We start from the raw sequence: 57671 nt of genomic DNA, 5'->3' as shown, positions 1-57671 counted from the left end.
ACTAATTGCGGAATACTTGCCATAACAACTGGTGAGTACATTGCACTAATGACTGCTAGTAAAAACATAATTGCTCCAATCAATAAAATAGATACCGATTCAGTTAATAACAAAACTATAAAACTTAATACAATAGTAGCGTTTATAAAATCCAAAATGACCATTACATTACGGCGGTTGAAACGATCTGCTATCGCTCCGCCAAGAGGAGCTAACAAAAACGGGATACTCGTTATGGCATATAACCCTGCAAATATATCGGCACGTCCTGTTATATCTAGCACATATAAAGACAGTGCAAAACGTAATAGTGTTGAACCTAAAATAGTAATAATTTGACCACTTACCATTAAGTGAAAATCTTTCAAGGAAGATTGAATACTTGCTGGCATCTTCATCACATCCTTCATTTAGTCTAGACCGACTGCCGGTCTATAACACCCAAACAGAAAAAAGCTATTTCTGTTTCATTAAAACCTCGATCATATAATCAAAGGACCCTTCTTTCGCTCCAACAGATACTTCCATCATTTTAATATAAGCCTTAGCTCTTCTCATCATTTCTTCCGGTTTCCACTGGAATAAACCATCATCAAATATGACTTGTGCTGAAGAGAGTAATAATTCAATTGTTTCTTGTGGGTATGGAGTAGAAAATATGCCTTCTTCTATTCCTTGCTCTAAAACTTCCGTTAATACAGGAGATAAATGTATAATGGATTGCACTAAACTTTTCTGATGCATTTCTGCATTATTTGGTTGATGGAATTGTTCAATCATTTTTTCTTTGACATCTCCTGATTTTGGTGATTGTTCCATTAAAATTTTAAATAACTTATCTAAAACGGGGATATCGGGATTGGAGACAATCCTTTTCGCCTTAGTGACATCCTCTTTAATAATCCTCATAATGATTTCATCCATTACTTCCTCCTTCGACTTAAAATAATGATAAAACGTCCCCTTTGCTATACCAATTTCTTTTAAAATATCATTCACGGTTGTTTTCGTATAACCTTTCGTAAGAAACAAACGCTCAGCTGTTTCTAAAATTTCCTTTCTACGCTCCTCATACTCCTTTACAATTCGCATTCAAGTTCTCCTTCCCATCAGACCGACTGTCGGTCTATTAAAATTATATGTTTAGTTTGCAAAAAGTTTCCTATTATCGTACATATACAACACCATACTTTCTATTTCCTTTATAAATTTTTATTTTTTAACGTCCGCTCAATTTGTTTAAAACGTATCTCATGTTTCTTATCGTCACCTTTCATTTTAGGAAAAGAACGATGCCTCCGTTCGATCTATGTACTTATCAATGGAGTATTTTGTTGAGTTCCAATATGTAATATTGCATATTTCGCACTTTTAATTTTTGTATATGTGATAATTTATTTATAAAAATATAAATTATTAATAAGGGTGATTTATATGAGCAAGTTCCGAAAGAAGATGATTAAATATTTGCAAACATTTTGGGGATGCTTAGCATTTGGTGTATTAATGTTTGCTATCTTCTTAATTACGGATTTAACAGATGCATCTTTAAATACATTAGGCTGGAGAGACTGGCTAGGTTCTGTAGCAGGCGCAACCATTTTATCTGTTGGGATGTTTACTTTAAATAAATTGAATTTAAAATAAATATTCAGTCAATACTGAATGTGGGCTGTATGCCAACATTCATTTAAAGTAGTCTTCTCTGTATCTCCTTGTATTGAGCAGTTAGCTTTTGCTAGCCGCTCTTTTATTTTGTTCCGGTTCTTGCCTCTTAAAGAACTCTTTATCTACTTTCCCCCAATAAGTACACATATCTATTCTCCATTGCTACAAAATGAAATCTTTATTTTGTTTTACGCGTCGCTTCTTCAATCAGCCAAGATACAATATTAAAATCATTAGCTTCACCCTTTAAAGATGTTCCGTTCCAAAAGCATTCTTTCATCACTTCAAGTAATTCTTCAACAGCTTCAATTCATCTCATATTCATTTTCCTTTTCTTCCAAATAACTATTTTGTTTTACTAATTAGCTGATTAATTTCACAAACACCTTTATCAAACATTCCACGTTTCTTCACCCCGTGAATATTTTCCAAATAAAAATACATACTATTTTCAAGCCGCCGTGTCCACGGCTAATACCTCTTTCTTTTGTTACAGCAAAAACAGGTAGGTTCTTCACTTATCTACTTTCTCTGTATATTTTTTAAGAAATCGAAAATAATACCAACAAGCTGTTTGAACTAGCAGCTTCACTCTTCTCGCAATGGGGATGCAAATTATCACAATTAGCTAACTCATTGAACTCACTGGCAGACAACCAAAATCGTTGTCTGCTTTTTGTATGAGATTTTTCGTTTTACATATACTACTTTTGAACCTGCAGACCAATACGAGCCATTTTGGTGCTTGGGATTTCCCTTCCGGGGATAAGTATCTTTTACTTATCCCTTTTTTGTATAGACACGTATATTTAGGGTAAAACTAATTACAAGCAGATTTTCTGTTTATGCGTAGTTCTAAACAAGATTACTTTTTCTCCTATTAAAGGACGGCAGGTACGACTGCTAGTCCTTTTTTCTTATTTCGCATATTATCACTACATTACCTTCATCATCGTCGTAAGCAATTTCCCCATAAGGGTGGCAGTGGTGCTTCTCGAGTTCCTCATCGATCAAAACTAACAAATTAGTTTTCCAGTTTCCAACGATCGTACACCAATACGAGTTTAATCCTTCATAAACTTCTCTTGTTCTATTTCAATAATTGCGGAATGTATAATGAAAATACTCGCTCGCTTCAATACCTTTTCTTTTAACCAAAGTGTTCTGCTGAATGATAGTAATACCCTTGCACTAATGGTTTTGGACTATAAAATTCCCTTTATAAATTTCAAATGCGGTGAATGAAATTTTGTTTTTTTCTTGCCATCATCCTTCTTGTATACAAACAAAAAAGAGCCACAATATTTTGCGACTCTTTTACAATTATAACTATTTAACGGCCACGTCTTTGCTGACCTTGCTTTGTACTACCTTTTTTATTACTTGGCTTATTAAATGATCGGTTATTTTCATTTCTAGAACTATTTCTCGAACTATTTCTTGAATCACTTCTTGAGCTATTTCTTGAATCACGTCTTGATTCACTTCTTGAACCTTCGCGGCTATCTCTTTGACGATTTTGACCTGATTTCTTCGGAGCCGGCTTTGGTACCGGTTTTCCGTTTTCATCTACACGTTTTATCTTCGGTTGTTCGATTATTTCTCTTTGTATTGGTGCACCAAGCGTTTTTTCAATTTCTTCTAAATGTTTTTCATCTTTCGCTGCAACGAACGTAATTGCAAGACCTGATCCACCTGCACGTCCTGTTCGGCCAATACGGTGAATATAACTTTCTACATCTTCAGGGATGTCAAAGTTAAATACGTGCGTTACACCATCTACATCAAGTCCACGAGCTGCTACATCCGTTGCGATTAAGTACTGAATTTTAGCTTCGCGGAAACTCTTCATAACTCTTTCACGTTTCGCTTGAGGTATATCACCATGAAGTTCAGCACAATTATAACCTAGTCCTTTTAAATTATCATACAGTTTACTTACTCTAAGTTTTGTACGGCAGAAAATAACAGCTAAAAATGGCTGATCACGATCCATAACAAAACGAAGTGCATCTGGCTTTGCACGGTCTGTCGTCTCAATGACACGCTGCTCAATTGTATCAACCGTTACTTCTTCACTTTGTACTTGAATCATTTGCGGTTCATCCATATAACGCTTCGCCAATTTTTTAATATCTTTTGGCATCGTTGCTGAGAATAACATCGTTTGTTTACTACCTGGTGTCTCATCTAAAATATCTTCAATATCATATAAGAAACCAAAATAAAGCATTTGATCCGCTTCATCTAGTACAATCGTTGAAAGATTACTTAAATCAATTGTTTCACGGCGTATATGATCTAATAATCGTCCTGGTGTTGCAACAACAATATGTGTATTACCTTTTAATTTTCTCAATTGTTGTGCTACATCTTGCCCACCATAAATCGCTAGTACATTAATATCTTCTCTTTGAACAAGCATTTTTTTAATTTCAGTTGTAATTTGCAGGGCTAGTTCCCTTGTTGGTGCAACAATTAAAGCCTGAACATCACTAGACTCTGAATCGATTTTTTCTAAAATCGGTAACACGAATGCTAACGTTTTACCCGTACCTGTTTTTGCCTGCCCAATAATATCTTTACCAGACATAATAACAGGAATTGCCTGCTCTTGAATTGGTGTTGCTTCTGTAATTCCATTTTCACGTAATGTATGATTAAAAGTTTCACTAATTCCTAATTCTAAAAAATTTTTCAAATAGACCACTTCTTTTCCTTATTTTTCACATTAGCTTTCATTGTACCATTTGTTTCGCCAAATATGAAAAATAAAAAAATTCTTATCTTCTTTTTTATATTCATCCTGTACTAGATGAACAAATTCTTTTTGCTTTTTCTCAGATTTTATTAATGCTTCCATATTTATAGAAGTCAAAATATACCTTTTAATTTTTCTATTACTCCAAATTAAACTTGTATACTTCAGATCTTCATGTAGATTTCGAAACCACTCTAATTCACTTAATTTTGCGATATGATGTTTCAATTTCATGTCATTTCGAGGATAAAATAAAATGATATCTGCTATTACATCAAATAACGAACCCATCTTCTCCCCCCTATACTCTTGCTCAAATTATATATATTCTTCTTTACATATATATTTCAATTTTACCGAAATATAATGTTACTGATTTGGTTGAAATCGCAAAATATATGAACTAAAAACCAATCTTTTCGATTTAGGAAAGACCGATTTTCATTAATTTATACAGTAAGCTTTCCTCCATGATAGCAATAATACTGTGTTGCTTTAAAACTTTTAATCCTATTTAAAGACTGTTTCGCTTTTTCTATATCTAAACAAAAATTCGGATTAGCTATTACTAACCCACGATTCTCTTGAACAGCCGCATCTCCCGTAATTACACAATCTAAATTCGGAAAATATAATGAAATATGCCCCGAAGTATGTCCTGGCGTCGCTACTATTTGACATTCATTATTCAAAATCATTTGACCATCATGCACTTTTTCATCGACGGAAATATGTTTTATATTTTTTAACTGTTGTATAAACCATTTACCAAATTCTTTTTCTTCATTTGGCATACGTTCTAACATTTCTTCAGCTTGAACTAACCTCTCTGATTTTATATCACCACTAATATAGTTAGATTCAATTTCACTAGCAATAACATTAATTTGAGGATATTTCACTTTAAAATCGTATAAAGACCCTATATGATCATCATCATAATGAGTAATAATTATATTCTTTAAGTTTTTTATCTCATATCCATGTTTTAATATTGCATTTTCAATTAAAGGTAAAAAACTTGGATATCCTGTATCGACTAACGTTAATTCATTATGTAATATAATTAAACTTGGATAAATACATTGTTTTTGCCCGTTAAATTCGAATTCAATTGGTAGTTCTATTATTTTCATTTTTCTTCCCCCATACCGCCTATTCAATATTTAATAATAACCACTTCGTCCACATACATTTTACTATACATATTAAAAAATTTTTTATCAGTATTTTGTTTTAAGTTTTTTATTAGTTAATTCTATTTTTAAATGTGGATACCAAAGTTATTTTATATCTATTTCTCATATGTGTTAGCAAGTTCGTCTGTAAAATCATAGACAGGGTTTTCACTCTTAACCTAAGCTGTTACTTTTTATAAATGAATTTTACCCTTATTGGACAAGTATCCGTTTCGTAATTTTCATATGTAATAAAAGAGACATCTCCTTAAATTAGAAATGTCTCTTTTAAATTAATAGAACAAATTCAGTTGTATTTCTTTTTTGTGAAAAGTTTTTTCATCAATAAATTATACATTTTCAGTGCTTGTACTACAACTTGTCGAGTATAAAATTGGTATACCACATATAGCATCATTCATTACATCACGAAAAACTTTTGCAGCGACTTCTGTGAAAGTTTGGCATAGATTAGAAATATCATCATTAAAAAACTGAATCACTTTTGCAGCAAAAACCGAAAAAACAACATTCGCTCCACCTGGGAACTGCGGCTGCACAACAACTTGCTCAAAATACAAGTTGCTTTCTAAAGCTACTTGAAAAAGGTGTGCAATTTCAAAAGCATCTAAAGGACAAGGAATTGGGTTTACAATTCCATCCCCAATAACACTAACAACAATAGTTACATTTACATTGCCAAATTGCACTGTAGGTTTAAGAAGTGTAGCTAATGCAATCGCTTTTTCAAAATCCGTAGTTTGTACTAAAATAATAAAATTTCCATCAGTCGGTATTAGCGGACCTACTGTTACAGTTGGATCAGCCCCTACCGAATTTCTGAGTTCGTTAAAATATGTGATCCATGGCGGTGAAAGTTGAGGTTGTACACGCTCGTCCATTCTTTTTCCACCTCCTTATACAATTCTCAATACTATAATATGAAAAAATTCTAATAGCGCATTAGATATATTTATTATTTTTTATAGCATTTTCGTATCAATCTGAGAATTTTGTTTGTTTACAAAACCTTTTAGAAACATTTAACCATTTATTGTATGTCAATAATATAGTAGTGAAAAATTTACAGGTGAAGGATATAAAAAGAACAAGGTTGCTAGTTCATTAATCGTAAAAATATGACGTTTTAGATGAATAAGCTTTATTTGCAGTAATATACCTTTATTATTATGTACCTTATATTGCAGCGCTTCACTAATAAGACGTACAATTCCTATCCTTTTAGAAGTAATTAAAACCTTCGGTGAAATCTTCTTTAGATAGATACCATTTGCAAATTGTTTAATTTAACAAATACTACTTGCATACTATGTAATGAAACACTGTGAATCATTGTATAATCCACATTATATTATTTTGAACAGGTAATCCCCTATTTTTATGGAAATATATAATTAAGAAAAACAATAAAATTGATTAATCTCTCACTTCTTTGTCCATCCTTTTAAAAAATCTATGTTTTTGTAAAAGGAGCGTTCATATGGAGAAACAGACACTTTGGAAAAAGTTCAAAAAAAGCTCTGTAAACCTCGGTAAATCTAGCGTATATGAAAGTATTATTTTATTCTACACAATGAAAAAGAAAGAATTACCTACTAAAGCGAAATTCATAATATTAGCCGCTTTATCTTATTACGTATTAACAATCGATTTCATTCCAGATATAGCTGCTATTATTGGGATTGGGTTATTAGATGATGTTTTAGCAATCGCTGTAGCGCATAAATACGTTATGAGACACGCAGATGCTGAAATTCGAGAAAAGAGCAAAGTAAAGATGGAGTCATTATTTACTTCAGCACAAGCATAATGAAATTATCTAGTCATTTACCTACCTTTTTACTTTCAAATAAAGCTAACTGTAATTAATGATAGTTCCACCTCACTGAATATTACCCTTCACCATGAGAGCATAGCAGAATAAATTCCTAAACAAAAGCATTTCTCTTAGCTCTCAAACCGTAAACAAATAGGGAATCAGCACTTGTTCCTAAGTTCTGACTCCCTTTTATTTGTTCTTATATCTATCTGTTATACAGTTTCATACGTTCCCTTATACAAAACTGCTATTGCCGCTACTATAAGAATCATACCCATAAAAGCAGGTGCGGCATGACCAAGTGATACATAGATTTGTCCTCCAAGAATAGGACCAATCATTCTTGCTAAAGCTTGAATAGATTGGCTTCCACCTTGAATCCTTCCTTGTTCACTAGAACTGGCAGACTTTGAAAGCATCCCGTTGAATGAAGGCCCGAAAATTGAATCCCCAAAACCATACATTAGCATTCCAACGATTAGTAGTGGATAGAGTGAAAACAAAGCTGATGCCGCAATAAAACTGTATCCTATAATCTCCGAAACCATCCCAAGAATAGCTATTTGTTTATCACTAAGATTGATTAAAAGCTTTGGCATGATAAAACTTTGTGAAACAATGTCTTGAAAGCCCAAAATTGAAAACATAAGTCCGATTAATGCAGGTTTCCAACTGAAAGTATCTATTGTAAATTGCGTGAAAATTGCTTGTAAAGATCCGTTAGGTATCCAAAGTAAAAACGCTGAGATAAGTAACCATTTTAAATTTTTCATGGAAAGTATATTTGCTAGTTGTGCAAAAGGATTTAACCTTACAAAAGTAATCTCTTTTAACCTGTTATTTTTGTCAAGACTCTCAGGCATGTATTTCATACCATATAAAACATTTAATAAAGTTATGAACGCTCCAAAGTATAAAGGTACAGAATGACCAAACTTTGCAAGTAACCCCCCAAGAGTTGGTCCAATAATAGTTCCCGCACCTACAACTGCACTCACCCATCCAAAGTATTTCGTTCTCTGCTCTTTCGGAATGATGTCTGCAAAATATGCGAAGATAGTACTTATGCTCCCACCTGTTATACCTTCTATTATCCGTCCAGCAAATAATACCCATAAAGCTCCTCCTATGCCAAAAACTAAGTACCCAATTGCAGAACCAAATAAGCATATTAAAAGTAATGGACGACGGCCATACTTATCGCTTAAACCCCCGAGTGCTGGAGCAGCTAAAAACACACAGGCCGCATATACGGAAGTTAGTAGTGTAACAACTAATGCTTGTTCTTCCGGATTACTTGTATATGGCTGTACTAAGAATGGGACTACAGGCATGATGATACTGAAACCTATACCACAAAGAAATACAGAAATAAGTCCGAATAGTAACGCATGTTTATCTATGCTTTTTTCAGTTTCCCTTTCATTTTGTGATCTAAATATAGACATTTAACTTCTCTCCTTAAAATGTTTTGTTGCTTTGTCAACAAAATGATAACCCTGTTTTGTTGATTAGTCAACAAAGATAAAATAATAAAAAAGCAGCCTATTCTCATATTAGAGTAAGGCTGCCATTTTATTATTAAAATGTATTACGATTTAATATGTATACCTTGTTTCTTTATTTCTGCATCCAAATGTCTACTATACTTTTCCACAAAGCTAATTATACTGTCGAATTCTTCTGCAGTTACTTGCTCAAATACCGCTTTATCCCGCTCTTGAAACTCTTTGTGCAGATTTTCATGGATTTTATAAATTTCTTTCCCTTGTTCGGTAAGCTTAAAATAAATTTCTTTCTTATTTTCTGACTTTTGGTAACTTTCAACAAGGCCTTTTTGTATGAGCTTCTTAGTCATTCTACTTATAGCACCGCGAGTCACATAAAAAGCCTCTGCGAGTTGTGTCACGTTAGAATCTGCATTGTTTTCAATATATTCAATACAGTGGACTTCAGAAGACTTAAACCCTTTAAGACCTTCTTCCATCTTATCTTTATTAAGCCAAACCAGCTTATTATATAATTCCCTGAAACCGTTCATGACCTGTTCTTCTTTATTCATGACCTGCCCTCCTCACCGCTCATTAGCACATTAAAACTATTATATTAAATTTCTGCTTACGTTTCGACAATATTGAAATAATTATTGTAACATTAAAGATATGTGTAAAAATAGGCGCTTAAATAAAACAATTCATTAGACAGCAAATTCTGCAAGTTTATTGCTATTCACAGTAAATGGTAGACAAAAAGTAAGAGCTAAGATCATTTCTCTTAGCTCTTCTTTCATAAAACTATTTCACTTCATTAGCGACAAAAAAGTGCTCACATACACTTGATATGCGCTGTAAGTCCACGTTCCCACCAGATATAACAGCCACTACTTTTTTCCCTTTTATATAACTATCAACTTTTCCCGCAAGAAGTGCAGCAGTTGCTAATGCACCTGCACCTTCTACAACAGCTTTCCCACGTTGTAATAAATCTTTCATCGCTACTTCCAGCTCTTTTTCTGATACAGTTTCAATATCATCTACTAATTCTTTTACAATTTCAAATGTTAATTCTCCTGGTATTTTAACTGCGCAACCATCTGCAATAGTAGGGGCCTCATAATGTTCTACGATTGCGCCTTTATCGTAAGATGCCTTCATTCCATGAACATTATCTGCTTGGACACCAATTATATTAATGGATGGATTAAAAGATTTTAATGCTACAGAAATACCAGAAATAATTCCGCCTCCACCTATTGGTACAATGACAGTATCTACATCCCACATATCATCAAGAATGTCTAATCCAATTGTACCTTGACCAGCCATTACCTCTACATCATCATATGGATGTAAGTATGTTTCACCTGTTTCCCTTATAATTTCTTCACATTTTACCTTTGCATCATCAAAGGTTTCACCATGTAAAATCACTTCAGATCCATATCCTTTTGTTGCTTCAACTTTTGCCTGAGGTGCAGAAATTGGCATAACAATTTTACTCTTAATACCGAGTAAATGAGCAGATAATGCAACTCCTTGTGCATGATTACCTGCTGAACATGCGATTACACCTCTTTCTTTTTCTTGATCCGTGAGCCGTGACATTTTATTAAATGCGCCACGAAATTTAAAAGAACCCGTTAATTGCATATTTTCTAATTTCAAATGTATTTCTCCGCCCGTTTTACTAGTCAAATAAAAAGATTTTACTAATGGCGTTTTACGAGCATTTCTATCCAGAATCTTGTGAGCTTTTTTAATATCGTCTATATGTAATGGTAGTTTTCTAGTTATCATACTGACACCTCTTCCAAAGTTCTATTTCTAAGTTTTCGTAAGTCGTAGCTCCTTTATACGAAAAGAAAAAATCTTTATATATGTACCCCACTCTGAAATAAACACATTTGCAAACAATTTAACATCCTCTTCATATCGCGTTCTTTATAATGATTTAAACATGCAATTTGGATCCAATTATTCTTTTGTAAATAAGATGACTCATAATGAACGATGTATCCTTGTAATGCTAATGCATCGCCTACTACTTTAGAAGAATGGTCTTCGCTTAATACAATAGTAAGTATAATTGGCGCGGCATGTTCTTTAGGTGAAACAAGCTTTAAGCCCATATCAGTAATAACTTCTTCAACATACTCGTATGTCTCTTTAATTTTTACAAATACCTTTTCATCTTCAAATCTCTTCAACGCTTCTTGCAATGCATAAATTAAATTCCATGATTGTGAGTATGGAATGCTTTCATTTTCTTCATACATGCCAATGTCCATATAAGCTGGCACAGCCTCGTTTATTTTTACAATGTGGTTATAAAAAACGAAAGAAATTCCTGTATATGATTTAATCGCTTTACCGCTAACACCACTCGCAAAATACACATCCTTCAAGTCTAATGGTATTGCTCCAATTGAGCTTATGCAATCTACACATAGTTTTATTTGATTCTCGTTACAAAGAGTATTTAGCTCGTTTAAATCGTTTAACATTCCAGTAGATGTTTCATGATGAACAAACCAAATCCATTCATAATTTCCAGTTGTCACGATTTCTTCTAATTCGGTATAAATAAATGGATCTCCCATTTCCTTTTTATACGTATCAAAATGTAACTGTGCTCGTTTTGCATGTCCAACTAATCTATTACCAAATTCCCCATTTGTTAATACTAGTCCTTTCCCTTTTAAAGAACGTAACTGTAAAGCAATCGCATCATTTGCTAACGTCCCTGTTCCTAACATAAGCTGTACATGTTTTGCTTTTGTCATGTAAAGTAACCGTTTTTTCACATTGTCCATCATCACTTGAAATGACTTAGAGCGATGCGAAATAGGCCGCGTAGAAAATGCCTTTCGAACGTTCTCTTCAATATCTACTGGACCAGGTAAAAACGTATATTCTTTCGTCATAATCCCCCCAACACTCGACTCTTCAAACATAGCAGGGGTAACATACATTGGCTGGAAGGCTGCTTCTTCTGTACCAACTAACGTATGGAAAGATTTGAATCCCATTTGCTCATATAAAGCTAGTTCACGTGTTGTTGCAGAAATGAGTGCTAATTCATATCCATTTAGAAGCAAATAACGATGTAGAAAACGAATTAATCCTAACAACGCTCTTCCATTTCTATATTCACGTTCTACTGAAAGTAAACGAATTTCATACATTTTTTCTCCATGCTCTTGCAAATAAACATCTAAATTTGAGATTTTATAATCTAACGAGAATGGTCGTTTTCCCCGCACTGCGACCATACCTACTAATCTATCCTCATCTAAACAAATTAAATATGTATTTTCTTTATGAAACCGATCTATACGAAACCGGTCTTTCGTTTCTTCATGTTGTGGTATCTCTTCCACAAAAGTTTTATAATTTAATTTATGTATACTTTCAAATTCCCAATCTTGATCAGCAACTTTATAAATTAACCCCATGCCTTATCTCCTTTATCTATTTAATAAAAAATGATAAGTGGAGATTATCCCCACTTATTAAACATTCATTTTATTCTCGATTCACATATAGAATAAGTACAATAATCATTCCACTTAATATAGTGGTAACAATAGAATAAGAATAAAGAATCATACAAACTGGTAAACAAGCAATTGTAATTAGTCCTGGCTTCGTAAACCCTTTAAATATTAAATAAAATACAATAAAAATGCCTAAGAGGGTAAGCGCTATCAAATAATCAAATGCGATTAGTCCTCCTATAAATGTTGAAATACCTTTACCGCCCTTGCCTTTAAATAAAACTGGATAAATATGTCCAATAATAACGGCCAATAATGTTAACATTACGAATGTAGGATCTTCAAAAAGATATTTTGCTACAGCAACAACGATTGCCCCTTTAATCGCATCACCTAAAAATGTAGCGATGAAATACCCTTTTCCATATACGCGCCCCATATTTCTTGCGCCAGGATTTCCGCTTCCTTCATCCCTAATATCAACGTTATGTCTCAATTTTGTTACTATATAAGCGGTCAATATGTTTCCAATTAAATAAGAAGCCACCAAATATAAAAACTGCATACTATTAATCATGTAATCATTCACTTTCTACATGGGATTACATATACAATATTCAATTACTACGTATATTGTACGTTTTTAACATACATCCCTTTATACATTTTAATATCATATTTTTACAAATCATACAAAAATTCTCATGTAGCTATTTATTTAAATATAAATTCTTCATTAAATAATATGTTCCTTTCACTGCTGGTTCGGATTGTGATACAAATGTAACTTTTCCTATACTTTTCTCACAGCATTTCTTAAATTCAGCATATATTTCTGGAACGAAACGCATTATGCTACCACTTACTGCAATTGAAGTTGGTACATCAAACTTCATTTTATTGTAAATATTCACTGTAATTCTCGTTAATTCCTTAGCAGCTTGCAAGATAATTTCACGTGCATCATCATTCCCATTTCTCGCTTCCTGAATAACTAATGGCGCGATTGCTGCAACTTTATCTTTTGAAGAACTATAAACTAGTCTTTTTATATGAGACGACGTCAAAAGTTGAAACTCATCTTGAATCCTTAAGCTTAATGGGCAAAGTGCAACTCCTTGATCAAATTGATTCGCCATTCTTTTTAAACCTTGTAATGCAATCCAATATCCGCTTCCTTCATCTCCTAAAATATGTCCCCATCCACCACTATACTCGTACACTTCTCCTTTCTTTCCAAGACAAATTGCACCTGTGCCGCCAATTGTTAAAATTCCATCTTTTCCTTTTAAAACAGCTGCATGTGCAATCATCGCATCATTAAAAACTTCAATTGGTGTTCCATACTTCTTCTTTAGACGTAATGTTAATTCATTCGTATTTACTCCACTTACACCCGCTAATCCTAAACAAATACAAACGCAATGCCCATTTAATACACCTTTCTGGCATTGATCAATCACCTCCATAATATGCACAAGAACTTCTTCAAAATCTATTAATATATTTCCAAAACCACTTGTAGCTCTTACAAGTTCATTTCCGTCTTTATCAAATGCAATTGCTTCTGTCTTTGTTCCCCCGCCGTCTACTCCAATCATATATTTCATCTATTCGCCTCATTCATTTCAAATTGGAGGGAATGTTATATTCCCTAAAACTACAGATTCCTTTGCACCTGTTGCGCTCGGCACATTACTCGGATTACGATGATATGTTTCATTTGCTAAAATGGCAAAGGCGATTGCTTCCTTCGCTTCTGAAGAATAGCCTATATCTTCTTGAAGGAATAATGCACATTTTTCTTCTTTCAATCCATGCCGTATCATTTCTACAAGTGTATCATTATAACTTCCGCCACCACCTAGAATTACCTCATCGATTTCATAATACGGCAGAATAAACTCCTTATAATGATAAACAATTGAACTTGCTGTAAACCTTGTGACAGTCGTCAATATATTTTCTTTACTATGCTTTTCAAACCGCTTTAATAACTCACTGACAAATTCTTCTCCAAACTGTTCTCTACCAGTTGATTTCGGTGGATTCATTTTCAAAAATGGATGATTCATACAATATGTCAAAACCTCTTCTACAACTACTCCTTGTTTTGCAATGTTACCATTTTGATCATATGACAACTGAAACAACCTTTGACATACTTCATCCATTACCATATTACCTGGACCTGTATCAAATGCTATAACGCTTTTCTCACTTAGTTGACTTGGTATTACAGTCACATTACCAATCCCGCCGATATTTTGTAGTAGTCTATTTTTAGTTTGGTGACGATATAAAATAATCTCTGAATATGGTACAAGTGGTGCTCCTTGTCCTCCAGCTGCCATGTCCATCGTTCGAAAATTAGAAATAACCGTCGTATTCGTTTCATACGCTATAATTGCTGGTTCTCCAATTTGTAATGTAGAAGGAATCATACCTCCATCTTGCTGTGGCTGATGATAAATCGTTTGTCCGTGAGAACCAATTAAATCTAATTGTCTCAAAGGAAAATTGGCCTCTTTACAAACTTCCTTTACAGCGTTTGCGAAGCGTAAACCGAGTTTAAAATTCAAACTGCATATAAGTTGTACATTTGAATTTTCTATTGATAATGCCTGCTGGATATCATTTTTCATATCATTACAAAATGGCACAGTAGTAAAATGGATGAGTTCAACTTTAGAATCTACACCGCTTCCATCTATATGAACGAGTGCTACATCTATTCCGTCTAACGAAGTACCGGACATTACCCCTGCAACATACATAACATGCATGACCTCCTATTTACTAAAAAACAATCATGTAAGTAACCAACGTACAACCAATCGAAAACAATATAAATCTAAAAAACAACTGAGCTTTCGATGCAAACGATCCATCAATGAAAGAAACAACTACCGTAAGCAAAACGCTTGCCGCAATACTTGTAACGAGCCAAATACTATGCATTTGTGATAAATTTAGCATGCCTAATAAAGGGACAAAAAGTAAATTTGCACAAATCACTCCAAATAGTAATAAAAACACACCTTTATAACTAAATTTTATATTCATTCTATTTCCCCCTTTCTAGTTTTAATGTGAAAGAAGTGATAGACAAAAAGTCTATCACTCAAAATAACAGCATGTAGATTAAGGATTAACCGACTCTCCGTCACCATTCTTTTCGATTTCAAGCATATTTTTGTCGTACATTTTAAAGAATGGTAAATAAATAAGGAACGATATTGTTATATTTATAAAAACTAATACAATCGCACGCCAATCTCCACCTGTTGCTAAATATGCACCAATTGGAGCAGGTAATGTCCATGGCGGCATAATATGCGTTGGTGTTACAAATCCCATTGCGGTTGCAGCATACGCTATAGTAGCTGTTACTAACGGGGTAATGACGAAAGGAATAATTAAAATTGGATTTAATACAATCGGCAAACCGAATATAACCGGTTCATTTATATTAAAAATCCCAGGGACAATACATGTTCTCGATAATGCTTTTGAATATTTTGATCGGCCAAATACAATCATAGCTAACACAAGTCCTAATGTTGCTCCCGAACCACCAATCCAAATAAACCATTGATAAAACGGCTCTGGTGCAATGAATGGAAAATGACTTGCCCCACTTGCTACAGCTTCACCGTTCTTCCCTAAATACACATCCCAAAGCGGCCTTGCCACAGTACCTACAACAGATACACCGTGTATCCCGAAAGACCAGAAAAACGTAATTAAAAATACAGGTATAATAACGCCAAAGTAACTATCACCAGCTTTTACTAACGGTGCGGCTAGTTTATCTACAACGTAATGTAAATCAACTTTAAAAACGACTGTAATAAGACTCATCATAATAATAACGAATGCTACAGGTATAAGTGCTTCAAATGAACGTGATACTGACGGTGGTACTTGTTCTGGCATTTTTATCGTTACGTTATTCTTCTTACAAAACCTTAAAATCTCAACTGATAAAATAGAGACGATCATCGTCACAAATAATCCATGACCTCCAAGATTTGTCATCGGAAGCATGAATCCTTTTTTATCAATTAACTCAGGCGTTAATGTTAAAAGTAGTGAACATACCGCAAGCTGTGCTCCTGATAAAGCATCTAATTTATAACTTTTCGCTAAATTATATCCTATTCCAAATGCTATATATAAGGACATAATAAACATAGTTAAACGATATGGTATCAATATACTTGTTTGATTCTTTAATGCCCAAACCGATATGAAACTATCTTTCGGCAGTGGTGGAAATGCTACTATTAAAAAAAAGCTTCCTACTATAATAAATGGTAACGCCGAAATAACTCCATCACGGATTGCTTGTAGATGCCTCTGCTCAGAAAGCCTTGCCATCGGGCCAGATAAGTTTTTATCAAGAAACGTGACAAACTTATTCATAACGCTTCCTCCTAACTAATTAATTCATTTACAGTTTTTAATAAAGTCGGGCCTCCAAGTGGCGTGTATGCTTGCGGTGGAATGATGCCACACGGAATAGATTCCTCCTCTGCAAATTTTTTTACAGAGTCAAATCGGTGTCTTATTTGAGGTGCCACCATTACGACATCCCAGCCATTCTTTACTTCTTCCTCTACCTCATTCGTTCCAATTGCATGCACTTCCATGTTCACACCATTTTTCTCCGCTTCTTTTTTTAAAGCGTTTACAACAATTGCACTGGACATTCCTCCAGAACAGACGAACAAAACTTTCATTTATTAATCCTCCTATACTTATAATTTATTACCCTTCAAATGAAAGGAAGTTTCACTTTACTAACAAGCATATGAAGTAGTAAATGAATTTAGTTATAATGAAAGTAAATTTCATTAAAAATATTTTTCCTATTAAATTAATGTTTCAATATGCAATTTTCTCTATTGCAAAGTCAACCTCGCCTCCTATATTATTTTAAATAATCATATGATAGGGAGGCGTATAAATGATCGTTAAACGTTTATTAATGATATGTTGTATCGTCATCTTGTTCATCCCTTTCTCTTTCATTCCCCCTCACTCTACTTATGCTGAAGTAAATACTGCATACAAAAAACATGAATTACGTGCTGTATGGATTGCATCTGTTCTGAATATTGATTGGCCCTCAAAAACTGGCTTACCCATTGAAAAACAGAAACAAGAATTTATAAGATTATTAGACGATGTAAAAAGCACTGGTATGAATGCAGTTGTTGTACAAATTAAACCAACCGCTGATGCTTTCTATCCTTCAAATTACGGTCCTTGGTCTGAATACATTACAGGAACACAAGGAAAAGATCCTGGTTATGACCCGCTTGCATTTATGATTGAAGAAACTCATAAAAGAAATATAGAATTCCACGCTTGGATTAACCCATACCGAATAACGATGAATCACACCGATATAAATCGATTATCAAATAATCACCCTGCAAGGCAACATCCCAATTGGGTTGTCCCTTATGGCGGAAAGTTATATTACAATCCCGGTATTCCAGAAGTGAAAAAATTTATAACAGAAGGTGCTTTAGAAATCGTGCAAAATTACGATATTGATGCGCTGCATATGGATGATTATTTTTATCCATATAAAGTAGCCGGTGAAGAATTTCCAGATCAGAAAACGTACGAAACATATAATAACGGTAGATTTACAAATATAGAAGATTGGCGACGTAACAATGTAAATGAACTTGTAAAAGATTTAAATACTGCTATAAAACAAGAAAAATCATATGTAAAGTTTGGCATTAGTCCGTTCGGCGTATGGAGAAATATAGCTGACGATCCGACTGGCTCTAACACAACCGCAGGCCAAAGAAACTATGATGACCTTTATGCTGACACACGTGAGTGGATACAAAAAGGATATATTGACTACATTACACCGCAAATATATTGGAATATAGGTTTCACCCCAGCTGCATATGACATATTAGTAGATTGGTGGGTTAAAGAAACAAATAACAAACCGATTCACCTATACATCGGTCAAGCGGCCTATAAAATTAATAATAACTCCGTCCCTGCTTGGTCTGATCCAGAAGAATATCCAAGACAAATTGCATTAAACCGGCTATATCCTGAAATAAAAGGTAGTATGCATTTTAGCTTAAAAGATATTAATAACAATCCACTTGGAGCTAAAAATAGACTCTCAAAAGACATATATAAATATCCTGCATTAATTCCGCCTATGCCTTGGCTTGATCATGATCCACCAAAACAACCGACTTTAAAAGGTGCCATTCCAAGAGATGAAGGTATTGCAATCGGTATCATTGACAATAGAGATAATGATTCTACTTATTACGCTATTTACCGCGCGAATGGGAAAAATGAAGTGGATATACAAAATCCGAAAAATTTACTTACTACTGTAAGAAAAACAAAACTTGGAGAAATTTATGTAGATAAAACCGTTATTTCTGGAGAAACGTATACGTATGTCGTAACTGCAGTTGATCGATTGCATAATGAAAGTGTGGCTTCTAGTCATACTACCGTTAGTGCAAAATAAAATCTCATAACAAAAAGCGCCCTAAAGCTGTGATACTTAGCTTTTAAGGCGCTTTTTGTTATTTATTCTTAAACTTCTCAGTCGCTGCTCTCATCTTCACATTTAAATCGTGATCAATTGAGTCGCGAATATCTCGCTCTACTACTTCCATTTCTTTTTGGAAATTTTCCAAGTAGATTTTCAGTTCTTCTTCTTTCTCTGGTCTTTGTGAAGGTGGTAATTGTACTACCAACGATAACATGGCCGTTAAATCTTTCATTAAGAACGTTTCAAGTTTATGTTGTTGTTCAAACATGCGTTGCTCTTGATAGTACGGAAGTGCATTCAATACTGAAATTGTAATATCATCAACCGTTCTTTGTAATGAAGGATTTATTGAGCGTTTATACGCTTGAATTGTATTTAATGCGTCTGGATAACGGTCATAAAAATACAATTTGTAAAATGATAAGTCTGTCGGTTTTACAGTTTGCTGTTTCTCTTGTCTTAAGAAATCTTTCACTTTCATCGCAGCTACATCAATATCTTCATTCGTAAGCTTTTTCGTAGTTTTTGCCATTACATGCACTTTTTTCTGCTTTTCTTTCGGTAACATCGAGAAGACTTGTTCTCTCGTACGTTGACCTGATGCACAAAATAGAGTATTTAATGTATTTTGTTCTTTCTTTCCTTCAGTGCGAATCCAGCGATAAAACAGTGGATGTTGTGTAAATTCTTGTAGAAACGGTATTGATTTGTTTGATAACTTGTCTAAAGAATCTTGCGCTCTTTTATATGGCTTCGTCCATGAAAAATACAGCTTCCGTCCGAAATATACGACTAAAACAACGACAGTAAATGCTATTAAAAGCAATGTACCGAGTAGTAATAATACTGTTTGAATGAAACTCATTTGTTCACCTCCTCTAATAATCCGTTATTTCCTTGGACGCTGAATGAGTTTCTGCTTCATCTCATCATTAAATGTGTCTAGTTCAATAACGAACTTCTTACTTGACTCGATAATACGTTCTGACGATTTTTCAGATGCTTCAATTGCAGCGAACACATTTTGGAATGATTCACGTAATTTATCCATGCTAATAGCAGGGTTTTCAAGCAATTTTGTCGTTTCTTCTGTATTTTGTTTTAACGCTTGAGAATTACTTAATACCATCGATTCAATTGCTTCATTTGTCGCATTCACTGCATCGATTGTTTTCCGTTGATTTGTTAACGCTAACTGAATAGCAGCTGAAACCGTTACAACGTTTTGCGTCATCGTAATTGCATTACGAATTGCCTCTGTTAACTTTTCATTATTTTTCTTAATAATGTCTACAGATGCGATAGATTGTAATAAAACACTTTTCGCTTGCTGCATATTACGTGTACGTACAAGTATCTTTTCTAACGCATCGTTAATTAATGGAATATCTCTTTGACGCTCTGGGTTTTGTTTCTCAGCTTCAAGCATGCCAGCAAGCTTTTTCCCTAAGTATACTTGTTTATCAAGCGCATGAATTTTATCGTGCGATTGTTCTTTTAACATTTCAAGACCCACTGTATCCTCTTGTAAGTTATCACGGCCAATTAGAAGGGATCTAATGATTTCCTCGATTTGTTTATCTATAGATTGGTATTTATGCACGTATGTTTCAAGTGGATTTTTCTTGAATACTTTAAACATTATTTTCTTCATACCACTTGCTTTAAGTGAATTGGGATCAAGCTCTGATACCACTTTTCGTAATTCTAACAATGTATTTGGAATTTCTTCATTTTTCCCATTCATCATCGCTGTTACAGGGCGTTTTAAAGCTGATAACGTTTGTCCTGCTGCCTGTTGCTCTTTATCCCCTAAATCTCCTAGCTGAGACAATACTTTTGATAAATCTGTATTTTGCTCGCTATTTAACTTTTGTACATAAAGATCAGCTTCTTTATTTAGTTCCTCTAATTCTTCATCTTTTATAACTGTATCAACTACTACTTCTACATTATTATCTTTCACAATGGATACAGGTTCTTTTTTCTCGAGTTCAGTCAACAAAATCGCTCCTTTATTTATATGTGCGAATTTATATGCACTATATTTCATCAATTATATCGTATTTCATATACATTCTGACTGCTTGAAATCGATTTTTTTTAGAAATGCCTGTTTATGCAGTCATTCCCTGTTTCTTACTATTAGTATACCTGTAATCAACATAATTTTCCTCAGACTTAAGACCTAGAGAACGACATGCTGAAGGCGGATTCTTCGTATGTTACGTATATAAATTATGTTCTTCTATCCTTCTGTACTCAATCTTTTGACATACACCCTTTTTCAATGTGATAATTATATTGCGCTCACTCCTATTTCTTCTTGCGCGCTACGAATGCTCCATTTTGAAATGCCAATAACACCGTTTCAAACATTTCATCTTCTTCTATCATTTTTTTAAACTCGGCTAATTCATTTGCATGAGAGGTTGCGTTATCAACAACAAGAAAACCCTTTGGTTGTAAAATGCGTTTTATATGCTCAAGCCACCACATGTATTGCGTACGCTCTGAATCTAGGAAAATAAAATCAAATGAATGATCTAATTGCGCATCTAAAAATGCCCCTGCTTCTTGATTATGAACATCAATCCTTTGTAAAAGGTTTGCCTTTTCAAAATTGACAAGTGCCTCTCCAACTCGTTCTGAAGAAAGCTCTACAGTTGTTACATTTCCATTTGTTTCTTCTACCGCATTAGCTAACCACAATGTAGAATAACCATTAGAAGTTCCGATTTCTAAAATGTTTTTTGCGCTACACCCTTTTACTAAAATTGATAAAAATTGCCCCATCTCACGAGTAATATTCCGTAATTTTTCTTCCCTTGTTTTTTTATTTCGATCATGCTCTTCTCCATATTGTTCAAGTTGAAATAATAATGAATCTAACGTATCCATTTTTTTCATCGCCTTTCCAAAGCAATATGATGAAAAAGCTCTTGCTGCCCGTCTACTTTCATTATATGCGAAACAAAAACCTTTTTCCTGTTATATGACAAAGATTTGAATTTTTTTATAGCATATTGTTTCGTTTTTTGGTAAAGTTAATTTCTACGTGCAATTATTCCATTCATATTATTTCATATTAAAATTGCAGTTATTAAATTATATAAACCCCATTTAAATGAATCGGTATTTCAAATTCAATTAAGCGCCCTTTTCGGACGCATTTTCTTTGTTTATATATTTCCAGAAGAAAGGATGCTTACAAATGAACGTGATTAGCTTAGATGCTGCTAGAAAACGAAAGCAGCATAAAAAATTAATGATTACTATACCGATTATTACACGTATTTATGAAGAAGACGGGGAAATTAAATTTGAGGTAGCTGGCGAAAAAGATGTACCTCTTGAAATGTTAGAAAAATAATAAAAAACGCATTTCTGAAGAAATGCGCTTTTTTATATTTTTACATTTAAATGCATAAGTTTTTCAGGGTTAACCATCATATAAATATTTGAAATTTTCTCATCCTCAAATACAAACGAAAGAACATAAGTTACTTTATTATTTATTGTAACTATAACTCCTGGTATACCATTGACCATTTTGAAATCAACAGTGTACTCTTCTGTCAATCGTTGTGCAATCCCAAAGAACAAACGTATAATTCGATCCGCAGAATAAATCGGGTTAATCGCAGTCGTAACTTTACCACCACCATCAGCTTTGAGTATAGCATCTGTTTTTAATACTCCTAACATACCTTCCGCATCCCCACACTGTAATGATGATACAAACTTTTCAACATAAGAAGCCATTTTCTCCGTGCTTAATTTTGATTGCTTCGGTTTCTCCAACATGCTTTTTCGAGCACGTTGAAAGATCTTCCTGCAGTTTACACTACTCTTATCAACAATTGAAGCTATTTCTTCGTATTCATAACTGAAAACTTCTCTTAATATGAAAACAATCCTTTCTACCTCAGATAATTGTTGTAAAAGTAATAAATATGCGGTGGAAAGGGATTCTTTCATTATAAATGACTTTGATGGCTCATCACTCTCTTCTACAATTGGCTCTGGCAACCACATCCCTACATACACGTTACGTTTATGCGCTGCCGATCGTAATTTATCAATTGAACGATTTGTCGCCATCTTACATAAATATGCTTTCATATTTTCTATAGATTGAGGATCTTCTATATTATTTAGCGAGATAAATACATCCTGAACGATATCCTCAGCATCCATAACACTCCCAAGGATTCTGTATGCTAATGAAAATAATAATGGTTGATACGCTTCATATAACTGCTCCGTTTCCATGATGAACTGCCTCACTTTCATATTGCTTTAAAATGTATAACGCTGCACGCTTCCCGCTTGCTACCGCAGCATCAGCTAATACTTCATCATGCCCTACCCAATCTCCTGCAACATAAACACCTGGCATTTCAGGTATATTAGGGCCCGCTTTTTCAACACGGTCAATATGAGGAAAATCATGTACTACTGTTATTTTCGGTAAATATTGCTGTGCAACAACTTCTCTTTTCCAATTTGGATGTAACAACTCCATCGTACTTTCCAACTGTTCTTTATCATCACGAATATGATTCATCTCGAGTACAGGATTATAGTACTTAATTAGACTCACTACAATTGATCCATCTTCACTTAATTTAGCTGCTCTCGATTGATTTGTGAAAAATATAGGTTGATCTAATCCTAATACAAATTGATGTGTAGGATTGGGTAATTGTCTCAAGCCAATATCTAATGCAGCAACAGTAACCGGTACAGATTGTTCACTCCATCTATGCAAACTTGTTCCTTCTGCACCTTTTATTATTTTACAAGCTTCTTTCGGCGGAGTCGTCACGATGACTGCGCCTACTTCAAAAACCTCATCATCAACACAATGTATTCTTTGTTTACCTTCGGAATGCTCAATTTCCACAACATGCTTTTTAGCCAAAAACTGCACCCCGATATCATTCGCTATAGCTCTTAATTTTGTTATTATCGTCTCCCAACCACCATCTACATAAAGCACTCCCTCTTTTATAGAAAGCTGTATTTGTTTTAGTACAGATGATGCTAATTGTATTGTAGGAGCAAACGTATATGTTGTTGTTCGGCATAGCGCATAAAATATATTGCGAACCATTGGATCTTTTATTTCATTTTCTGCCCATGTAGTTAGACTCATTTTCGGAACTTCTCCTACATCTAAATTTCCTAAACGAATCATAAGACGTGAGAATTGTACTTTTGCAGACCAAGAAAGTAGTGGTGTTGATAAAATTGAGTAAAAATCTGTTGGGATAGTGAATATATCCCCTTTCCATATTCCATGTGCTTTTGTAGATGGTATTCCACCTGGAAGAGTCATACCAAGCTCATTAAAAGTTATAAACGCTGCCCCGCCTCTATATAAAGCATGTGCACCAAGATTCATGCAGATTCCATTTTTATTTGTAGTCATCCCTCGGCCACCGAATTGACTGGACTTTTCTAATACAATCACTTTCCTTCCAGCTTTCGCTAAATATATAGATGCTGTTAATCCAGCAAGCCCACCGCCAACAATTGCTATATCAAATGTATTCATAATAAAATCCCTCCTTAATCGTTCTACATACAAGACGAACGATTAAGGAGGGATGTGACATAAAAATAAATTTTTATTATCCTACTTTATTTCATTACTTTTTAATTCGATCATATTGCATACGAAATAACTCAATTGCAAATGGAATATCCTCTTCACTCTTTAAATAATAACTGATCCATCCTGATTCAGGTAATACGTGATGTGGTTTTTCAGAAACACCCGCCCAGCTGAGTACTTCATTTCTAATCATTTCACTAAATGACATGAACATTCACTCCTTATAAATGATTGATGTAATTTTAAATTAACATTTTCATTACTTTTTTCCATCAATCCAAAGTATGAATGGGAATGGGAATACGAATATAGTTTGGTCTTAACACCTTATTCTTTATGGAATAAGTGAATTTATTAAGCTACCGACAACAGCACAAAACAAAGACTAGACACATATCCTAATTTTGTAACCTAACTTACCTATAGAAAGGCGGGTAATACAATTGACTGCCAACATCGACTATACCTCCCCCTCAACCAATTTTACTTATGATGTAAATAAAAGTAATTTTTTTCGGAAAGATGCCCAAAATTATATAAATGTACTTGGTATTAAACAATTAAATACTTTAGAAAATACTTCTTTATTAGATATTTATTTAAGTACAGGAAATGTTGTAGAACCACATATTCATCAAAATGCAGCTGAACTTGTTTATTGTATTTCAGGGTCTGCTGTTGTTTCTTTACTTAATCCATTTACGAATCAAATATTAAACTTACCGATAAAACCCGGGCAAGTTGCCAACATTCCACAAGCGTGGTGGCATTATGAAATTGCTACAGCAAATAATACTCATTTATTAGCTATTTTCAATGCTCCAGCGCCAGAAGTTATTTTCGGTTCTGACATTTTAAGATTAACTCCTGCTCATATGATGGCACATACTTACTGCCTCAATGAACAACAATGGAAACAAGCGGTTTCCCCTATTCAATCAACTACTGTAATTGGTCCTCCGTCAAACTGCAATCAAAACCGTGAAATGAAAAATTATCCAACCCAGCCCCTCGCTCAACAACATAATCCGCATCACCAAGATTCTTATTACTTCCCTCTTTACTGGGGCTATTAATTTGTAAATTTTCAAAAGAATCATCATTTATCTCCTAGGAAAATACCAAGGAGATTTTTTTATTGTATCTTCTCTTCCTATTAAAAATAGTAACAATTGATAGTGGACATACATATAATATTTATATATTAAATTGGAGGTGATAGTACTATGAGTAATTATAACTATCGAAAAAACTACTCTTATAATAAAAATAGTAGTTCTTCAGCATCCTCTCAATCTTCCAATTCCCAATCGCAAAGAGACTTAGCGGAGCAAGGCTATGTAAAGAAAAAAGGATGTAACTGTAATAAAAATAAATAGTTTATCTTATGGATGAATTCTTTTTTAAAAGAATTCATCTTTTTTTACTGATCGGAAATTTTTAAAGTTACATAACTTATTACTTAAATGAGAAAGGGTAAATTATACTTTTTTATACGAACTTAACAAAGAGTAATTGTTCAATTAATTTATTACTTATTTTCCTAAAAAATATAGTCCTTCCTAAATTTATTAGGAAGGACTATATACAAACCCCTGTTTAATTTCCTACTAAACATTGTAACAAATTAAACGATATTAATACCTGCACTTACAAATCCAGCAACTGCAGCTATTGGACTTGCTGCTGTTAATGAAACATATAACAGTATTTTATCCCCAGCTGCTACTGGAATAGCTTCAGGTATGATTCCTGATGCTGTAGAACCAATCGCTATTGCGGCAAATGCTGGCGTTAATAATAGAGGTGCACCTTGTACTGTAAACGTATTGCTTGCTGCAGGTGCAGTTAATATTTGTATTTGCACTTGAACAGGTGATAATGGAGATAATGCAGCTGTTGCACTAAAGAAACCTGCTAATGACGTAATAGTTCCTGCGCGTGGTGCTACAAATGCATAATCACCTACACCTAATGCTAATGTGATACTTGTTCCACCCGTTAACGCTATACCAGGCTGACTAAATCCAAATCCGAGAAGAGTTCCTGTATTAGCTACTAACGCATTAACTAATGCTGCTGGTGTTGTACCTGAAGCAAACGGAATAATAGCTCCGCCACCAGTTGCACCTGTTGCTCCTGTTAAGCCTGTTGCACCAGTTAAACCTGTTGCACCAGTTGGACCTGTTGCTCCTGTTGGACCTGTTGGGCCTGTTGCTCCTGTTAAACCTGTTGCTCCTGTTAAACCTGTTGCTCCTGTTAAACCTGTTGCTCCTGTTGGGCCTGTTGCTCCTGCTCCTGTTGCTCCTGTTGGACCTGTTGCTCCTGTTGGACCTGTTGCTCCTGTTGCACCAGTTGCTCCTGTTGCTCCTGTCACTCCTGTTGCTCCTGTTGCACCAGTTGCTCCGCCTCCTGGACCTGTTGGACCTGTTGGGCCTGTTGGGCCTCCTCCTGGAGTAGCACCAATTAATTGAGTTAATAAATTTAATAAAAGTTGTAAACTTGCAGGGTCAATAATTAAAGAGAAGAAGAATGGTGCAAGAGCACTGTAGAATTGTTGTAATAAAGAAAGTAATTGACTTAGATTTGGGTTAGGAGATTGTAGTAAATTAATAATACTTTGAATTAATTGTTTTAAGAAATTCCCTTCTGGAGAAGGTGCTAATTCATTTAGTAAGTTCAATAGTTGAGTAAACAAATTGAGTAAAGCTAATCTGTTTGCATCACTTGGATTTGCAAAAAACGCTGCAATAGCCGAAATTAAAGAGTTTAGTAAAGTAATTAATCTACCTAATTGCTCACTAGTAATCGGAACTGTTTGTGGATTGTTACAACACTCTGGAGTGAAAACAATCGGATTATTGCAGTGGTTATGACCGAAACAATTATTACTTGTCATTTATGTCCTCCTTACTTGTTTTATATTTGAGTTTTTCCTATTATAAGGATCATAAAGTTGTAAAAGAGTATGTGTTATATATTGACTTAAAATAGGAAACATGAAATATAATTAAACTTGCAAACGCTATTTAATTATGTTCATGACTCACATATTAATTATATGTTTTTAATAATTGACTGCTTAGATTAAATACCTAAACTTAAGAGTTTATTTTATTTTTCCACGTTTATCTCTTAGGTTCAAAGACACATTTTAATTTGAATACAAAAACCGAATTTACGATTTACATATATTCCGCAAGTAACAACATCATTTTTTCATATACATAAAGAACACTTCTTTACTAAAATTGGGCTCCCCTTTTAAAGGGGAAGCCGTTTCTATTATAAAAAACTCTCATACAATATAGTGGACAAGTTATTTTATACTTCGTTCTAATAAAATATTGTAAGGAGTGAAAATTAATTGCCTATCATTCAACCATTTATGGCATCTAGAAGATTTACATCTACACTAGGAGCAGGTACAGGTGCGGCTTTTGCAATTGCTGCCACAGCTTGTTTAAACGATGCGGGTACTACTGCAACCGCTTTTCCGACTTTCACGTATTACAACTTATATGTGAACGGTATTCTTCAACCAAGCGTGAACTCCAGTGTTACTACTGGTCCTACTGGTGCTATTACAATTCCTGGTGGGGATGCATTAGACGGCGGAATTCCAATTACAATTGAATTTATCGTCACTTAATGTTACCGAATGTAATTCAGAACAAAAAAGACCGATTCCTTTTCACATTAAGAATCTGTCTTTTTTAATTAATAATAATAAATTGTAAAATAATTGAAGAACCTTGCGATGGTGGTTGGTTATCCAATAAAGTTAGTTTACCAGTACTAACTTCATAGAATGGTTGTGGTTGCAGAATTCCATTGATAAACAAATTTACATATGAAACCTCAGTAGGTGATAGTATATTCGTTGTACCATATTGAGCTATGCCATCTGCATCTGTATATATAAGTTTCTCTCCATCTGAAAAAGTGTAATATAGCAAATTAGTTGTTGTTATAGGGCCAATCCCCCCAGTAGGACCTGTTACTCCCGTTATTCCTGTTGCTCCCGTTGGTCCTGTTGCTCCCGTTACTCCCGTTGCTCCTGTTGCTCCCGTTACTCCCGTTACTCCCGTTGCTCCCGTTGCTCCTGTTGCTCCTGTTGCTCCCGTTGCTCCTGTTGCTCCTGTTGCTCCCGTTGCTCCCGTTACTCCCGTTACTCCCGTTGGTCCTGTTACTCCCGTTGCTCCCGTTGCTCCTGTTGCTCCTGTTGCTCCTGTTGCTCCTGTTGCTCCTGTTGCTCCTGTTGCTCCTGTTGCTCCCGTTGCTCCTGTTGCTCCTGTTGCTCCCGTTGTTCCTGTTGCTCCTGTTGCTCCTGTTGCTCCCGTTGCTCCTGTTGCTCCCGTTGCTCCCGTTACACCCGTTGCTCCTGTTGTTCCTGTTGGAATATATATTGGTGGAAGAGCTGAAAATGTAGGTCCAATATTCTCAGGTTCTATCTTACCTTTATTTATTGATAATTTATCATTCCGCTTCAATTTAATTCCTCATTCCACATATTTTTAATTAACTTACATAAGTATGAGTCTATTATTAAGAAATGCTTTCATAACTATTCTTTTTTCTTTCCAAATGATTCATACAGTTATTAAACATTTTACCGTTGCTATAACTCCTATTAATATAATAAAATGATAGTTCCATTCCAAAAACACGAAACTTATTGCATTCTAATTTAAAAATGAGGTAATTTATACTCAAGATAAAAATGAAAAAAGAATAGAAAAACTAGTATCAACGACTCTTGAAATTATTCTTCCATACAGACTTACTGAACCTACCAGAAATACTGGGTCAATAGTTACAACAAACTCTATGTTCGCTAATAATACATTAGGTGATCCCATCACTGTGATATTAGGCGGAACTAATATTCCTCTTTCTAATAACCAAAGCCTCGGTAATTTTACAGTTAACGCCTCAAACGATATATTTACAATTCCTGTAACCAGAAGATATCATTTAACCTATCAAGTTAATACGACAACTGCTCTACTCGCTGGAACAAAACTACTATTAAACGCTTCTACTCCACTTCCTGGTTCTATTTTTTCTCCCGCTATATCAACTTCAAATTATAACAATAATTTAATTGCCGATACTACAATTTCACTTCAATTATTCGGCGTATTATACATCGTTAATTTGGTTGGAGGTGGTTCAACCGGTGCCTCTCTAACAATTATACGAATCGATTTAAAAATGATTCATTCTTTTTCTAATAAACATTATTAAATACTAAGTCTGTCATGATAAGAACCTCCCAATTATTTCATAAAAGTGGTGGCGCATTAAAGAACAAATTGCACTATATTCATAGTAGAAACTATCTATACTAAATTTTCCGTATATATATTATCAATTTACACTGACTTCCACCGATGTTACATTAAATATGAAGACAGTTTCTTTTTTACGAACCATCTCAATACGTATTTGAGAAACGTACTCCAATCCTATACGCGAGAGCAATACTATGTTGACACTCAGATGAGTGTCTTTTTTTGTGAGTAATAAAAAATAAAAACCATCTCTTAAAGATGGTTTTATCTTTTGTTACTATAAATGTAAACTTATGCAGTTGGATAATAAATTGTCATGCTTAATCGAGTCAAAGATTCCCCTAAATTATAATAAGAGTGTGATCTATCGGCCTTAAAACGAATTGAATCTCCACTATTTAATGTATATTGACAGTTATTCACTTCTACTGTCAATTCACCTTCAAATACCGTAATAAATTCTTCTGCGCCTTCTTTATGCCCTTCTGAACTTAATTTCCCTTCTGTTTCTATTTCTACTGTATACATTTCAAAATGTCTATCATCGTGAAAAGGAAAAGAAGGATACACTTTATATTTTCCATTGTCTTCAGACAATGCTTGAATATCTTTTCTTAAGATCACTTTCGTATCAGGCTGAGGATTGTTGATTAAAGAGGTAAAAGAAACTTTCAAGCCATTTGCAATTTTCCATATTGTTGTTAGTGTCGGGCTTGATTCTCCTCTTTCAATTTGTCCAATCATCGTTTTACTCACACCTGTTAATTGGGAAACTTTTTCCAAACTTAATTTTTCTTTTTCTCTTATAGTTTTTAAATTTTTCGCTAGTATAAGTTGAATTTCTTCCATAAAAAACACTCCCACACTATATACAATATAACGACCGTTATGTATAATAAAAAGCACACGTTATATTGTTTTTTTCGGTCATTATAACATACATAAATGATTAGGGGGTTTTCAAATGCCTATATTTTCTTTTTTATTATTTGTTTTTATAAGTAGCTTCACACCCGGCCCTAACAATTTTTTAGCGATGACATACGCAAATCAATACGGATTAAAAAGGAGCATGAAGTTTTGCTTCGGAGTAGCTTTTGGTTTTTTCATCCTTACTTCTTTATGTAGTTTCTTTAATGTTGTACTACTTAATATCTTACCCATAATCGAATTCCCTTTAAAAATTTTAGGTGTAGCGTATATGTTATATTTAGCTATTAAAATACTTACTAGTAAAAGCAGTACGAATCCCGTTGAAAAAGATAATAAAAACTTATTCACTGTGGGGATTTCTCTTCAATTCGTTAATCCTAAAGGGATATTATTCGGACTGACTGTAGTATCGACTTTCATACTCCCCTACTACAATTCATATTCAAGTTTTCTGCTTTTCTCATTATTTCTAGGTTTAGTCGGTTTACTAAGTACATTTAGTTGGAGTTTATTTGGTTCAATATTCCAAAAAATATTAGTAAAACATAACCAATTATTCAACATCATTATGGCTGTTTTATTAGTTTTCAGTGCCGTTTCAATCGTTATACACTAATTCGATGCTCATTTTAGATTTTGTACTTTTTAATACCACTCTTTATCAATCAGACTACTTTATATACTAATCCATCCACATACCCTATGTGGTTTAAAACTTTTAAGAGGAAACCTTCTAACAATAGGTTTCCTTCCATATCATATTAAATAAGAAGCAGGTTAAATACGGAGGTGATTTTGATTAAGACTACTTTAATTTCTCATTTTTACAATGAAGAATATTTACTTCCATGGTGGTTAATGCACCATACAAAGCTATTTGATCATGGCATTCTTATTAATCGTGGATCCACTGATCGTTCAGTTGAAATCTGTAAAACATTCGCTCCTAATTGGGAAATACGAAACTCAAAATCACTCGAATTTGATGCTTATTTAGTTGATCAAGAAGTTATGGAAATTGAAAGAGAAATTACAGGATGGAAAATGGTATTGAATACGACAGAATTCCTGTGCTGTTATAATAAAGAACAATTTTTCAAATTACTTAGCACTATGGGTGGCAATATGTTTTCAATAAGAATGATTATGATGATTGACGAACCGACTCATGGCTACACTAATCCAAGATATAGCTCTCCGCTTGTTAAACAACGTTATCACGGCATAATAATTCAACCTAATCCAAACCAACTATATCTTAACGGTAGATTAATTCACAATAATTCGCACGGGAACTATAGAGTCGGGAGACATGGTTCGCATTATCCTTATAGCATTTACATGGAACCTGCTTTTATTTTTAAATTTTTTTATAGTCCATGGAACGATGCAATGAAAAAACGAAAATTACAAATTGGGCCGACTCTTTCTCAACATAGTGTACAGCGTGGACTAGGTTCTCATCACTTAACAACAATTGAAAAATTAGAAACAAAATACAAATTCTATGCAACTTTAACTACGGACCTCCGGTTATTCCCAGAATACCAAATTATATTTCCTGACCTTTATCCTTAATGTCATGAATATTTAGTTTCCACATCCATCCGTTTTTTATTAACATATCAACTCCAACTAAATATTTTTCTCTAGTAGAAATCTGAGCTAGGACTCTTGCTGCGCGCAGATTCCTCTTATTTAATGTCGTATCACCAGCCTATAATCTTTCATACCATTTCATTGAGTACCTGATGTTGGATTAGAAATAAAAAATGGCAATTCATTTGGAAAATTTTCAATTTCAGATTATATACCTTCTAAAACAAAGTATTCAAACAATAGAACCTAAACTAATGTCTTAAGTTATGGCTTTATTTTTTTCTTATTATTCACTTTAAAATCTTTTTATAATAATATTGAAAAATACAGTATAATATAAATTACTGTTCTTTGGGAGGGTTATAATGTCTGATAAGTATAAAATTTTCATTCTTATTGTTACCGCATCTTTTTCTTTCTTTTCCTTAATAAAAGATTTCCGCAACACTTCAAAAAGTTTCTTTTGGGGTAGTTTTGTAATTCTTACAAGCTTCATAATACTTTTAACACTCGCTTTAGATTTAACTCAAATACTCCTATATTCAGCGCAAATTGCGCTTGAAATTATTACAATACCACATAAACTCTTTCTACCATCTGTCACTGAAGCCGCTATTATTTGCTAACAAAGTATTTTAATTTTCTTATGCATGCCAAAATATATTTTGGTAAATTTGACACACATTTATATCAAAAAAGCATATTTTATTGTATGGTGACTATCTAATAATACAAATTTTAAATTTTTATAAGATCCTTTTATTTTTAATTAAAAATTTACAACATTCTAAAACAGTATGCACATAATATCCTCAATTCCCTTTTTCAACATGAAACTTGTCTCAGAGCGCCTTTAAAAGCGCTCTTTATCTTTATAAAGGTTTTATTAAAATTTAGGTTAAAAATTAATACCCTATAGTCATGATAGCTATTTACTGTTTCCAAAATAAGTTGCATTAATAATATAGAAATGAAATACCTATAAAAATTATTACTTTACTATTTCTTTAAACATGCTAGTGAGGTGATTTCGATAGATTATCAAAACAAAGATATGTTCATTAACTTTTCACTTTTAGATATTAACCGTATTATTCTCCCACATTCTCCTACTGGGGCTACTGGCTCTACCGGGGCTACCGGGGCTACCGGGGCTACCGGGGCTACCGGTTCCACTGGACTTACTGGCTCTACTGGGGCTACTGGAGCTACCGGTTCCACTGGACCTACTGGACCTACTGGAGCTACCGGTTCCACCGGACCTACTGGCTCTACTGGTTCCACTGGGACTACCGGGGCTACCGGAGCTACCGGGGCTACCGGTTCCACTGGACCTACTGGGACTACCGGTTCCACTGGACCTACTGGAGCTACCGGTTCCACCGGACCTACTGGCTCTACTGGAGCTACCGGACCTACTGGTTCCACTGGGACTACTGGGACTACTGGGGCTACTGGAGCTACCGGGACTACCGGTTCCACTGGACCTACTGGGACTACCGGGGCTACCGGGGCTACCGGTTCCACTGGACTTACTGGCTCTACTGGCTCTACTGGGGCTACTGGCTCTACTGGTTCCACTGGACTTACTGGCTCTACTGGGGCTACTGGAGCTACCGGACCTACTGGAGCTACCGGGGCTACCGGGGCTACCGGTTCCACTGGACTTACTGGCTCCACTGGGACTACCGGGGCTACTGGAGCTACCGGGGCTACTGGAGCTACCGGGGCTACTGGAGCTACCGGGGCTACTGGAGCTACTGGTTCCACTGGGACTACCGGAACTACTGGGACTACCGGGGCTACCGGAACTACTGGAGCTACTGGTTCCACTGGAGCTACCGGGGCTACCGGGGCTACCGGGGCTACCGGTTCCACTGGACCTACTGGTTCCACTGGGACTACTGGAGCTACCGGGGCTACCGGAGCTACTGGAGCTACCGGTTCCACTGGACCTACTGGTTCTACTGGCTCCACTGGGCCTACCGGGGCGGCTAGTGTAGGATTAACAAACTATCTATATGTTTTTGATACTACTAACCAATCAATTGCAGTAGGAAGTAGTGTTACTTTTAACACAAATGGACCTATAACAGGAACTGCCCTTAGCCACATCACAGGTACTGGAAATATTATAATTAATACACTAGGAACATATGTAGCAGAGTTTCAATTACAAGCTTCTCGCGAAAACCAATTCTCCCTCCAACTAAATGGTACACCAATTTCAGGTGGACGTTTTGGTACGGGGTCACCACATACAATAAATCAAGGTACTGCTGCTTTTACCGTAACAGTTGTTCCTTCAACATTGACTTTAATAAATAACACCTCTTCAGCAGGTACTATCACTCTCTCAAATAGTGATGGTGGCTCTTTAACAAATGTATCTGCAAGTATAAGTATTTTTCAGGTCGGATAATTAATTTGGTTAGAAAAGTAATTCATAAAGTTTACAAATAAAAAAATGAGGCTTCTCTTTTCTAGAGAAACCTCATTTTTTTTATTAAATTTTAAACTGACTCGTATACAGATCAAAATAAAACCCTCTATCTTCCATAAGAGACTCATGATTCCCTCTTTCTAAAATTCTTCCATCCTTTATAACAAGGATTTGATCTGCTTTTTCAATTGTTTTAAGTCGGTGAGCGATCACAAAACTTGTGCGACCTCTCATTAAATTATTTAGCCCTGCTTGTATTTGTAATTCTGTTCTTGTGTCAATATTAGATGTCGCTTCATCGAGAATTAATATATCTGCATCTGCTAAAATTGCTCGTGCAATCGCAAGAAGTTGTTTTTGTCCTTGACTTAAATTCGATCCTTCTGAAGCAATTTCTGTTTCATATTGATTTGGCAAATGCTTAATAAAAGAATGTGCAGATGCTGCCTTAGCTGCAGTGATAACTTCTTCATCAGTAGCATCTAAGCGTCCATAACGGATATTATCCATAATCGAACCAGCGAATAAATACGTATCCTGTAAAACTACTCCTATTTTACTTCGTAAAGAATTAATATCATAATCTTTTATATCTTTTCCATCAATATGAATTTGTCCTTGCTGTATATCGTAAAAGCGAGTTAACAAATTAATGATTGTTGTTTTCCCTGATCCAGTCGGGCCAACTAAAGCAATTGTCTCTCCTGGCTGCGCTTTAAGACTCACTTCTTTTAAAATCGTTTTATTCTCTGCATAGCCAAATGAAACATTCTCAAGTGCAACATGCCCTTGTAAATTTTGTACAACAAATGCGTCTTTTTTATTTTGAATTTCTGGTACCTCATCCATAATCTCAAAAACACGTTCTCCACCAGCAACTGCCGCTTGAATTGTATTCATTAAAGTCGCAAATTGACTTAACGGTCTTGAGAATTGACGAGAATAATTAATAAAAGCCGCAATAACACCTACTGTTGTCATTCCGTTTAAGACCATAACTGATCCAGTCCCAATGACAAGCCCCATACCTAAGTTATTAATAAAGTTCATACTTGGAAAAATAAAAGCTGAAAATGTATCAGCCTTCGTAGCTGAAACTCTTAGCTGTTCATTAATTTTATTGAAATTTTGTACAGTTTCTTTTTCTTTTCCATACAACGTCGTAACATCCGCACCTGTAATTGCTTCCTCAATAAATCCATTTAATTCACCTAAATCTTTTTGACGCTTCGCAAAGTTTTTACCACTATATGCAACTAGTTTTTTTGTAACGTAAAACATAATAGGTACTGTAATTAAAGTTACAATTGCTAAAATCCAATTTAAGGCGAACATCGCAATCGTTACACCTATAAAAGTTAGCGCTGATGAAATAATTTGTACAACACTTTGTGTCAAAGCTTGGTTCAAATTATCTATATCATTTGTCACACGGCTCATTAAATCACCTTGAGAACGCACATCAAAGAACCGTAAAGAAAGCGTTTGGATTTTCTCAAAAATATCTTGTCGTATTTTTTGAATTGTTTTTAATGCAACGTTAATCATGACAAATGTTTGTAACCATGTTAAAAGTACAGTTACACCGTAAATCGCGATAAGTAACATACACATTCTTGCTGTACCACTTAAATCTTTCGGTACAATATATTGATCTATAATGACTCCCATAAAATAGGGACCTAATAATCCAAGTAAAGTAGTAACAACGACTAGAAATATAACAAACATTAGAGCAGCTTTTTGATAGCCCATATAGTTCCATATCCGCATTACAGTTCCTGGGGCATTTTTAGCTTTTCCCATCTTCGGTGTGTTTCGTCCACCTTTATTAGCAAATTGCCCTTGAAAATTACGCATGTTCTTCCCCACCTTCTTTATGCAAATTACCACCTTGGGAAAGATAAATTTCCTGATAAACCTCACTTCGTTCTAACAATTGTTCATGTGTACCATTGCCAACTAATTCACCATTATCTAATACAAGTATTTTATCCGCATCCATTATGGAAGAAATTTTGGACGCGATTAATAATGTCGTTGTGCCTTTATATTTTGTTTTTAAAGCTGTTTGAATAGTAGCCTCTGATTTTGCATCAACTGCTGATGTAGAATCATCTAATATGAGAATCGGTGGTTTTCTCACAAGTGCCCTTGCAATTGATACACGTTGTTTTTGTCCACCTGATAGATTTGTCGCACCTTGTGTTAAATTATATCGATAAGATTCTTCCAGCTTATTGATAAACTCAGTCGCACAAGCTGATGCAGCTGCTACTTCCAGCTCATCATGTGTTGCATTTTCTTTACCATAACGTAAATTCTCTTCTATACTACCTGAGAACAACAAAGCCTTCTGAGGTACAAACCCTATTGAAGCACGGAGTTTTTGCAAATCATATGTTTTAACATCTATTCCATCTATACATATTTCACCTTGATCCACATCATATAGACGTGGTAACAGTTTCGCTAAGGTAGATTTACCACTTCCAGTTGATCCAATAATCCCTACTTTTTCACCTTTTTGTATGCTAAACGAAATATCCTTTAAAATGTATTCATTATTTTTCGTATAGCTATAACTAACATTTTTAAATTCGATATTCCCCTCGATTTTCTCAGGTTCGATTGCATTAGCTGCGCTTATAATATCAACCTCGGTATTTAACACTTGCTGTACACGATCCGCAGATGGAAAAGCTCGCGCAATTTGAATAAATACCATGCTAATCGACATAAGTGACATTAAAATGATATTCAAGTAATTAATAAATGCCAAAATCGCTCCTACTTGAAGCGTTCCATTGAATACTTTTTCTCCACCAATCCATAATGTTGCGACAATCCCGCCACTTACAACTAGCATAATGATTGGCATCATTAAAGAAATAAGTTGCACAGCTCGAATATTTATCTTCGTTAAATTTGTATTTACATTTCCAAATTGGGCGATTTCGTATTTTTGTCTTACATACGCTTTTATAACACGTACACCAGATAAATTTTCTTGTAACTTTGTATTCACTTTGTCCAATGCCTCTTGCACCTTTTTAAATGTACCACTTGCTTTACTTGCAATTAAAATAATCGCAAGTAATAAAATCGGAACAACTACAAGTAATATTGGAAATAACTCTCGCGCTGTTACAAAAACAATAATTATACTTCCCATAAATAACAGTGGACCACGAACGAGAACACGTAATGTCATCGTCATTGCCGATTGAATGGAAGTGATATCATTCGTCACGATCGTTAATAATTTACCTGTTCCAAATGAATCACGATTATTACTAGAAAATGTTTCTATTTTCGCAAACACATCTTTTCGCATGTCTGTAGCGAAATTAACAGCTGCTTTTGTAGAATACATCATACACCCAAGCCCTCCAACTAAACCGAGTGCTGCTGCTCCTATCATAAGAAGCCCCATTTTTATTACATAATTTAAATCCCGATTTGCAATCCCAACATCAATGATATGTTGCATAATAGTCGGTTGAATTAAGTCCATCGCAACCTCAAGTACCATAAATAGCGGTCCAATAATAGCGAAGAACATGTATGGTTTTAAATACTGTAATAACTTACGAAATGATTTCATACATAATCTCCTTTTCCCATGAAATTACCACTGAATAATTCATATCCCTCCTTATTTAATTGATATTTTTTGTAATTTCTTCATTACTTTTATTATATTATGCAAATTAATATTTAACATTATTAAATGATAAGTATTAATGACTTTCTGGTCAATAAATGTGCTTTATATTATGTAAATACAAAAACCGCATTCTTAATGAAAAGAATACGGTTTTTTCATCTATATTTCTTCAATTGTAAAATTTAAAAACTCAGTCTCAAATCCCTTATTTTTAGAAGGACTACACGTGTAAAAACCTATTTTAATAGGCTCATTCCCTATATCCTCCATTAAATGAGCGATTCTTATTTGTTCCCATTGATGGCTCTTTTTCACATATATTGTATAATCACCGCGTTTTCGAATAATTCGAAAACGAAGTTGTTGCTTAGCTGCTTCAGTTGGATAATCTTGCGTTGACCAGTCAGAATATCCATTATTCGTTACGACAGCTCCTAAATGAGAAGGGCCATCTGGAATATACTCTAATGAAGTTTTCAACCAACACTTTTCCGAAATCATAACAAAAAGACCTGCTTGATCGTATTTTGAATTTGGATTCATACACAATTGTACTTCAGCTTGAAAGTCTGTCATCATTTCATTATAAAATACATGACCATTCATGACTTCAAAACCATAATGTGTTTTAAGCCAAAAATCTGTTTCTGCTTTCGAACGGACAATAAACGCCTGCTTGTCATTAATTTTATAATATTCAGGGACATTCATTATAGTGAGCTGCTCAACATGTTTAGGTATATATGATATATTCATAGTTCCTCCATAATAAAACCTTTATACAAATATTTAAAACTCCGCTAATACTGGGAATTTATAACCTTTAAAATCTAACTCTTTATCACTTCGAACCATTAAATACTTGCTAGACTGTAATTCTGTAAACTGTACATCCTCAACCCCTAATTGATCCGGTGAAAAATAAAATTCGATTTCCGTAAACCTTTCATTGATTTCTCCACATAATTCATCTAAAACCGGAAGTACTGGCGCAAATACTCCAAATAATTTCAACTTTTCATTGTCTACTTCATAAACGATTAAAGCATCTAGTTTCTCTGAATAATACAATTTCTCATTCCATTCCGAATCATACATATTCAAATAAAATGAAGGATGGAAGTTTAAAGTTGAAAAACTATTTGAAAGTCTTTGGCTACTATCAATCGTTTCATGTATTAACTGTCTATTCTCTATATTATAGAAATCTAACTTTTTAAGTAGTGAATGGTTATTATTAATATTTTTACCATATGGTATAGTCATCAAATATTCCTGCACAACTTTAAATCCAAATGCTGTATATAGTTCAGGTTTTTCCGTAAACAATAATGCACATTCACATTTCTTATCAATTTCTTCTATCATTTTACTCATTAATTGTGTCATTAGCCCTTGTCTACGGAAATTAGGGTGTGTCATTACTGATTGAATACCCGCCGCATTTATTTTTTCACCATTAATTAATAATGGGAGTGAAAATGCCGCAACATTTGCAATCACTTTATCTTCTTGTAAAAATGATAAAGCTTTATATGTATCATCCCAATATCCTTTATCCGAAAAATCATTCAATGTTTGAGTTGTAATTCCAAACACTTCTTCAAATAAAGGAAATAACTGCTCTCTTTTCGGTTCTTCTATTAGAAGACTTGCCAATTTTTCAACATTCCCCATGTTGTACCTCCAAATGTTAAATTCCATTAAATTAGATATACTTATATGACCTACTCTTAAAAATAGAGGTCTTACCAATCAATATACTATCATAAAACATAAAAAAAAAGTCTAATTAATTTTATGTTTCGACTATTTGAAAATAAGTCGAATAAAAAAATATTAAGATTTTCGGATATTAATTAGTTTATTTTATAAAAATAGCGCTTTCTAATTAGCTTTTACTAATAGAAATACACTATTTATAATAAAATATTTTTATTCTTTTATCCCTTCAAGTCTTTCCTTCGTATTAATTTCTTCTCCACTTATACGCTTTTCAAAAGACTTTCTCCAACTATTTGAAAGTGCATTTACTTCTAATATCCTTTTTACCCCTTCAATATTTTGTTTTTCCTTATGCATAATACGGTTAGCGAATGCTACTGAAACACCTTTTGGATCAGACTGTAGTCTTTTTAAGGTGTCGACTGATGATACCCATCCTTCTTTTAATACACGAAAATAAAATCCTGTATATCCTGTTTCTTGAAAATATAGTGGTAACTTTGGAATATTATATTTTTTTGCTAATTTAAAACAAGGTTGCCTTGGTTGTGTTACCTGTACGATTGCCTGTCCTAGCTCAAACGTATCACCAATACAAACATCCTCTTCGCTCATACCACTAACTGTTATATTTTCTCCGAAAGCCCCATATACAAGATCTTGATTCAATTTTTTTTCCCAGTATGGATAGTGATCACCAGTATAAACACAAACTGCTTTATCTACTCCTCCATGATGAATTAAGTCAGCTTGTCCATCCCCATTAAATTTTACAAAGGATAAATATACCGGTTCCTTTACTTGTTTCTTATTTATGCCTGTATGAACTACCTTTCCACCGTATGTAACCTCTTTTGGTAATCCTATATTTAAAGATAATAATTGATATTCATTAGCCATTCTATTTCCTCCTTTAAAGGTGTTACATGTATTTTCTCTCAATTAATTTTTACAACCCTCTCTGCTATATAAAGATGATTATAAAACCTTTAAAATCATTGTTCAATTCAATTATTTATATAATAATGATAGGTATAACCTATTATTATACTTGAGGTGATTCCAATCGAATTACGACAACTTGAATACTTTTTAGCTGTTTCAAAAGAATTACATTTCACAAAAGCAGCTGAGAAATTAAATATTTCACAGCCTTCTCTAAGTCAACAAATACGTGCATTAGAGCATGAAGTAGGAATGCCACTTTTCGATCGAATTGGTAAAAAAATATCTTTAACTGAAGCAGGGAAGATTTTATTATCACATAGTAAAACCATTTTTCATGAAGTCGAACAAGCTCGTTCAGCTATTCAAGACCTAAACGGATTACAGCAAGGTTCCTTAACAATAGGGGCTTTGTTAACCGTCGTAAATTATTTACTACCAACAGCTATTTTAAATTTTAATAATTTATATCCCAATATAGAGCTTTCTGTATTAGGGATTCGCACAGGAGATATTCGTGAAAAATTATTACAAAATGAACTAGATATTGGAATCACATTTCTCCCGGTGCATGATAAAGAGATTATCTCTATCCCTCTATACAAAAGCGATCTTACATTGGTCGTGCCCACTGGTCATCGATTAGCTGAACGTAATCATGTATCTATTGCTGAATTACAAAACTATCCTTTAATTCTTTTACCTAAAAATTTCTTTTTAACCGAACTAATTACATCGCATTGTCAAAAATTTAACTTTAAACCAAGACCAATTTTAGAAATTAGCACGATGGAATCTTTAATCCAAATGGTTTCCAAAGGAATGGGAATTACAGTGTTACCCAAACCATATATAGACTTTTTACAAAATAATAACATTCAAGCTATTAAAATAGAAAACCCTACTCCAACAATTGAAATAGGGTTAATTTATAGAAAAGATAAATATATGTGTGCTGCAACTCAAGAATTTATTGAACAACTAAAAAGCACAGTACGTTCTTTCCAAAACTAAAAAAAAGAGATTATCCTATGAAACCGTTTCACAACGATCTAGTAGAATAATCTCTTTTCAAAACAAAGTAAACATTATATTAAACTCTTATAGATTTTAATGTACCTTTTTAGATATTGGAATATATTTAGTAAAATATGCACCAACTAGCAATAATACAATTGAAAATAACCAAGTAAAAGCACCGCCAAAGTGAAACCAATATGCAAACATATTTAAAATTGCGAGTGAAAAGAAGCAAATAGAAGTTAACGCACTTTTCAATCCTTTTATCCCAGATTTTTTTCTCTTTTGATAAGCAATATACATCGCAATAACAAGAAAAAAGATAAGAACAAATGGTAACATAACTTTTAGCATTGGTAATCCCTCCAGTGTAAATGCACTCTCTTCATTATCATCTTATCTCATTTATCTTTTAGGCATCAATTCATTCTTATCTTCCCTCCAAAAGTCAGTATAAGTTTTATTTTTAAAGTTCACGTTCACCTCAGAAAACGGCATACTTCCTCCAACTTTCAATGAGTACCAGTCGTTTAAAAGTGGTGATCCGAAACAAATCTTCATTGTACGATCATGTAAATCGAATAATACAGAATGTAAAGTTCCAAGCCATTCTTCATAGTTATGTACAGTCAGTCCATCAGGATATTCTTCTTCTACTAACTTTTTTAAAGACTCTATGCTCACTTGTTCATATCCATTTAAATGCTCATGTAAAACATGATATCTCTTTGTAGATTGTTCTAATTTCCTATTATTTAATTTCTGAATTGATGAACTAACTGCATGGTTTGTTGATACAATAAAAGCTTGGTTGTCACCATCAATCGTTGTTGTGGATTTATGACCGTCAAATATTTCAATATGTGCTACGTTTAAAGGATCAGCTACTATTAAATTAATATTACTAGCAATTGGTATTTCTTCTATTAGTGATTTAGCTTCCTGCACATTTTTACATTTCTCCAACAACAATCGAATTACCGCAAAACACTGTAAACCATTTACCATTGGCTTTCTTAAACCTGCAATGTTTCCTACTGGTTGACCACATGCTGAAAATGTAACAGATAATCCATGTTCGTTAACCCCTTCTGTTCGACCAAAATATTGAGTAGAAAAGCCACTATGTGCATACGCACCTTCAACATGCGTCGAGCAAAAACGCATATCATCTATTACTGGTGACAAATCATAATTTCTTAATACATAAGTGTGAGTTGAATCTGTCTTTTTAGGTAATACTGCACAATGACTACAACCTGCTTTCAATAGTGTTTGATAGTAATACATCATATTTTTTGAAGGAATTTTTAACACTTCACAAAAACCTTCAATTTCTTCATTAATTCCAGAACAATATTGATTTAATATATTTCTAGATTCTGTCCAATGGTTATGCGATATTAAGTTTTCTTGCTCTATAAATTGCGGAATAAGATAAGAATGTTGTTTCACAAATTCACCTTGTTGCTTACCAATTTCATAATGACTTCCTTTGAGCGATGAAAAATACCCCTTTACTTGATACATCAAATTCCCCCTCTTATTAAACATATCCATATCGTACCAAATGAATCCCATTCATTCTTGATGTTTTTTACTACCTTACCTTAACTCCATGCCACTTTAAAACCTCCACTAATAATTATTTACTAAATAATTATTTTTTTGTTAATATTGCTATAGAAGCTTTACTTCAAAATAAAATAGTTTAATATCAAATGAGCAAAATACTATATTGAACTTACTCGTAAGCAATCATCTAATTTTTGAGATTAAGAAACTTATTTATCAAAGCAAAAGGAGAATTTATGTATGAGCAATTGCAAACCAATTGATGAATTAACTATTGAGGACCTAAAACAAAACCCCATTTGGGAATGGGCAATAGATGAAGAGGAAAACGAAGAACATGACGAAACATGGATAAAACCAGCAGCAACTACTAATTTTACAGAGGAGTTAAACGGTTCAATCGTACTAGGCGAACTATTCTTACATAATGGTGAAAAATCCCCTATGATGTGTGAAATTGACATTGAAAATAACGAGGCAGTAATTCGTTCTGTTGTTTATTATAACGAAGTAGAAAATGAGTATATTGCTATAGAAGATATTGTGAAAACGGTCGAAATGCCGTTATCGATTATTATTAACCTAACAATTCATGCAGAATCCAAAACCTTACGCTTCACTGCACATAAAGTAGATATTTATAAAAATTCAATAACGACTAATTTAAATTAAAGTTGGGCGAAATAAAGAAAATAATTATTAAATAAAGTGAAGCTTTAATCAGTGGGGGTCTTACTGCCCAGCAAATAGCGGGATAAAAACCGGAAAATCATTATCGATTCCCCGATTTTTCAAACTAGATTAAAGTATTCCCTTTTCTACTAAAGTCTCTGCGATTTGAACTGAATTCCAAGCCGCACCTTTTAATAGGTTATCAGAAACAATCCAGAGGTGGAATCCGTTTGGCATATCAGGATCTTTACGTATTCTTCCGACAAATGTATCTATTTTCCCTTCTGCATATAATGGCATTGGATACAGCTGTTTACTAGGGTTATCCTGCAAAATAACACCTGGTGCATCCATTAATACTTCCTTAATTTCCGTAACGGTTGCTTCTTTTTCCAGTTCTATATAAACTGATTCTGAATGCCCTGATACAACTGGAACACGTACACAAGTAGCTGCCATTTTCAGGTTTTCATCTTCTAATATTTTCTTCGTTTCTTGAATCATTTTTACTTCTTCAAAAGTAAAATCATTGTCTGTAAATATATCTACTTGAGGCAGTACATTAAACGCTATTGGGTAATGTTTTTTATCTTTTTTCGCCGGTAATATATTACTTTTCACTTCTTCACCAGCAAGCATAGACTTAGCCTGCTCTTGTAATTCATGAATCGCATGAATGCCAGAACCCGATACGGCTTGATATGTTGAAACGATAATTCTTTCTAAACCGAATGATTTTCGAATCGGCTGAAGTGCTGTTACCATCTGTAATGCTGAACAATTTGGAACTGCAATGATACCTTTATGCTGCTTTAAAGTATGCGCATTCACTTCCGGAACAACGAGCGGTACATCTTGCGCCATTCGGTACTCACTTGTGTTATCAATTACAATCGCACCACTAGAAACTGCATGAGTTACAAATTGTCTAGATACTTCTCCCCCAGCGCTAAAAAAGGCAATATCTACACCTTCAAAGCTAGTTGTTTTTGCCTCTTTTATAATTATCTCTCGTCCTTTGAATCTTACTTTCCTACCGGCGGATCGTTTTGACGAAAGCAATGTAACTTCAACTATATTAAACTTCATTTCATTCTCTAACAGTTCAATAATTTTTTGTCCTACCGCACCTGTAGCCCCAACAACAGCTACATGATAGCCCTTTTTGATCATCTTTTCTCCTCCAATATTACCTGAATGAATATTTCTACAATTTCATTTTATACAGAATTTAATCATTTGAAAAATTAAAATACATGATATAATCATTCACAAATCATGATAATAAAAGAGGGATCGCTTATGGAAATGAGACATGTTAAAACATTTTGCGCCATTGTGAAGTATGGTAATTTTTCTAAGGCTGCGCATGCGCTAGGTTATGCGCAATCTACTGTTACAACACATATGAAAGCTTTAGAGAACGATTTACATATTCCTCTTTTCGATCGGTTAGGGAAAAAAGTGCTACTTACAAAAGCAGGTCATCAATTTCATCCTTATGCATTAGAATTACTTTCAATATATGAAAAAGCGCAAGAAATCCCCCAAAATACAGATTATTTAGAAGGTACATTAAGTATTACATCTAATGAATCATTAGCGGTATACCGATTACCACAATTATTACGTACTTACAAACAGAAAAATCCAAAAGTAAATATCGTACTTGAAACAAACACAAATGAACAAGCATTACAAAAATTACGTGAAGGAGAAACAGACGTTGTCTTCATAATTGGAGAAAGTATAGAACATAATGATTTTATTACGCGTACTTTTAGTAATGAAACATTTGGATGGATTTTACCAGCTTATTCCTCTGCACATATAAATCCATTCCAGTTATTACAACAGGACACCCAGTTCATTTTTACAGAACAAAGCTGCGGCTATAGGCCAATGGTAGATCGTTTTTTACGTCAAAGTGGAAATATTCCAGCTAAAACATTTGAAACTTCCAATGTTGAAGTTATTAAACAATCCGTTATGTGTGAGTTAGGCATTTCAATTCTTCCTTATATCGTTGTACAAGAAAGTTGCCAAAAAGGACAACTATGTTTTCACCCTATCGAAACTCCAACAGTTATTCAAAGTTATGTAATCTATCATAAATCTAGATGGATTTCCCCGGTATTACAATCGTTCCTTTCCTTACTTGAACGAGACTAAAATATTAAGACGTACATAGAAAAAGAGTAATTGCCTAATAAGCAATTACTCTCTTTCATTAATTAGTATACTATTTATTAGTCTGTCCCCCACCTGCAATTAATTTACTACCTGAATATGTACCTTTGTTCATAAACACTTGATTAATTAATTCTTTTTGCTCAGCTTCCGACATTACTCCTTTTCCTTCTCCTAAATTCCCACTTTGTAATTTCCAAATCTTATTGTGATCCCCATCAACCTTTTCATATTTTCCTTGTTTCCATCGTTCTAAAATTTCTACATATGTACTTCCCTGTACAAGATCATTACTCTTTACAATATCAATTAAGCTTTCAATCCGCTCTTGTGTAATAAAAATATAGCCCCACTTTTGATCAGCTTTCGCTTTTTGATGTGCCATTTCATGTAATGCTGTCTGTATGTTCTCATCTGTCCATTTAAAATTTTTATTAAAACCACTATTCGGCAATGAATAATTTCCATTTTCTAAAAGCTTTGCATCTTCTGCTTTTACGTTACTATCAGCTAATACTTCTACTGCTGGAGCAGCTGGTGATGCCTTTTTCGCAGCTGGTTTACTATTATTTAAATAATGCAGCATACCATATGTTAAACCTACTCCAATTACCGCCATACCAGCTATAACACCTATTATTTTCAAAAATGTTTTCATCTCGCTTGTTTCCTCCCAAATATCTCCGTTCTGACTACCTAATTATTTCTTATATAAAAACTGTTACTTCATTCAAAATATCGCATCCCATCCCCTATCATATTATTTATATATACTTCCTCATATTGTATTTCTTTTTCTTTAAAATTGAAAGATTATTCTGTTAAATAATGAAAATATTCTACAAATTTTTCCTTTATATTTATAAAGAAACAAAAAACAACGAGCGCGTTCTACAACACTCGTTGTTTTTACTTTATGCACGATTTTCTTTTAACCACTTCGTAATAGCATCTAACTTCGAAACATCAAAACGTCTTTCTTCACACACGTTCAAATTTTGTGAGTTTCTCACTATTTCTAATTCATTATTTCTTACACTTTTTGCCTCAATTAATTTACAATACCCATCTGTAACAGTATTTAAATTTTCATAATAACGCTGAAACGATTTTGATATATGTAAATGTTTTTCAAAGTTTCTTCTTCTTTTCGTCTCATCAGATACTTTCCGCTTTCTAAGTTCTTCATCGTTCGTATATAAATAAAAATATTGATCCGGAAAGCCAATTTCCCTATTTATCATCTTTTCTTTATAAAAATTTTCTATTAAAGATAATGGCTGATTAAATATATCAAAATGAAAACACCAATTATAACTAAGTGGCTGATAAATATCGCCATCGAGTATTACTAATTCATATTGCTTTGACTTCTGAACAGCTATATTCCAGCGCTCAACTTGTTTTTCAAAATACCATGTTCTATGTTCATTTTTTGGCCTTTCAAATAAAGAATTCACTTCAGGTATTATATAAGCACCATAATTCTTTTCTAATTCACGGCACGTGGTACTTTTACCAACAGCGCTTGCTCCCTCAAATGCTATTATCCCCATAGTTTCTCCCTCTTTCATTAACTAAAATTTCGTTGTTTCGCTTTTCTTCCCCATAACTTTCTCCATAAAACAATTGAAGCGACAGTGAGCATGATTGTTGTAATGATACTACCTTCAATTCCGAACGTGCCTCCATGCAATGTTTCTGGTCCATTTGTTATAGACTTAAAAATTGGAGTAGAATATACAGTTGTGCCACTAACTGCAAAACCATATACATTATATTGAGCCCAGTTCCAAATTGAGTGCCATGCACATATTCCCCACAGACCGTCTTCTTTCAATACATATAAAGCTGCGAAAACACCCACTAATATTATATTCGATATAGATAATATTGTAATTCCTGGATTAAGTAGATGAAGAAATCCAAATAAAAATGAAGTTACAATTATTCCAACCCATATACGACTTCTAACAGAAAGAACCGGGAATAACCAACCTCGTACAATAATTTCTTCCGTTGCCCCTTGTATTAAAAATGCAACTAAAGATCCTACTATTCCTACTATCACTGTTGAGGTAATATGTTGTACTTGCAATTTCACACTCCCCATTAATAATAGTAGAATAACTGGCGTTGAAATAAATAAAAACCCTATTAACGCACCTTTTAAATACTTTCTCATCCATTTCTCTTTCCAAAAGCCAATGGATGAAAAAGGTCTTTTTTCTACAAAACGAACCCATATAAATAAAATAAATATAGCTCCGCCAAACGTTAACACCATTCTAACATTGTCATAAATACCTTTCATGAATATCGTTTCAGCTTTCGGTAAAAATAACATAAATAACATAAAAAGTTCGCCTAAAGTCAAAAATATAATGGCTAATATTACAGCAAAGACTGGATGGACCTTTTTTCTCCCTGCTTTTGCTGCTTCAATTATTATAAATGAATTATTTTTCACTTTCTTTTCTCCTTTTATAATATTTAACTACCAACAGTAACCAACCATATTTTACCACGAAAAATATATTATTAATATTTACTCTAAGTTTTTCTTACATGATTTTGCATAAATCCCAATTAGGAATAATATATAAATAAAAGAGGTGCCTTTGTGCCTTTACTATTATCACCCAGATTACTCAGTGGTATTACCAGCACTTGCTATTTCCCACCATTTGTTGTAAGATAGTAATTAAGGTCAATTTAACACTATATTTTCTTTGCATATTATCAAGTATCAATCAGGGACATTTTGTACTCCTTATGGGTTTTTGATAATATGTGAAATTTTATTTTCATTCAAATAAGGCCGATCATATTGTAATTTTTCTACTTTTAGGAGGCATTACCATGACATTAACAGGTAAAGTAAAATGGTTTAACAGCGAAAAAGGTTTCGGTTTCATCGAAGTTGCAGACGGTAACGATGTATTCGTTCACTTCTCAGCTATCACTGGCGACGGCTTCAAGTCTCTTGACGAAGGTCAAGAAGTTAGCTTTGAAGTTGAAGAAGGTAACCGCGGACCTCAAGCTAAAAACGTTGTAAAGCTATAATTCAAACAATAAAAAGGTTGTTACCAGCAAGGTTAACAACCTTTTTAATATATAACTAAAATTTTTTACATAAAAGGAGTGGTTACATGTATCGCAATCGAAAGAACGATGTAGCAGAAGTACCACCAGAACAAACCCCTGTTTGGGAATGTGAATCAGAGGATTGTTTAGGATGGATGAGAAAGAACTTTTCATTTGAAGAAGAGCCTAAATGCCCTTTATGTAAAAGTAGCATGAAAAGCGGAGAACGTTTATTACCTAAATTAGGTTAATTTATAATAAAAAAAACCTCTTTTAATTAAGAGGTTTTTTTTATTATAAATTTATGTCCTCAACATCAGTTCGCACTATAGAATACAATAATGCATCGTGTTGCTTATTTCCTTGATGAATATATCCGCGCAATAGCCCTTCCTTTTGGAAGCCAATTTTAGATAACATTCTACAAGAAGTAACATTTTCAGGATATGTAATAGCTCCAATTCTAAACAAACCTAAATCTTTAAATCCATAATTAATAATTTCTCCAGCTGCTTCTGAAGCATAACCATTTCCCCAATAGCGAGGATGCAGATCATATCCAATCTCAGATCGTTTACTCCATAATTGTAAATTGTTTAGTCCAATTGTTCCTATTAAAACGTTCGTTTCTTTTAACACAATTCCCCATCGTATTGCCTTTTTCTCAAAGTAATTTTTTGAAAAAGATTCGATCATACGTGAAGCTTGTCCAAACTCCGTAAAAGAATTCATACCGTAGTAACACGTCACTTCATCCAATGAAAAGATTTCATATATTTTTTGACAATAAGATTGTTCTATTTCAACTAAACGTAAGCGTTCTGTTTCTAGTATAGGAAATGCCATAGGATCACTCCTTTCTCTCTACTCATTCATTATATCAGAAAAAATATGTATAATTAGTAAAGTCCTTATTGTTCCATAAATCAAACATTTCTAATGGCACATTCTCTCTTAATTCTATATACACGAATTAGATACCTTCTGATTGCACCTCAAACATGACGCTATAATTTCCATAAATCGAATTTTAAATTATCAAGAACTGTAAAGAAATTGTTTCTTCATTTTCTCCTTCTAAACAACCAACCTACCCCATACATTTATGGTAAAATATAGTTAATGTATTATTTTATTGTGGAGGTGAAGATTTCCTATGTATATATTCATCGGCTTATCCCTCTTACTCATATTACTTATTTTTTTATTCGCAAAAAAATTCACACCAAACTCATTCATGATGACTAGCTTTAAAGCTAATAGCTTTAGGACATTTTCAATCGGTATTTTAATCGCTGCCATACTCTCACTTTCATATGGAACTTATCATGCGGTAACATATCAACCTAGTTATTTAGATATTAAATTAAAAAATCAAAACTATACTGTTTTCGGTAATGTAGGCGAATTCGGTTATTTCTCCGAAGAATTATTAAAAAAAGATACAGAAGTACAACTATATTTCGTCTCTTGGAAAACAATACAGTTAAAAAATCCGGTAATACTTATAGAATATCCTTCAGGAAAACAAGAAACATGGAAGCCAAATATCGTATCAATACCGGTAAATAAATTACAAGAAAAACATGATATAAAAGATATTTATCAACTATCACCGTATTCATTTAAAGAGTCTGGAGAAATAACATTAACAATAAAAGAAAACAATGTAAAAAACAATACAATTTTCATTCAAATAAAATAAATAAAAACTGTTCCTCCATTTTGCTGAAGGAACAGTTTTTATTTATTCTACAGTATTATTTATTTAATGTAGCCATTATTTCATTGGCTATATTCTTTCCATTTCCAATACACGCACCAATTCCGACACCATAATATGAGGCACCAGCTAAATATACATTTGGATAAAGATTCGTCATTTTTTCTTGCAATGCTTGAACCGCTTGATTATGTTCTAAATGATATTTCGGCATTAAATCTTTCCAATTTGTAACTTCGACTACTTCTGGTTTACCTTTAATTCCGAGACTCTTTTCAATATCATATAAAGCTACTCGTACTAATTCTTCTTCACTATAATTTTTGATTGTTTCATATACCGGATTGGTGCTCTTATAAAACATTCTTACTAATAATTTTTGTTTACCCGATGTATGTTTCCACTTTCGACTTGTCCATGTACAAGCATCACAATGTAAATCACTGTTTTCCGTTACAATAAACCCTGTGCCGTCAGCTGGTAGTTGTTCATCTAGTATGTCAAATCCTAAGTAAATACTTATAAGAGATGAGTTTTTAAATGTATTAAACTGCTCATTTAACTCATTAGACTGTAATAAAGTTTGTGCTATATCATGCGGAGCTGCTAAAACAACATAATCAGCTTGTATTGTTTCATGATTTACAAAAGAAATCTCATATCGATCTTCTTGTTTACTTACAGCCGTCGTTATAGCACCTTTTTTTACGACAGTTTCAGTGAGCACTTCTTCTAAGCGATTAATTATCGTAGATAGTCCACCTTTAAATGATACGAATTTTTTATTTCCTGCTGATTGAAATTGTTTTTTATTCTCTTCAAAACCTTTAATAATACTTCCATACTTATTTTTATAATCCAGTAAATACGGTAATGTAGATGCCATTGTAAGCTCATTCAATTTACCAGAATATACGCCTGAAAGTACAGGAGCAATTTGTCTTTCCACTAACTCTTTCCCTAAGAAACTTTCTAAAAATAGAGCAAGTGATGTATCTTTCGTAAACTCTTTATTTTTCGTTATGAAATCTTTTAAAGCTACGATTTTCCCTTTCGTTGAGACTAGCGTACTGCTAAACAAAGACTGGGCGCTCATCGGTATCCCAAATATAGTATCAGAAGGAATCGGATGTAACATGTTTTCAGAATATATGTAAGAAATACCCGTTTCATTATATACCATTTCATCTTCTAAATTTAAATCTTTTACAAGTGGCATAACATATTCATTACGAGCAACGATTGAATCCGCTCCTGACTCCATAATGAAATCCTTTTCTTCCACACTATGGATTTTACCACCTAAATACTCTTCTTTCTCAATAAGAATTAAATTTAAATCGATATTATAATCCTTTTTTAATTTTTCTAAATAAAACATAGTAGAAAGTCCCGTTATACCTCCACCGATAACAACAACTGTTTTCATATGTGCTGCGCTCCTAACCGATACAATTAATAATTCCTTTTTATTATAACCAAAAGTCCTTATATTCGACTAGCAAGTTGCGCATTCTGTAAGAAATTAGACAATATATTTGAATATATTTTCAAATTACCTAATAAAAAAGAACTATAACATATACAAACCACGTCATAGTTCTCTTTATTTTAAAAACATAAAGTAATTGATTAATTTGTCTAGTTCTTGACTCAATGCCAATACTTTTTCATGTTGAATTCCATAATCCGATACTAAGTATAAAAGTTCTTCTTTTTTTATTTCAATTACTTTTTCCAATTTCGCTAGTTCCATGTCGTTTTACATCTCTCCAAAAATAAAATGTATGTATTTCAGTATAGCCTACTTACATAATTAGTAAAAGTAAAATACGCATGTAAAATCTTACATATTTGAAAAAATAATATACTACTAACAAAAAAAGAAACTAGATTAAGCTTCCTTTTACAGATTATTGACGTTCATTAAGAATGAATAACATACCGGAATTTTTCTAATGTTATATCTTTATAATTTGGAGCTCTCTTTATATGATTAAAATAACTAGCAATTGCAGCTGCTCCAAAATGCGCATGCCAAATATCATTTGTTTCTTTTTTACATTGAGAAATAATTGAAAGGCCGCCTTTTAAAATACTTTTGTTTTCCATTTTCTTTCTCCTCTAGTTAAAATCACTATATTTTCATCCTAAAGATGGTGTCAGTACAAATAAAATGTGATTCGATTCATCACTTTTATTCAAAAATCGATGCTTCACATTTGGTGGAATACGTACAACATCGCCTTCTTCTAAAAAATATTCTTTTCCCTCCAATTCTACGTACACTTCCCCTTTCATAATAACAGCAATCTCTTCCTTATCTTCATGGGAATAATGACTTTCTGTTGTGTTTGCTTGTTTATTTAAATCCATCATTAACATTTCAATACGTGCTTTCATAAAATCAGGTGTTAATACATCATATACAATGTGATCATTGTTTTCCCGATATACTTTTTTTCGATCTTTTTTCTTAGAAATGAGCGAATCTGTATCGATATCATTAATAAAAAGTGTAAACAGCGGTACATTTAATGCTTTTGCAATTAACTCCAAAACATTTAAAGAAGGATTAGCATGTCCTCTTTCAATTTGGCTAATTAGTGATGTACTAATCCCTGTATAATCAGCGAATTCACGAATTGTCATATTATTTTTCTTACGATAACTTAATACTGTTTGTCCAAGCCTATCATGTATCATAGTAAAACTTCCTTTCGTCCATCATAATGCATATTTCATTGTCTTTGTGCTGACATACTAAACAAAGGCAAATAATCCTTTCCTATTATCTCCGGGACTTATATACTTACTTTTGTACATTATATCGCATTAAGTTTATTATAATAAACATTCTATCGGAGGGACAAACTTTGAAATCACCTATTCTTTCATATTTCATCTTATTTTTTGGTGTATTCGCCTTATCAACTTCAGCAATTTTTGTAAAATTGGCAGATGCTCCTGCGACAATCATTGCTTTTTACCGATTATTCTTTGCCACACTGATCCTGTTACCGTTATTACTATTTAATAAAAATAGTCGAAATGAGCTAAAAACTTTAACGAAAAAACAATGGACATTCGGATTCACATCTGGGCTATTTTTAGCTGCACATTATGTACTATGGTTTGAATCATTACAATATACTTCTGTAGCAAGCTCTACAGTTATCGTAACGTTACAACCTTTGTTCTCAATGATTGGTGGTTATTTTTTATTTAAGGAGAGATTTACGAAAGGAGCGGTTATTGGTTGCCTCATCGCTATTTCAGGTAGTATCATCATTGGCTGGCAAGATTTCAAAATTAGTGGAGAAGCTTTATATGGAGATATTTTAGCATTTATCGCTGCCGGTATCATTACTGCTTATTTTTTCATTAGCCAACACGTTCGTAAAGATTTGTCACTTATACCATATTCGGTAATTAGTTATGGAAGTAGTGCTGGCTTTCTTGGCATATTTGCTTTCATGCAACAAGAATCTTTCATCCATTACTCTACACAAACTTGGTTGTGCTTTATTGGATTAGCTTTCATTGCTACAATTTTAGGACAAACCATTTTTAATTGGTTATTAAAATGGATGAGTGCTACTGTAATTTCAATGAGTATTTTAGGTGAAACAATTGGCACTTGTATGCTAGCGTACTTTATATTACATGAGACTATTTCTTTACAACAAGGACTAGGAATTACCGTTATTTTTATTGGTTTAGTATTATTTTTATTACAGCCAAATTCTAATGAAAAAGCATGACAGTATACTGTCATGCTTTTTCATTATGTACAATTAAACCATTCGGTCTAAAACGACTCATCATAATTTCATTAATAAACTTTCCGTGAGCTTTCAAATTCCCTATCTTTACTCCCTCTTCTACAAATCCAAATTTTTCATATAAAGCTTTTGCTTTTGGATTCGTTTCTAACACACCTAGTTCTACTCTCTCTAACATTAACCAATTATCAGCCAGATCAAGCATCTTCATAAGAAGTGCTTTCCCAATTCCTTTATTATGATATTCACTGTCTACCCCAATGAATAAATCGCCTGAATGAGATCTTCGGCCCGGACTTTGTGTTAAACCTACAAATCCAACAACTTCTCCATCATATTCTGCAACAAATTCAAATTGATTTGGTGCTAAATTTCGAATTCTATTTTCCATAGCTTCTACACGCATGCTAGGTAAGAAAACCATATACGGTAAAACGTCATCCTGTATACATATACGATGAATTGCTCTAGCATCTTGTATTTCTACTGCTCTAACGTTGATCCCCATCTTTCTCTCCTCCATATAAATAACAATATATTTGTTTGTGTGTATTCTAGAAACGTGTATGAATGACCTTCTCACTCGTATTTCTTTATGTCATTTTTACATAATTATTTCGATATAACACTTAATTTCCAAAAAGATTAACAACTATATGGATTTGGTTAACTTTTCGCCTCGTTATATAAATCAAGAAAATTTTCAATTGGAATACCATTTAGTTTCATGCCGACTATATTACAATTTTCTATTTCAATATTTTTCAGATTACTATTACTTATAGTGCTGCCTTCCAAATCACATTTATCGAATACAATAGGTTCCTTCTCATCTCCGAGACTTGTATTTTTAAATTGCACTCCACCTAAAGTCACCAAATTAAATTTACTGCCAGAAAGATTTAAATCTGCATATGATGACCATCTAAAATTTATATTTCTAAACTTTGATTGACTTACATTACAATTACTCATATTCATATTTATTATATTGCTACCAACAAATGAACTGTTTTTTAAATTCACTTGATAATACCCTGTATTTGCTAAATTACAGTTTTCGTATTGACTATTTTTCATATCTTTATTTGTAACTACACTCTCTTTGTTTGAGCTTGTTTTTATTCTTTTCACGTAACAATACTCATCTTCCGATTCAAAAATCATTTGGTAGCCCATCTTTTTATAAAAGTGATGATTATTAATTTGTCTACTAGATGTTTCGAGATCCCAAATCTTTATGTTTGGATATTCCTTTTCTATTAATTTCATAACATGTGATCCAATTCCTTTTCCTTGATAAACAGGATCTACAAAAATACGATCAATTCGACCGTACGACTTACCAGAAATCGTAACTATTATCCCTCCAATTATTTCTTTATCCATTACAACTTTGAAAGAATCCAATTCTTCAATGGAATATTCCATCATTTCAACTGAAGAATACCCTGGCGGTTGAATGTTATAATCAATGACATCATCTTGTCCATATAGCCATTGTTTTGCTTCTGCATCAAATGTTCTTTTCATTATTTCTGTTAATTTCTCAGCATCTAAAATTGTAGCTTTTTCTATAGATATTCTCGTCATTTTCGTTTTCCCCTTCATTATTACAAACCAACCATTTTTGTGAATGCCATAATTATCAATTCACTTTTATTTTTAATACTTTTCCCATTATTACATATGGAACATCATTTTTACTTGGATGAAATGGCTCTAAAACATTTACCCAATCTAATCTTTCATATAACGAACGTGCTTTTTCATTGTTTATTTGTGTTGTTAAAACACTCGTTCTATTTGAAAGCCCTTCTAGTAATTCATTATATAATTTCGTTCCAAGACCTTTATTTTGATATTGTGGGTGAACTGCTAACTCTACAAATTCAAAACAATCTTGCAACCATTCGTCTACTTGCTCTAGATGTAACGCTTCTCTCATTAATTGATTATAGTACTGTCCCTCGATTGAGCGATAACCATAAGTAAAGCCAACTACTTCATTTTCATCATTTATTGCTACTATACCTTTAAAACCTGTATATTCTATATGCCTATTCATTCGCTCGATCATTTCATTGAAATTTATTTTCTCAAATACTTTACAATACAATTTTGCCATATCCCCAATTAAGATTTCATCTTTTTCAATGCTTACGAATTTCACTTTATTCCCCCCTGTTAAACATTTACATGCTTAAAATTTTAAAAACAAAGAAAATTAATACTAATCACTCTCTTTACTATTAAACTACAAATCATCCTATATTTTCCACAATTACTTAGTATTAATGAATAAAAGAAGTGGTATTATCCCCTATAGGTAGACAGTAAAAAAAGAGTCCATCTGATATGATGGACTCAATACTGTTTTAT

The 57671-nt window shown here is 33.5% G+C and carries 63 protein-coding genes (1 of these 63 running past the window's edge); 19 read left to right on the top strand and 44 right to left on the bottom strand.

Annotated elements, in window-relative coordinates:
- Together QO049_RS24085 and QO049_RS24080 are read right to left on the bottom strand one after the other, a co-directional pair.
- Positions 1-392: the beginning of an MFS transporter gene (locus tag QO049_RS24085; protein ID WP_246962747.1), read on the bottom strand. Its footprint begins 853 nt before the window's first position; only the first 392 of its 1245 coding nucleotides appear in the window; it begins with the start codon at positions 390-392; the stop codon falls past the left edge of the window.
- A 64-nt stretch (positions 393-456) separates the two neighbouring features.
- The gene (locus tag QO049_RS24080) at positions 457-1092 is read right to left on the bottom strand and encodes a TetR/AcrR family transcriptional regulator (RefSeq protein WP_001223580.1); all 636 of its coding nucleotides are present in this window, start codon (positions 1090-1092) and stop codon (positions 457-459) included.
- Between the two features lie 342 nt (positions 1093-1434).
- Between QO049_RS24080 and QO049_RS24075 the strand changes: the two genes are divergently transcribed.
- Positions 1435-1647, top strand: a complete 213-nt coding sequence (locus QO049_RS24075; protein ID WP_000033159.1) for a hypothetical protein — start codon at positions 1435-1437, stop codon at positions 1645-1647.
- A gap of 1354 nt (positions 1648-3001) precedes the next feature.
- Here the strand turns inward: QO049_RS24075 and QO049_RS24070 are convergent.
- From QO049_RS24070 to QO049_RS24055, 4 genes are all read right to left on the bottom strand, one after another.
- Positions 3002-4378, bottom strand: a complete 1377-nt coding sequence (locus QO049_RS24070) for a DEAD/DEAH box helicase (protein ID WP_061654578.1) — start codon at positions 4376-4378, stop codon at positions 3002-3004.
- Positions 4379-4399: 21 nt separating this feature from the next.
- Positions 4400-4720, bottom strand: coding sequence for a hypothetical protein (locus tag QO049_RS24065; RefSeq protein ID WP_284489550.1), 321 nt, complete (start codon positions 4718-4720; stop codon positions 4400-4402).
- 158 nt (positions 4721-4878) lie between these two features.
- The gene (locus QO049_RS24060; RefSeq protein ID WP_016109972.1) at positions 4879-5565 is read right to left on the bottom strand and encodes an MBL fold metallo-hydrolase; all 687 of its coding nucleotides are present in this window, start codon (positions 5563-5565) and stop codon (positions 4879-4881) included.
- Positions 5566-5957: 392 nt separating this feature from the next.
- Positions 5958-6509 carry a hypothetical protein gene (locus QO049_RS24055; RefSeq protein ID WP_284489549.1) on the bottom strand — a complete coding sequence of 184 codons (552 nt, stop codon included), beginning with the start codon at positions 6507-6509 and terminating at the stop codon, positions 5958-5960.
- A gap of 599 nt (positions 6510-7108) precedes the next feature.
- On the opposite strand from QO049_RS24055, the gene QO049_RS24050 reads away from it, so the two are divergent.
- Entirely contained in the window at positions 7109-7438 is a 330-nt protein-coding gene (locus tag QO049_RS24050; RefSeq protein WP_000415089.1) for a YkvA family protein, read from the top strand.
- 221 nt (positions 7439-7659) lie between these two features.
- Here QO049_RS24050 and QO049_RS24045 read toward each other — a convergent pair whose 3' ends face one another.
- The 10 genes from QO049_RS24045 to QO049_RS24000 form a co-directional block, all read right to left on the bottom strand.
- Positions 7660-8895: an MFS transporter gene (locus QO049_RS24045; protein WP_053513506.1), complete on the bottom strand. Its 1236-nt coding sequence runs from the start codon at positions 8893-8895 to the stop codon at positions 7660-7662.
- A 143-nt stretch (positions 8896-9038) separates the two neighbouring features.
- The gene (locus tag QO049_RS24040) at positions 9039-9509 is read right to left on the bottom strand and encodes a MarR family transcriptional regulator (RefSeq protein WP_246962738.1); all 471 of its coding nucleotides are present in this window, start codon (positions 9507-9509) and stop codon (positions 9039-9041) included.
- Between the two features lie 232 nt (positions 9510-9741).
- Positions 9742-10743, bottom strand: coding sequence for a bifunctional threonine ammonia-lyase/L-serine ammonia-lyase TdcB (gene tdcB, locus QO049_RS24035; RefSeq protein ID WP_246962736.1), 1002 nt, complete (start codon positions 10741-10743; stop codon positions 9742-9744).
- Positions 10744-10817: 74 nt separating this feature from the next.
- Positions 10818-12401, bottom strand: a complete 1584-nt coding sequence (locus QO049_RS24030) for an aminotransferase class V-fold PLP-dependent enzyme (protein ID WP_246962733.1) — start codon at positions 12399-12401, stop codon at positions 10818-10820.
- Positions 12402-12471: 70 nt separating this feature from the next.
- Positions 12472-13020, bottom strand: a complete 549-nt coding sequence (gene plsY, locus QO049_RS24025; RefSeq protein WP_098567696.1) for a glycerol-3-phosphate 1-O-acyltransferase PlsY — start codon at positions 13018-13020, stop codon at positions 12472-12474.
- Positions 13021-13153: 133 nt separating this feature from the next.
- On the bottom strand, positions 13154-14053 hold the full coding sequence (locus tag QO049_RS24020) for a BadF/BadG/BcrA/BcrD ATPase family protein (RefSeq protein ID WP_058839613.1): 900 nt from the start codon (positions 14051-14053) through the stop codon (positions 13154-13156).
- Positions 14054-14071: 18 nt separating this feature from the next.
- Complete coding sequence (gene anmK / locus QO049_RS24015) at positions 14072-15220, bottom strand: anhydro-N-acetylmuramic acid kinase AnmK (RefSeq protein ID WP_016109965.1); 1149 nt, start codon at positions 15218-15220, stop codon at positions 14072-14074.
- Between the two features lie 22 nt (positions 15221-15242).
- Positions 15243-15509 carry a hypothetical protein gene (locus tag QO049_RS24010; protein WP_001021966.1) on the bottom strand — a complete coding sequence of 89 codons (267 nt, stop codon included), beginning with the start codon at positions 15507-15509 and terminating at the stop codon, positions 15243-15245.
- Between the two features lie 78 nt (positions 15510-15587).
- Positions 15588-16871, bottom strand: a complete 1284-nt coding sequence (locus QO049_RS24005) for a PTS sugar transporter subunit IIC (protein ID WP_246962729.1) — start codon at positions 16869-16871, stop codon at positions 15588-15590.
- Positions 16872-16882: 11 nt separating this feature from the next.
- On the bottom strand, positions 16883-17188 hold the full coding sequence (locus QO049_RS24000; RefSeq protein ID WP_000865907.1) for a PTS sugar transporter subunit IIB: 306 nt from the start codon (positions 17186-17188) through the stop codon (positions 16883-16885).
- A gap of 227 nt (positions 17189-17415) precedes the next feature.
- Here QO049_RS24000 and QO049_RS23995 point away from each other — a divergent pair, with 227 nt between their 5' ends.
- Positions 17416-18975, top strand: a complete 1560-nt coding sequence (locus QO049_RS23995) for a glycoside hydrolase family 10-like protein (RefSeq protein ID WP_284489548.1) — start codon at positions 17416-17418, stop codon at positions 18973-18975.
- A gap of 58 nt (positions 18976-19033) precedes the next feature.
- Here the strand turns inward: QO049_RS23995 and QO049_RS23990 are convergent, their stop codons facing one another.
- The 3 genes from QO049_RS23990 to QO049_RS23980 form a co-directional block, all read right to left on the bottom strand.
- A complete protein-coding gene (locus tag QO049_RS23990; RefSeq protein ID WP_246962718.1) occupies positions 19034-19867 on the bottom strand; it encodes a DUF3974 domain-containing protein in 834 nt (277 codons plus the stop codon).
- Positions 19868-19891: 24 nt separating this feature from the next.
- Complete coding sequence (locus QO049_RS23985; protein WP_000137407.1) at positions 19892-21004, bottom strand: toxic anion resistance protein; 1113 nt, start codon at positions 21002-21004, stop codon at positions 19892-19894.
- 314 nt (positions 21005-21318) lie between these two features.
- Positions 21319-21912: an O-methyltransferase gene (locus tag QO049_RS23980; protein WP_002005067.1), complete on the bottom strand. Its 594-nt coding sequence runs from the start codon at positions 21910-21912 to the stop codon at positions 21319-21321.
- Positions 21913-22216: 304 nt separating this feature from the next.
- Here QO049_RS23980 and QO049_RS23975 point away from each other — a divergent pair, with 304 nt between their 5' ends.
- Complete coding sequence (locus QO049_RS23975; RefSeq protein ID WP_001100984.1) at positions 22217-22375, top strand: hypothetical protein; 159 nt, start codon at positions 22217-22219, stop codon at positions 22373-22375.
- A 32-nt stretch (positions 22376-22407) separates the two neighbouring features.
- Here QO049_RS23975 and QO049_RS23970 read toward each other — a convergent pair whose 3' ends face one another.
- The 3 genes from QO049_RS23970 to QO049_RS23960 form a co-directional block, all read right to left on the bottom strand.
- Entirely contained in the window at positions 22408-23277 is an 870-nt protein-coding gene (locus tag QO049_RS23970; protein WP_246962716.1) for a sigma-70 family RNA polymerase sigma factor, read from the bottom strand.
- Positions 23255-24565, bottom strand: a complete 1311-nt coding sequence (locus tag QO049_RS23965; RefSeq protein ID WP_061113326.1) for a phytoene desaturase family protein — start codon at positions 24563-24565, stop codon at positions 23255-23257. The genes QO049_RS23970 and QO049_RS23965 overlap by 23 nt, the downstream gene beginning before the upstream one ends.
- Positions 24566-24659: 94 nt before the next feature.
- Positions 24660-24833: a luciferase domain-containing protein gene (locus QO049_RS23960; protein ID WP_246962714.1), complete on the bottom strand. Its 174-nt coding sequence runs from the start codon at positions 24831-24833 to the stop codon at positions 24660-24662.
- 235 nt (positions 24834-25068) lie between these two features.
- On the opposite strand from QO049_RS23960, the gene QO049_RS23955 reads away from it, so the two are divergent.
- The gene (locus QO049_RS23955; protein ID WP_000126329.1) at positions 25069-25701 is read left to right on the top strand and encodes a cupin domain-containing protein; all 633 of its coding nucleotides are present in this window, start codon (positions 25069-25071) and stop codon (positions 25699-25701) included.
- A 150-nt stretch (positions 25702-25851) separates the two neighbouring features.
- Complete coding sequence (locus QO049_RS23950) at positions 25852-26004, top strand: hypothetical protein (RefSeq protein ID WP_002100980.1); 153 nt, start codon at positions 25852-25854, stop codon at positions 26002-26004.
- A gap of 248 nt (positions 26005-26252) precedes the next feature.
- On the opposite strand, the gene QO049_RS23945 is transcribed toward QO049_RS23950, so the two are convergent.
- On the bottom strand, positions 26253-27524 hold the full coding sequence (locus tag QO049_RS23945) for an exosporium glycoprotein BclB-related protein (protein ID WP_246962712.1): 1272 nt from the start codon (positions 27522-27524) through the stop codon (positions 26253-26255).
- 468 nt (positions 27525-27992) lie between these two features.
- Here QO049_RS23945 and QO049_RS23940 point away from each other — a divergent pair, with 468 nt between their 5' ends.
- The gene (locus QO049_RS23940; protein WP_284489547.1) at positions 27993-28277 is read left to right on the top strand and encodes a DUF4183 domain-containing protein; all 285 of its coding nucleotides are present in this window, start codon (positions 27993-27995) and stop codon (positions 28275-28277) included.
- A gap of 64 nt (positions 28278-28341) precedes the next feature.
- Here the strand turns inward: QO049_RS23940 and QO049_RS23935 are convergent, their stop codons facing one another.
- Complete coding sequence (locus tag QO049_RS23935) at positions 28342-29118, bottom strand: DUF4183 domain-containing protein (protein WP_284489546.1); 777 nt, start codon at positions 29116-29118, stop codon at positions 28342-28344.
- A 211-nt stretch (positions 29119-29329) separates the two neighbouring features.
- Here QO049_RS23935 and QO049_RS23930 point away from each other — a divergent pair, with 211 nt between their 5' ends.
- Complete coding sequence (locus QO049_RS23930) at positions 29330-29875, top strand: BclA C-terminal domain-containing protein (RefSeq protein WP_033667963.1); 546 nt, start codon at positions 29330-29332, stop codon at positions 29873-29875.
- 338 nt (positions 29876-30213) lie between these two features.
- On the opposite strand, the gene QO049_RS23925 is transcribed toward QO049_RS23930, so the two are convergent.
- Positions 30214-30828, bottom strand: coding sequence for a helix-turn-helix domain-containing protein (locus QO049_RS23925; protein WP_246962708.1), 615 nt, complete (start codon positions 30826-30828; stop codon positions 30214-30216).
- Between the two features lie 58 nt (positions 30829-30886).
- Between QO049_RS23925 and QO049_RS23920 the strand changes: the two genes are divergently transcribed.
- The 4 genes from QO049_RS23920 to QO049_RS23905 all read left to right on the top strand — a co-directional run bounded on the left by QO049_RS23920 (position 30887) and on the right by QO049_RS23905 (position 34876).
- Positions 30887-31471 carry a LysE family translocator gene (locus tag QO049_RS23920; RefSeq protein WP_246962699.1) on the top strand — a complete coding sequence of 195 codons (585 nt, stop codon included), beginning with the start codon at positions 30887-30889 and terminating at the stop codon, positions 31469-31471.
- Positions 31472-31650: 179 nt separating this feature from the next.
- The gene (locus tag QO049_RS23915) at positions 31651-32433 is read left to right on the top strand and encodes a glycosyltransferase family 2 protein (RefSeq protein ID WP_118414490.1); all 783 of its coding nucleotides are present in this window, start codon (positions 31651-31653) and stop codon (positions 32431-32433) included.
- 386 nt (positions 32434-32819) lie between these two features.
- A complete protein-coding gene (locus QO049_RS23910; protein WP_084064445.1) occupies positions 32820-33080 on the top strand; it encodes a hypothetical protein in 261 nt (86 codons plus the stop codon).
- Positions 33081-33478: 398 nt separating this feature from the next.
- Positions 33479-34876, top strand: a complete 1398-nt coding sequence (locus QO049_RS23905) for a collagen-like protein (protein WP_284489545.1) — start codon at positions 33479-33481, stop codon at positions 34874-34876.
- Between the two features lie 84 nt (positions 34877-34960).
- On the opposite strand, the gene QO049_RS23900 is transcribed toward QO049_RS23905, so the two are convergent.
- The 5 genes from QO049_RS23900 to QO049_RS23880 all read right to left on the bottom strand — a co-directional run bounded on the left by QO049_RS23900 (position 34961) and on the right by QO049_RS23880 (position 41192).
- The gene (locus QO049_RS23900) at positions 34961-36757 is read right to left on the bottom strand and encodes an ABC transporter ATP-binding protein (protein ID WP_246962688.1); all 1797 of its coding nucleotides are present in this window, start codon (positions 36755-36757) and stop codon (positions 34961-34963) included.
- Positions 36750-38504: an ABC transporter ATP-binding protein gene (locus QO049_RS23895; protein ID WP_246962686.1), complete on the bottom strand. Its 1755-nt coding sequence runs from the start codon at positions 38502-38504 to the stop codon at positions 36750-36752. Before QO049_RS23895 ends, QO049_RS23900 begins: the two co-directional genes overlap by 8 nt.
- Before the next feature lie 222 nt (positions 38505-38726).
- Positions 38727-39323: a DUF1349 domain-containing protein gene (locus tag QO049_RS23890; RefSeq protein WP_001027686.1), complete on the bottom strand. Its 597-nt coding sequence runs from the start codon at positions 39321-39323 to the stop codon at positions 38727-38729.
- 33 nt (positions 39324-39356) lie between these two features.
- Positions 39357-40244 carry a GNAT family N-acetyltransferase gene (locus QO049_RS23885; RefSeq protein WP_246962684.1) on the bottom strand — a complete coding sequence of 296 codons (888 nt, stop codon included), beginning with the start codon at positions 40242-40244 and terminating at the stop codon, positions 39357-39359.
- Between the two features lie 258 nt (positions 40245-40502).
- Complete coding sequence (locus QO049_RS23880; protein ID WP_246962676.1) at positions 40503-41192, bottom strand: MOSC domain-containing protein; 690 nt, start codon at positions 41190-41192, stop codon at positions 40503-40505.
- 156 nt (positions 41193-41348) lie between these two features.
- On the opposite strand from QO049_RS23880, the gene QO049_RS23875 reads away from it, so the two are divergent.
- Positions 41349-42251, top strand: coding sequence for a LysR family transcriptional regulator (locus QO049_RS23875; protein WP_246962674.1), 903 nt, complete (start codon positions 41349-41351; stop codon positions 42249-42251).
- A 96-nt stretch (positions 42252-42347) separates the two neighbouring features.
- Here the strand turns inward: QO049_RS23875 and QO049_RS23870 are convergent, their stop codons facing one another.
- Positions 42348-42611, bottom strand: a complete 264-nt coding sequence (locus QO049_RS23870; RefSeq protein WP_000921858.1) for a hypothetical protein — start codon at positions 42609-42611, stop codon at positions 42348-42350.
- Between the two features lie 51 nt (positions 42612-42662).
- Complete coding sequence (locus QO049_RS23865) at positions 42663-43787, bottom strand: C45 family autoproteolytic acyltransferase/hydrolase (protein WP_246962672.1); 1125 nt, start codon at positions 43785-43787, stop codon at positions 42663-42665.
- A 285-nt stretch (positions 43788-44072) separates the two neighbouring features.
- On the opposite strand from QO049_RS23865, the gene QO049_RS23860 reads away from it, so the two are divergent.
- Positions 44073-44504 (top strand): hypothetical protein, encoded by a 432-nt coding sequence (locus QO049_RS23860; RefSeq protein WP_246962670.1) that lies wholly within the window; start codon positions 44073-44075, stop codon positions 44502-44504.
- 129 nt (positions 44505-44633) lie between these two features.
- Here QO049_RS23860 and QO049_RS23855 read toward each other — a convergent pair whose 3' ends face one another.
- Positions 44634-45677, bottom strand: coding sequence for an aspartate-semialdehyde dehydrogenase (locus QO049_RS23855; RefSeq protein WP_284489544.1), 1044 nt, complete (start codon positions 45675-45677; stop codon positions 44634-44636).
- A gap of 129 nt (positions 45678-45806) precedes the next feature.
- Between QO049_RS23855 and QO049_RS23850 the strand changes: the two genes are divergently transcribed.
- Entirely contained in the window at positions 45807-46676 is an 870-nt protein-coding gene (locus QO049_RS23850) for a LysR family transcriptional regulator (protein ID WP_246962667.1), read from the top strand.
- A gap of 70 nt (positions 46677-46746) precedes the next feature.
- Here the strand turns inward: QO049_RS23850 and QO049_RS23845 are convergent, their stop codons facing one another.
- The 3 genes from QO049_RS23845 to QO049_RS23835 form a co-directional block, all read right to left on the bottom strand.
- A complete protein-coding gene (locus tag QO049_RS23845) occupies positions 46747-47352 on the bottom strand; it encodes a PRK06770 family protein (protein ID WP_000846982.1) in 606 nt (201 codons plus the stop codon).
- A gap of 256 nt (positions 47353-47608) precedes the next feature.
- Positions 47609-48268, bottom strand: coding sequence for a nucleoside/nucleotide kinase family protein (locus tag QO049_RS23840; RefSeq protein ID WP_002005064.1), 660 nt, complete (start codon positions 48266-48268; stop codon positions 47609-47611).
- On the bottom strand, positions 48268-49164 hold the full coding sequence (locus tag QO049_RS23835) for a CPBP family intramembrane glutamic endopeptidase (RefSeq protein WP_000794817.1): 897 nt from the start codon (positions 49162-49164) through the stop codon (positions 48268-48270). The genes QO049_RS23840 and QO049_RS23835 overlap by 1 nt, the downstream gene beginning before the upstream one ends.
- A 392-nt stretch (positions 49165-49556) precedes the next feature.
- On the opposite strand from QO049_RS23835, the gene cspD reads away from it, so the two are divergent.
- Both cspD and QO049_RS23825 read left to right on the top strand, forming a co-directional pair.
- On the top strand, positions 49557-49760 hold the full coding sequence (gene cspD / locus QO049_RS23830) for a cold-shock protein CspD (protein ID WP_000176366.1): 204 nt from the start codon (positions 49557-49559) through the stop codon (positions 49758-49760).
- 86 nt (positions 49761-49846) lie between these two features.
- Positions 49847-50032 carry a cold-shock protein gene (locus tag QO049_RS23825; protein ID WP_000286203.1) on the top strand — a complete coding sequence of 62 codons (186 nt, stop codon included), beginning with the start codon at positions 49847-49849 and terminating at the stop codon, positions 50030-50032.
- Between the two features lie 43 nt (positions 50033-50075).
- On the opposite strand, the gene QO049_RS23820 is transcribed toward QO049_RS23825, so the two are convergent.
- Complete coding sequence (locus tag QO049_RS23820) at positions 50076-50627, bottom strand: GNAT family N-acetyltransferase (RefSeq protein ID WP_000885392.1); 552 nt, start codon at positions 50625-50627, stop codon at positions 50076-50078.
- Between the two features lie 310 nt (positions 50628-50937).
- Between QO049_RS23820 and QO049_RS23815 the strand changes: the two genes are divergently transcribed.
- On the top strand, positions 50938-51486 hold the full coding sequence (locus QO049_RS23815) for a hypothetical protein (RefSeq protein WP_065704170.1): 549 nt from the start codon (positions 50938-50940) through the stop codon (positions 51484-51486).
- Between the two features lie 55 nt (positions 51487-51541).
- On the opposite strand, the gene QO049_RS23810 is transcribed toward QO049_RS23815, so the two are convergent.
- The 4 genes from QO049_RS23810 to QO049_RS23795 all read right to left on the bottom strand — a co-directional run bounded on the left by QO049_RS23810 (position 51542) and on the right by QO049_RS23795 (position 54210).
- Positions 51542-52933, bottom strand: a complete 1392-nt coding sequence (locus QO049_RS23810; RefSeq protein ID WP_000860362.1) for a protoporphyrinogen oxidase — start codon at positions 52931-52933, stop codon at positions 51542-51544.
- Positions 52934-53110: 177 nt separating this feature from the next.
- A complete protein-coding gene (locus tag QO049_RS23805; protein ID WP_000417698.1) occupies positions 53111-53260 on the bottom strand; it encodes an aspartyl-phosphate phosphatase Spo0E family protein in 150 nt (49 codons plus the stop codon).
- A gap of 170 nt (positions 53261-53430) precedes the next feature.
- On the bottom strand, positions 53431-53616 hold the full coding sequence (locus tag QO049_RS23800) for a hypothetical protein (RefSeq protein WP_000428904.1): 186 nt from the start codon (positions 53614-53616) through the stop codon (positions 53431-53433).
- 33 nt (positions 53617-53649) lie between these two features.
- Positions 53650-54210, bottom strand: coding sequence for a helix-turn-helix domain-containing protein (locus QO049_RS23795; RefSeq protein ID WP_000581040.1), 561 nt, complete (start codon positions 54208-54210; stop codon positions 53650-53652).
- A 170-nt stretch (positions 54211-54380) separates the two neighbouring features.
- On the opposite strand from QO049_RS23795, the gene QO049_RS23790 reads away from it, so the two are divergent.
- The gene (locus tag QO049_RS23790; protein ID WP_030025589.1) at positions 54381-55268 is read left to right on the top strand and encodes a DMT family transporter; all 888 of its coding nucleotides are present in this window, start codon (positions 54381-54383) and stop codon (positions 55266-55268) included.
- Positions 55269-55278: 10 nt separating this feature from the next.
- Here the strand turns inward: QO049_RS23790 and QO049_RS23785 are convergent, their stop codons facing one another.
- The 3 genes from QO049_RS23785 to QO049_RS23775 form a co-directional block, all read right to left on the bottom strand.
- Positions 55279-55797, bottom strand: coding sequence for a GNAT family N-acetyltransferase (locus tag QO049_RS23785; RefSeq protein ID WP_000512618.1), 519 nt, complete (start codon positions 55795-55797; stop codon positions 55279-55281).
- A 158-nt stretch (positions 55798-55955) separates the two neighbouring features.
- A complete protein-coding gene (locus tag QO049_RS23780; protein WP_141525748.1) occupies positions 55956-56900 on the bottom strand; it encodes a GNAT family N-acetyltransferase in 945 nt (314 codons plus the stop codon).
- A gap of 37 nt (positions 56901-56937) precedes the next feature.
- A complete protein-coding gene (locus QO049_RS23775; protein WP_144502048.1) occupies positions 56938-57462 on the bottom strand; it encodes a GNAT family N-acetyltransferase in 525 nt (174 codons plus the stop codon).
- Positions 57463-57671: the final 209 nt, after the last annotated feature.

The sequence above is a fragment of the Bacillus sp. RB3 genome (assembly GCF_030164735.1).
In the GTDB taxonomy this organism is placed as follows: Bacteria; Bacillota; Bacilli; order Bacillales; family Bacillaceae_G; genus Bacillus_A; species Bacillus_A cereus.
This window is presented reverse-complemented; position numbering and strand designations above follow the sequence as displayed.

What these genes read in the sequence shown, in the direction of transcription:
- QO049_RS23880 (WP_246962676.1), bottom strand. Translation starts at nt 41,192, where the DNA reads ATGGCTAATGAATATCAATTATTATCTTTAAATATAGGATTACCAAAA.
- QO049_RS24040 (WP_246962738.1), bottom strand. Translation starts at nt 9,509, where the DNA reads ATGAATAAAGAAGAACAGGTCATGAACGGTTTCAGGGAATTATATAAT.
- QO049_RS23785 (WP_000512618.1), bottom strand. Translation starts at nt 55,797, where the DNA reads ATGGGGATCAACGTTAGAGCAGTAGAAATACAAGATGCTAGAGCAATT.
- QO049_RS23965 (WP_061113326.1), bottom strand. Translation starts at nt 24,565, where the DNA reads ATGAATACATTTGATATAGCAATTGTTGGCGGTGGGCTTGCTGGATTA.
- QO049_RS24065 (WP_284489550.1), bottom strand. Translation starts at nt 4,720, where the DNA reads ATGGGTTCGTTATTTGATGTAATAGCAGATATCATTTTATTTTATCCT.
- QO049_RS23900 (WP_246962688.1), bottom strand. Translation starts at nt 36,757, where the DNA reads ATGCGTAATTTTCAAGGGCAATTTGCTAATAAAGGTGGACGAAACACA.
- QO049_RS24030 (WP_246962733.1), bottom strand. Translation starts at nt 12,401, where the DNA reads ATGGGGTTAATTTATAAAGTTGCTGATCAAGATTGGGAATTTGAAAGT.
- QO049_RS23815 (WP_065704170.1), top strand. Translation starts at nt 50,938, where the DNA reads ATGTATATATTCATCGGCTTATCCCTCTTACTCATATTACTTATTTTT.
- cspD (WP_000176366.1), top strand. Translation starts at nt 49,557, where the DNA reads ATGACATTAACAGGTAAAGTAAAATGGTTTAACAGCGAAAAAGGTTTC.
- QO049_RS23910 (WP_084064445.1), top strand. Translation starts at nt 32,820, where the DNA reads ATGTCTGATAAGTATAAAATTTTCATTCTTATTGTTACCGCATCTTTT.
- QO049_RS24060 (WP_016109972.1), bottom strand. Translation starts at nt 5,565, where the DNA reads ATGAAAATAATAGAACTACCAATTGAATTCGAATTTAACGGGCAAAAA.
- QO049_RS23970 (WP_246962716.1), bottom strand. Translation starts at nt 23,277, where the DNA reads ATGGAAACGGAGCAGTTATATGAAGCGTATCAACCATTATTATTTTCA.
- QO049_RS23980 (WP_002005067.1), bottom strand. Translation starts at nt 21,912, where the DNA reads ATGAAAAAAATGGATACGTTAGATTCATTATTATTTCAACTTGAACAA.
- QO049_RS24075 (WP_000033159.1), top strand. Translation starts at nt 1,435, where the DNA reads ATGAGCAAGTTCCGAAAGAAGATGATTAAATATTTGCAAACATTTTGG.
- QO049_RS24010 (WP_001021966.1), bottom strand. Translation starts at nt 15,509, where the DNA reads ATGAATATAAAATTTAGTTATAAAGGTGTGTTTTTATTACTATTTGGA.
- QO049_RS23975 (WP_001100984.1), top strand. Translation starts at nt 22,217, where the DNA reads ATGAACGTGATTAGCTTAGATGCTGCTAGAAAACGAAAGCAGCATAAA.
- QO049_RS24005 (WP_246962729.1), bottom strand. Translation starts at nt 16,871, where the DNA reads ATGAATAAGTTTGTCACGTTTCTTGATAAAAACTTATCTGGCCCGATG.
- QO049_RS23995 (WP_284489548.1), top strand. Translation starts at nt 17,416, where the DNA reads ATGATCGTTAAACGTTTATTAATGATATGTTGTATCGTCATCTTGTTC.
- QO049_RS23960 (WP_246962714.1), bottom strand. Translation starts at nt 24,833, where the DNA reads ATGTCATTTAGTGAAATGATTAGAAATGAAGTACTCAGCTGGGCGGGT.
- QO049_RS23805 (WP_000417698.1), bottom strand. Translation starts at nt 53,260, where the DNA reads ATGGAACTAGCGAAATTGGAAAAAGTAATTGAAATAAAAAAAGAAGAA.
- QO049_RS24080 (WP_001223580.1), bottom strand. Translation starts at nt 1,092, where the DNA reads ATGCGAATTGTAAAGGAGTATGAGGAGCGTAGAAAGGAAATTTTAGAA.
- plsY (WP_098567696.1), bottom strand. Translation starts at nt 13,020, where the DNA reads ATGATTAATAGTATGCAGTTTTTATATTTGGTGGCTTCTTATTTAATT.
- QO049_RS24045 (WP_053513506.1), bottom strand. Translation starts at nt 8,895, where the DNA reads ATGTCTATATTTAGATCACAAAATGAAAGGGAAACTGAAAAAAGCATA.
- QO049_RS23950 (WP_002100980.1), top strand. Translation starts at nt 25,852, where the DNA reads ATGAGTAATTATAACTATCGAAAAAACTACTCTTATAATAAAAATAGT.
- QO049_RS23885 (WP_246962684.1), bottom strand. Translation starts at nt 40,244, where the DNA reads ATGGGGAATGTTGAAAAATTGGCAAGTCTTCTAATAGAAGAACCGAAA.
- QO049_RS23860 (WP_246962670.1), top strand. Translation starts at nt 44,073, where the DNA reads ATGAGCAATTGCAAACCAATTGATGAATTAACTATTGAGGACCTAAAA.
- QO049_RS23795 (WP_000581040.1), bottom strand. Translation starts at nt 54,210, where the DNA reads ATGATACATGATAGGCTTGGACAAACAGTATTAAGTTATCGTAAGAAA.
- QO049_RS24050 (WP_000415089.1), top strand. Translation starts at nt 7,109, where the DNA reads ATGGAGAAACAGACACTTTGGAAAAAGTTCAAAAAAAGCTCTGTAAAC.
- QO049_RS23840 (WP_002005064.1), bottom strand. Translation starts at nt 48,268, where the DNA reads ATGAAAGAGGGAGAAACTATGGGGATAATAGCATTTGAGGGAGCAAGC.
- tdcB (WP_246962736.1), bottom strand. Translation starts at nt 10,743, where the DNA reads ATGATAACTAGAAAACTACCATTACATATAGACGATATTAAAAAAGCT.
- QO049_RS23780 (WP_141525748.1), bottom strand. Translation starts at nt 56,900, where the DNA reads ATGAAGGGGAAAACGAAAATGACGAGAATATCTATAGAAAAAGCTACA.
- QO049_RS23890 (WP_001027686.1), bottom strand. Translation starts at nt 39,323, where the DNA reads ATGAATATATCATATATACCTAAACATGTTGAGCAGCTCACTATAATG.
- QO049_RS23800 (WP_000428904.1), bottom strand. Translation starts at nt 53,616, where the DNA reads ATGGAAAACAAAAGTATTTTAAAAGGCGGCCTTTCAATTATTTCTCAA.
- QO049_RS23820 (WP_000885392.1), bottom strand. Translation starts at nt 50,627, where the DNA reads ATGGCATTTCCTATACTAGAAACAGAACGCTTACGTTTAGTTGAAATA.
- QO049_RS23850 (WP_246962667.1), top strand. Translation starts at nt 45,807, where the DNA reads ATGGAAATGAGACATGTTAAAACATTTTGCGCCATTGTGAAGTATGGT.
- QO049_RS23990 (WP_246962718.1), bottom strand. Translation starts at nt 19,867, where the DNA reads ATGAGTTTCATTCAAACAGTATTATTACTACTCGGTACATTGCTTTTA.
- QO049_RS23945 (WP_246962712.1), bottom strand. Translation starts at nt 27,524, where the DNA reads ATGACAAGTAATAATTGTTTCGGTCATAACCACTGCAATAATCCGATT.
- QO049_RS24055 (WP_284489549.1), bottom strand. Translation starts at nt 6,509, where the DNA reads ATGGACGAGCGTGTACAACCTCAACTTTCACCGCCATGGATCACATAT.
- QO049_RS24020 (WP_058839613.1), bottom strand. Translation starts at nt 14,053, where the DNA reads ATGAAATATATGATTGGAGTAGACGGCGGGGGAACAAAGACAGAAGCA.
- QO049_RS23855 (WP_284489544.1), bottom strand. Translation starts at nt 45,677, where the DNA reads ATGATCAAAAAGGGCTATCATGTAGCTGTTGTTGGGGCTACAGGTGCG.
- anmK (WP_016109965.1), bottom strand. Translation starts at nt 15,220, where the DNA reads ATGTATGTTGCAGGGGTAATGTCCGGTACTTCGTTAGACGGAATAGAT.
- QO049_RS23845 (WP_000846982.1), bottom strand. Translation starts at nt 47,352, where the DNA reads ATGAAAACATTTTTGAAAATAATAGGTGTTATAGCTGGTATGGCGGTA.
- QO049_RS23865 (WP_246962672.1), bottom strand. Translation starts at nt 43,787, where the DNA reads ATGTATCAAGTAAAGGGGTATTTTTCATCGCTCAAAGGAAGTCATTAT.
- QO049_RS23810 (WP_000860362.1), bottom strand. Translation starts at nt 52,933, where the DNA reads ATGAAAACAGTTGTTGTTATCGGTGGAGGTATAACGGGACTTTCTACT.
- QO049_RS23870 (WP_000921858.1), bottom strand. Translation starts at nt 42,611, where the DNA reads ATGCTAAAAGTTATGTTACCATTTGTTCTTATCTTTTTTCTTGTTATT.
- QO049_RS23895 (WP_246962686.1), bottom strand. Translation starts at nt 38,504, where the DNA reads ATGAAATCATTTCGTAAGTTATTACAGTATTTAAAACCATACATGTTC.
- QO049_RS24000 (WP_000865907.1), bottom strand. Translation starts at nt 17,188, where the DNA reads ATGAAAGTTTTGTTCGTCTGTTCTGGAGGAATGTCCAGTGCAATTGTT.
- QO049_RS23920 (WP_246962699.1), top strand. Translation starts at nt 30,887, where the DNA reads ATGCCTATATTTTCTTTTTTATTATTTGTTTTTATAAGTAGCTTCACA.
- QO049_RS23825 (WP_000286203.1), top strand. Translation starts at nt 49,847, where the DNA reads ATGTATCGCAATCGAAAGAACGATGTAGCAGAAGTACCACCAGAACAA.